Genomic DNA, 54508 nt, shown 5'->3' with positions numbered 1-54508 from the left:
CGTGGACCTGCGGCAGCTGACGACGGCGGACCTGCGCCGGAACGTCGTCATGGTCACCCAGGAGGCCTTCCTGTTCAGCGGATCGGTGGCGGACAACATCGCCCTGGGCCGGCCCGAGGCCTCCCGGCAGGAGATCGAGGACGCCGCAAAGGCCGTCGGCGCCCACGAGTTCATCTCGGCTCTCCCGGAGGGCTACGACACCGACGTCAACAAGCGCGGCGGCCGGGTCTCGGCCGGGCAGCGCCAGCTGATCAGCTTTGCCCGGGCCTTCCTGGCCCGGCCCGCCGTCCTGATCCTCGACGAGGCGACGTCCTCGCTGGACATCCCGTCCGAGCGGATGGTCCAGGCCGGGCTGGCGAGCCTGCTGCAGGGCGTCAGCTCCGGCGAGGCGGGCCGCACGGCGTTGATCATCGCGCATCGGCTCTCCACCGTGGAGACCGCGGACCGGGTGCTCGTGGTCCATGACGGCCGGGTGGTGGAGGACGGCACACCGGCGGAGCTGATCGGCGGCGGCGGGCGCTTCGCCAAGCTGCACGGCGCTTGGAAGGACTCGCTCGTCTGATTCCTCCGCTCCGGCGGCGCTTCGACGAAGCTCCGGCGGCGCTTCGACGAAGCTCGGCCGGCGCTTCGACGGCGCCGATTTCGCATCCGGGGCCGGAATCGGATACTCTTGTGAAGTTGCTTTTGAAGTAACGGATCGGGATGTGGCGCAGCTTGGTAGCGCGCGTCGTTCGGGACGACGAGGTCGCAGGTTCAAATCCTGTCATCCCGACCAATCTAAAGAGGGTCTTCCAATCGGAAGGCCCTCTTTTGTGTGCCCTGCGATATTTGCGCCCTTCCGACGGCGCCCGCACCGTCCGCCGCCGTCGTACCCCATCGACTGCTCCGCAACCGCCGTTTAGACCCGTCATAAAGGTCCGCTTCGGAGCAATCGACGGAGGGACCGGGGCAAAGAACAGCCCCGGGACACCTTGGGTGTCCCGGGGCTGCCTGGAGCGTTGGTTACATCGGGTCCGGCCAGTTGCCGATGTTGGTGGAGTTGGACATCGGGTCCGGCCAGTTGCCGATGGCCGAGAGGGTGCCATTGCTCGAGCTCATGGGATCGGGCCAGTTGCCGATCGCCAGGGTGCTGTTGCTCATGGGGTCCGGCCAGTTACCGATGGCACTTACTGACAGCACTGCGGGAGCCGCTGCGGAGAACGCCAGAGCCCCAGCCAAGGCGACAGAGGCAGCAATCTTCTTAAACATGTGGGTTCCTCAATACGAGTCGGAAATACGATTCGGAAAGTTACAAAGCCAGCACCAGCCCTTGTTGACATACATTGTAAAATTACTTGCACAGAGACTGTCAAGCATTTAGTACATCGACTGTCCGGAATTAGGAGGATCCCGTGGGGAACGGATTCGGGGAAAAACTCCGAGCGGAACGGCTGGAACGCGGCCTCACCCAGGCCGAACTGGGTAAGGACCTGTTTTCACCCAGCTACATCTCGCTACTGGAGACCGGCCGCCGTGAACCGACCGCGGATGTCATCGAAGAGCTCGCCCGCCGGCTGGAGCTCGCCCCCAAGGCGCTGGAGGCCTGGAGCCAGCCCGTGTCCGTCAGCGACGCCGAATACGTGCTCGCCGGGCTGTACGCGCGGCAGGCCTGGGATCTGCGCGACTATCCGCTCGCTGCCAGCCACGCCGCCACGGCCGCCCAGATCGCGCTGGAGGGGAAGAACACCAGCGCCTGGTGGAACATGACCTACATGCAGGCCGAATGCCTGATGAAGCAGGGCCAGCTCAAGGAATGCCAGAACCTGGTACAGCGGCTGCTGGACCACCCGATGGCTGCCGAATCGGCCGGCCTCGGGGTGCGCGCCCGGCAGATGCTTGCCGCCGTGTGCCACGGCCAGGGCCAGCTGGCGGTCGCCGTCGAGCACGCCCAGGAAGCGGTGCGGCTCTGCGCCCAGCTGCCCAAGGGCTCCACCCTGATCATCGGCGCGCTGCGCGCCCTGATCGGCGCCCTCGCAGAAAGCGGCCGGCTCGACGAGGCCTGGCAGTACTGCCAGGACATGAACGACCAGATGGATGACCAGTCCATCTCCCAGCTGGCCGGAGAGGTCGCCTGGGTGATCGGGAACGTGGCGTTCATGCGGCATGACTACGCCGAAGGCATCAAGTACCACGAGAAGGCGGCCAAGCTGCTCTCCCCGGCGAACGACATCGACCTCTGGGCCCGGTTTAACAAGGCTTCCGCCGCGGTCCGCCTGTCCTCCGGGATCGTCGAACCGGAAACCCTGTCATCGATCGAGCGCGCCGAGCTGGCCCTTTCCATCGTGGGCGGCAACAAGACCGACCGGCTCGAGGTGGCCTTCATCCGGGCACGCTGGCTGTACCTCACCGGGGACATCGTCGGCGCGGTACAGAAGCTGCGGGAAATCCACGCCGAACGGGATTCACTGGCCAAACACGTCGCCGGCGAGGTGGCCCTGCTGCTCGGCAAGGCGCTCAAGGCCGCCGGCGAGTCCGAGGAAGCCCTCGTCTATCTCGAGGAAGCGCAGAAGGAGTTCAGCGCGGCCGGGGCCTCGGACCGGGTCCAGCAGGCCATGGACGCCGTGCTGGAAATCCGGCTGGCCCAGCGCCGCGCCGAAGCCGCCGCCGCCGGAAGCTAGGCGGACGGCTGGGCGCCAGGCGAAGGCGGACGGCTAGGCGAAGGCCCGGCCCGTCAGCAACTCGTAAGCTTCCACGTAGCGGCTGCGGGTGCGGGCGACGACGTCGGCCGGCAGCGCCGGCGGCGGCGTGTCGGAGGACTTGTCCCAGCCCGATTCGGCCGACGTCAGCCAGTCCCGCACGTATTGCTTGTCATATGACGGCTGTGCCTTGCCCGGCTCATAGGTGGCGGCATCCCAGAACCGCGAGGAGTCGGGGGTCAGGACCTCGTCGCCGAGCGTGATGACGCCGGTCGCGGCGTCGATGCCGAATTCGACCTTGGTGTCGGCCAGGATGATGCCGCGGCCGCGGGCGATCTCCTCGGCCTTGGTGTAGATCTCCAGGGTCAGCTCGCGGAGCCGGCCAGCGATGTCCGGGCCCACCAGCGCGACCACGGCGTCGTAGGTGATGTTCTCGTCGTGCTCGCCCACCTCGGCTTTCGCGGAGGGGGTGAAGATGGCCTCGGCAAGCCGGGACCCGTCCACCAGGCCGGCCGGCAGCGGAATGCTGCACACGGTCCCGGACTGCCGGTATTCGGCCAGCCCGGAGCCGGTCAGGTAGCCGCGGGCGATGCATTCCACCGGGAACATGTCCAGCTTCTTGCAGATCATCGCGCGGCCCTCGACCGCCGCGGGAACGCCGCCGTCGACCGTGGACGCGAGCACGTGGTGCTCCACACCCAGCTGCTCGAACCACCACAGGCTCAGCTGGGTGAGGATGCGCCCCTTGTCCGGGATCTCGCTCGCGAGGACATGGTCGTAGGCGCTGATGCGGTCGCTCGCGACAACCAGGACGCACTCGTGGCCGACGCGTTCGGTGATGGACGCGTCCGCCGGGACGTAGAGGTCGCGGACCTTGCCGGAGTAGACATGCTTCCAGCCGGGCAGGTCCAGCGTCTCGGTGTGCAGGCCGCCGGTGGGCATCGCGGATTCAGTTGCGTTCATGCTCAGGCCTTCGCTTTCGCCGCGGCGGCCGCGGCAGCCGAGGCTGTGCCGGGCGCCGTCACCTTGATTTCGCCGCGGGCGGCTTTGCCGCCGATGTCGGTACGGAACTGGCCGCCGTCGAGCTGGACGAGTTCGACGCCGTCGTACGCCCGTTCGCGGGCCTCCACGAGGTCCGTGCCGAGCGCCACCACGGCGAGGACGCGGCCGCCCGCGGAGACGACCTTGCCCTCGTCGTCGAGCTTGGTGCCGGCATGGATCACGTGCACGCCCTCAATGGCTTCGACCTTCTTCAGGCCGCGGATCCGGTCCCCGGTCCGGGGCGTGCCGGGATAGTTTTCGGCGGCGACGACGACGGCGACCGCCGACTCCTTGGACCAGCGCAGCGGCTGGACCTTGTCCAGTTCGCCCTTGGCGGCGGCCATCAGCAGGCCGCCGAGGGGCGTCTTGAGCCGGGCCAGGACGGCCTGGGTTTCCGGGTCGCCGAACCGGACGTTGAACTCGATGACGCGGGTGCCGCGGGAGGTCAGGGCGAGGCCGACGAAGAGTACGCCGACGAACGGGGTGCCGCGGTGGGCCATCTGGTTGACGGTGGGCTGCGCGACCCGGTCGATGACCTCCTGGACGAGGCCTTCGGGGGCCCAATCGAGCGGGGTGTAGGCGCCCATGCCGCCCGTGTTGGGGCCTTCGTCGTTGTCGAAGATGCGCTTGAAATCCTGTGCCGGGGAGAGCGCCACGGTGGTGCTGCCGTCGCAGAGGACAAACACGGAGACCTCGGGGCCGTCAAGGAATTCCTCGATCACCACGGTGCCGCCGGCGTCGAAGCAGCTCTGCGCGTGCGCCAGCGCCTCGTCCCGGTTGCGGGTGACGACGACGCCCTTGCCGGCGGCGAGCCCGTCATCCTTCACGACGTAGGGGGCGCCGAAGGTGTCGAGCGCGTCGGCCGCTTCCTCGGCGTTGGAGGCCACCCGGGCCATCGCGGTGGGCACGCCGGCCTCGGCCATGACTTCCTTGGCGAACGCCTTGGAGGCCTCAAGCTGGGCGGCGGCCTTGCTGGGGCCGAACACCGGGATCCCGGCGTCGCGGACGGCATCGGAGACACCCGCGGCCAGCGGGGCTTCCGGACCGACCACCACGAGGTCGACGGCGAGCTTGGTAGCCAGCGCGGCGACGGCGTCGGGGTTGTTCGCGTCGATGGCGTGTGTGGGGACCAGCTTGCTGATACCGGCGTTGCCCGGGGCCGCGTGGACCTCGGAAACATTGGGGTCGGCGAGCAAGGATCGGACAATGGCGTGTTCGCGGCCGCCGGGGCCGATGACAAGTACCTTCACAGTTCCCAAGGGTACTTTGTGGACCCTGCAGGCTCCTAAGCTGTGACTGTCACCGGACATGCCCACTCCTCACGCCGGATTTGCGCACAGGCCCCGGTTGCAGCGGACATGCCCACTCCACGGGCCCCGGTTCCAGCGGACATGCCCACTCCACGCCGGAACCACTGGACATAACGCGCATATGCCCACTCCTCACGCCCACGGATGGGCATGTGCGTCGCCGGGGAAGCCGCCCAGTCCACACGACGTGCCATTCCGGACCAGAGCTCCACGGGACATGCCCACTCCACGCCGGAACCACTGGACATAATGCGCATATGCCCATCCCACACGCCCAAGGATGGGCATGCCCGTCCCTGGGCGCCGCCCAGTCCACCGGGCATGCCATTCCGGACCCGAGCTCCACGGGACATGCCCACTCCACGCCCCAGCCACTGGACATAATGCGCATATGCCCACTCCTCACGCCCACGGATGGGCATGTGCGTCGCCGGGGAAGCCGCCCAGTCCACACGGCATGCCCATCCCACGCCCCGGCCGGACAATCCGCGGGCTCCGCCGCTCCGAACATCCTGTATGAAGACGCCCAGCACCCCGCAGCCCGGCACTATCCCCCAGCCCGGGAACCAGAGAAGGAAGCGGCCCGCACTCTTCTCCGGCCCCACCGCCCTGGCCGCGCTGGCCGGGGTAGTCTCGGCCAGCGTCGTGCTGGCCGTCGCGGAGCTGATCGGCGCCTTCTTCACGGCCCGCGCGACGCCGCTGATCGCCCTGGGCTCGACCTTCATCGATTTCACCCCGCCGTGGATGAAGGACTTCGCCATCGCAACCTTCGGCACGAATGACAAGGCCGCCCTGTTCGTGGGGATGGGCCTGACCATCCTGCTGCTGGCCTGCGTGCTGGGCATCGTCGCCTTCCGCAAGTGGGCTCTGGGCGTGGCCGGCGTGTTGCTGCTGGGCGCGGTGATCGTGGCCAGTGTGGTGACCCGGGCCAGTGTGGAACCGCTGGACGCCATCCCTTCGCTGATCGGCACCGTGGCCGGCCTGGTTGTGCTCCGGTTCCTGATCAGCAAGCTGTGGCGGACCCGGGAATGGCCGGAGGTGGCGTCGGACCTCGGCGCCAAGGAGCCGGACCGTCCCGCCACCAGCCGCCGCGCCTTCTTCACCGCCAGCGGAATCACCGCCGTCGCTGCCGCCGCAGCTGCAACGGGCGGACGGCTCCTGAGCGCCGCCCGCAGCAACGTGGCCCAGGCCCGCGAAGCCCTGCAGCTGCCCGCCCCCGCCAAGGCCGCCGCCGCCGTGCCCGCCGGCGTCCAGTCCAAGGCCCCCGGCGTCACCCCGTGGCTCACGCCGAACAAGGATTTCTACCGGATCGACACCGCGCTCAGCGTGCCGGAAATCGACGCCCAGTCCTGGGAACTGCGGATCCACGGCATGGTGGAACAGGAAGTGCGGCTCAGCTTTCAGGACCTGCTGGATGCGCAGTTGATCGAATCCCACGTCTCGCTGACCTGCGTCTCCAACCCCGTCGGCGGGAACCTGGCAGGCAACGCCAAATGGCTGGGCATGCCCATTCGTGACGTGCTGAAGATGGCCCGGCCCAAGGACGGCGCGGACATGGTGCTCTCCACGTCCGTCGACGGGTTCAGCGCCTCCACTCCGCTGGAGGTCCTGCAGGACGACCGCGACGCGATGCTGGCGATCGGCATGAACGGCGAGCCCCTTCCGCTGGAGCACGGCTACCCGGTCCGCATGGTGGTCCCCGGGCTGTACGGCTTCGTCTCGGCCACCAAATGGGTGGTTGACCTGGAAGTGACCCGCTTCGCGGACAACAAGGCCTACTGGACGCAGCGCGGCTGGTCCGAGCGCGGCCCGATCAAGACCATGGCCCGGGTGGAGGTCCCCAAGTCCTTCGCCAAGGTCGCCGCCGGAAAGGTCGCAATCGGCGGCACCGCCTGGGCGCAGACCCGCGGCATCACCAAGGTGGAGGTCCAGATCGACAACGGCCCGTGGACGGCGGCCGTGCTCTCGGCCGAGGCCTCCGTGGTGACCTGGCGGCAGTGGTCCTTCGACTGGGAGGCAACCCCGGGACCGCACTACATCAAGGTCCGCGCCACCGACGGCACCGGCGAGGTCCAGACGGACAAGCGCGCCGATCCCGTGCCCGACGGCGCTTCCGGCTGGCAGTCTGTCATGGTCACCGTGGAGTAACCGGGCTGGGCCCGCAACGCACCATAGACTTGCAGCATGCCCTTGAACCCGCATGCCACCTTCACTGTTGAGTCCGCCGTCGAACTGGCAGTTGTTGAACGCAGCGGTTTCATCGAGTCCCGCCACATCGGCTCCGCCGTCGTGATGGCCGCGGACGGCAACGTGGTCACCGAACTCGGCGACATAACGACGCCGATCTACGCGCGCTCCACGCTCAAACCCCTGCAGGCGCTCGCCTCGATGCAGTCCGGCGTTCCGCTGCGCGGCGCCCAGGTGGCGATCGCCTGCGGCAGCCACGTCGGCTCGCTCGACCACATGGACGTGGTGGAGGGCATGCTGAAGGCTGCCGGCGTCAAGGAGGACCAACTCCAGTGCCCCGCCGCCTGGCCCGAGGACGAGACGGCCCGAACCTGGCTGGTTCAGACGGAGCGCGGAAAATCCCGGCTGGCTTTCAACTGTTCCGGTAAGCATGCGGCGTTCCTGTGGGCCTGCACGGAGAACGGATGGGACACGCACAGCTACCTGGAACCCAACCACCCCCTGCAGCAGCGCATCCGTTCCGTGATCGAGGAGTACTGCGGCGAGCGGATCGCCCACCTCGGCATCGACGGCTGCGGCGCCCCGGTGGCCGCGGTGTCGCTCACCGGCCTGGCCCGTGCCTTCTCGCGGCTGGCCAAGGCTCCGGGGGACAACAACTCCAACGCCCGCGCCGCCACGATCGCGACGTCCATGCTGGACTACCCGTGGGCCGTGCAGGGCCGGGGCCAGGCCAACACGATCGTGATGGACGAGCTCGGAATCATCGCCAAGATCGGCGCCGAGGGCGTGCTGGTCATGGCCACCCCGCAGGGCGTCTCGGTGGCGATCAAGGTCCTGGACGGCAACGTCCGCGCCACGACGCTCGTGGGCCTGACCCTGCTCGCCGCCGCGGGCGCCGTCGAGATCCCGGAGGTTTCTTCCGTGCTGGAAAAGGTGGTTGACCCGGTGCTGGGCGGCGGCCGGCCGGTCGGCAAGATCCGGCTCGGCCACGCCGTCTCGGCGCTGCTGGACTAGGCCGTGGCTGTGTCACGGCGCCGGATCCCGGTGGATGAGGGCCGCGCCGCGCTGGCCGCCTGGCGGGACGCCGCCGCGCCCGAGCCCTCCGACGCTGCCGCGCCCGAGCCCTCCGGCGCCGCTGCGCCTGAGGTCCCGGCAGTACCCCGCAATACGCTCGCGACGGCGGTGCGCTACTCCCTCGAGGAAGTCACCGCCCGGGCCCCCGGCAACTCGGTGGAGGTCCGCGTGCCGCCCTTCGGCGTCACCCAGTGCGTCGAGGGCCCGCGCCACACCCGCGGCACTCCCCCTAACGTCATTGAATGCGACGCCGCCACCTGGCTTGCCATGGTCACCGGCCGACTCAGCTGGGCCGACGCCGTCGAATCCGGCCGGGTGGCCGCCTCGGGCCTGCGGGCCGACCTGTCCGGGCTGCTGCCGCTCTAGGCAAGCCGGGTAGGCCAGGCGCCAGCGGCACGAGGCCCGCCCTAACGAGTCAGCCGCGGCCGATGAACGGCATCCCGGCGGCCGTGATGACGAGGGATCCCACACTGGCGGAGGCAGGCATGCCGGCCATCAGCAGCACGGCGCGGGCCGCGTCCTCGACGGGGAACGTCGGCTCCGGCCGGCGGCTGCCGTCGGCCTGGAGCGCGCCGTCGCCTACGCCAATCTCGTCCATTAGCTCCGTCGCGGCGTTGCCGATGTCGATCTGCCCGCAGCTGATGCCGAAGCCGCGGCCGTCGAGGTCAATGCTCTTGGTCAGCCCGGTAATGGCGTGCTTGGTGACCGTGTAGGCCACGGTGCGGGGGCGGGGTGAGTGCGCCGCGATGGAGCCGTTGTTGATGATCCGGCCGCCCTGCGGCGATTGCGCCTTCATGGCCCGGACCGCGGCGGCGGCGCACAGCATGGAGCCGGTCAGGTTCACGGCCACCGTGGCCTCCCAGTCCTCGACGCTGATCTCGTCCACCGAGGCCGCGGGGCCGAACACGCCGGCGTTGTTGAACAGCACGTCCACCCTGCCCCACTGCTCAAGCGCTACGGCGAAGAGCCGTTCGACGTCGCCGGGCCGGGAGATGTCGCAGGGAAACGCGAGCGCCTGCGCGTGCCCGGCCGCGGTCTCCAGCAGCGGTTTCTCCCGCCGGCCGGCCAGCACCACGCGGTAGCCGTCGGCCAGCATGAGCCGAGCCACCGCCCGCCCGATCCCGGAACCCGCTCCGGTGACGACGGCGACCCGGCCGAGGTGGCGCTGGTGTGTCATGCGGGGCTCCTAGGGTGGCGTGGTCGATTCCGGTCCCGGACAGCCTATGCCGAGATGGCACGTCGCGGCAGTGCCCGGGACAAACATTGCCGCGATCTGCCATCTCTCGGCCCTGCAGGGGCTTGCGCCAAGACGTAGAGTGAAGCGTGGCAACCACCGCGGGCGAGGCCTTGCTGGCCTATCTTGGACAGCAGCTCGCTGAACTGCGCCAGCATGCGCCCGGAGTCCGGTCGAAGCAACCCGAAGCCGTCCATCAGATGCGTGTTGCGGCGCGCCGCCTCCGCTCGCTGCTGGCTTCGGGCCGGCCGTTGTTCGACGACGACGCAGTGGAACCGCTCCGCGCCGAACTGCGGTGGCTCTCGGGACTGCTGGGGGCGGCCCGAGACCCTGGCGTGGTCCACGAAAGGCTGGCCACGCTGCTCGCCCGGGAGCCCGAGGCGCTGCGCTCGCTGTCCGGGCCGCAGGGCCCGGCCGCCATCCGGATCGACGAGGAGCTCGACGCACTTGAGGCCGCCGGGTTCGAAGCGGTCCTCGAGGCGCTCGGGAACGAGCGGTACCCCCGTCTGCTGGCGGCCCTGGACCAATTCCTGGCCGACGCGCCCCTGTCGCCGAAGGCCGCCGGCGCTCCCGGGACGAGGTTCGGCAAGCTGGTAGCCAAGGACCGGCGTCGTTTGAAGCGCGCGGTGAAGGCCCTTCCACCCACGGCCGACGACGGCGGCGCCGCCCGGAATGCGGGCCTGCATGAGGTCCGCAAAGCGGCAAAACGGCTGCGGTACTCCGCGGAGCTGGCCTTGTCACTGCCGAAGGTGGCCCCCGATGGATTGGCGCCGGACAGGAAGAAGCGCCGCGGCGCGAAGCGGTTGGCCAAGTCGGCCCGGCGGATCCAGCAGCTCCTGGGCCTGCACCAGGACAGCGTCGTGGCCCGCGAACGGCTGGCCGAGCTGGGCGGCCGGGCGCTGCGCAGCGGGGAGAACGGCTTCAGCTACGGCAGGCTGCACGCCAAGGAAGAGCACCTGGCGGCCGCCTCGGAGCGGGCCTTCCTGAAGCTCTGGAGGAAGTTTCCCGCCCGCTGAGGCGGCCGCGGGGCTCACCGCCAGGTCCGGTCAGGGCTTCAGCACCACCTTGATGCAGCCGTCCTGCTTCTTCTGGAACTTCTCGTACATCGCGGGGGCCTCATCCAGGCTGGCCTGATGCGTCACGAGGTCCATGACACCCAGCGGGTCCGCGTCCGACTCCACCAGCGGCAGCAGGTCCTCGGTCCAGCGCCGGACGTTGCACTGGCCCATTCGCAGCTGGATCTGCTTGTCGAACATGTGCATCAGCGGCATCGGGGAGGCCGTTCCGCCGTACACACCGCTGAGGGAGACGGTGCCGCCGCGCCGGACTGCGTCCAGCGCTGTGTGGAGCGCGGAGAGCCGGTCCACCCCGACGGTCTCGAAGGCCTTCTGGGCCAGCTTCTCCGGCAGCAGCCCGGCCGCGTGCTGGGCGAACGAGGCCACGGGCGAGTCATGGGCTTCCATCCCGACGGCGTCCACCACCGAATCGGCACCCCGGCCCTGCGTCATGGAGCGCAGTTCGTCGGCGACGCCCTTGGAGTAATCCAGGGTCTCGATGCCGTGCCGTTCCGCCATCGCCCGGCGCTCGGGCACCGGGTCGACGCCGATGACGCGCAGGCCGAAGTGCTTGCCGATCCGGGACGCGAACTGTCCCACCGGCCCCAGGCCCATCACCGCGAGGGTGCCTCCCTCGGGCACGTCGGCGTACTTCACGCCCTGCCAGGCGGTCGGCAGGATGTCCGAGAGGAAGAGGTAGCGTTCGTCCGGGAGTTCCGCCCCCACCTTGATGGGTCCGTAGTCAGCGTGCGGCACCCGCAGGTACTCCGCCTGCCCGCCCGGCACGGAGCCGTACAGCTCGGAGAAGCCGAAGAGCGAGGCTCCGGAGCCCTTTTCCTTGACCTGCGTCGTCTCGCACTGGGACTGCAGGCCCTGGCTGCACATAAAGCAGTGGCCGCAGGAGATGTTGAACGGGATGACCACGCGGTCGCCCTTGGCCAGGTTGGTGACGGCGCTGCCCACTTCCACGACGACGCCCATCGGCTCGTGGCCGATGATGTCGCCCTTGTGCATGTAGGGGCTGAGGACTTCGTAGAGGTGCAGGTCGGAGCCGCAGATCGCCGTCGACGTGATGCGCACGATCGCGTCGGTGGGTTCCTGGATCACCGGGTCGGGAACTTCTTCAACGCTCACAGAACGTTTGCCCTGCCAAGTAAGTGCCTTCATGTGCTTGCCTTTCGGTCGCGGTCTGGAGGGGAAATTTGGAAGGAAGAGTCGGAGCGCAGCCCGGCAGGGCCGGTGGGTCAGCTGCCGCGGACGCGCGCGGCCAGCTTGCCGATGGCACTGCCGGCGAGGTTGTCCAGCAGCGCGCGCGGGCTTTCATAGACCTCCACGGCGCCGGCTTCGCGGAGTTCGGCTTCGCTGGTGCCCCCGCAGGTGAGCCCGATCGCCGGGATGTCCAGCTTCCCGGCAGCGTAAATATCCCAGACGGCGTCCCCCACGTATACGGCGTTGCCGGCGGGGACGCCGACGGCCTTGAGCGCCGCGACGAGGATGTCCGGCGAGGGCTTGCTTTCCTTCGCGTCAGCCGAGCTGGTGGCGGCGTGGATGTAGGCGTCGGCGTCGATGGTGTTGCGGAGAATCTCCAGGTCGCGGTCCCTTGCCGAGGACGCGAGGGCGACGGCGAGACCGGCGTCGAAGCATTGCGCCAGCAGGTCCCGGGCGCCGTCGAGCCGCCGGAGCGAGGGCCAGAAGGTGGAGAACACCGCGGCGTGGGAGGTCATGATGTCGGCGTCGCCGAACGTGTCGCGGTCTTCCGGCAGCAGGCGGTCAAGGATCCTGTCCCCGCCCATTCCCACCGAGCGGTGGATGCTGGCCATCGGCACGTCGTAGCCGGCCTGCCTGAAGGCCTGCCACCACGCGAGCGTGTGGATGTAGGAGGAGTCGACCAAGGTTCCGTCGACGTCGAAGAGGACTGCGGCCTGGTGCTGCCCGGCCGACGACGGGTCAGTGGTGGGCACGGGTGCGCTTCGTGGCCGCCAGGGTGCCGCCGGAGAGCGAGGAGCCGCGTCCCGTGCCGCCGCCGGTCCGCCGCTTCGCCAGCGAGGCCATCACTGCGGACTGGCCGTCGCCGCTGCGGTCCCGGATCAGGCCGGTTCCGGCGATCTCCCGCGCCTGGGCAATGCCCGCCACGGCCGCGCGTTTGGTGGGGAACGTGACCGAGACGGCCATCAGGCCGCCGGCAGCGTCCATCATCCGAATCCGGTAGCCGCCGTCGGGCGCATCCACGAGCTCGAAATATCCAGCCATTGCATACTCCTTCAATCCTGCACCCCGTGCGGGGATATTAGTAAGTATACTTATCTAAGCTCTGGAGGAAAGTCCGGCGGCCGGTCCCGGTCCGGCGGATTTCGCCGCCGTCAGCCGGTGCCAGGACACCATTGGAGCATGCCGTCAGTGGCCGTCGGCCTGCAGTTCGAGTGCGCTGCGCACCAGTGCGAAGTGGCTGAAGGCCTGCGGGGTGTTCCCCAGTTGGCGCGCCTCCTGAACGTCCCATTCCTCGCTCAGCAGCCCGACGTCGTTGCGCAGCGCCAGCAGCCGTTCGAACAGCTCCCTTGCCTCGCGGCGCCGGCCCGCACCCAGCAGCGCCTCCACCAGCCAGAACGAACACGCGAGGAAGACGCCTTCGCCGCCCGGCACGCCGTCGTCGCTCTGTTCCTGCCGGTAGCGCAGCACAAAGCCGTCATGGGTGAGCTCCCGCTGCACCGCCTCGATGGTGCCGACCACCCGCGGATCATCCGGAGCCAGGAACCCCACGCGCGGGATCAGCAGCAGGCTGGCGTCCAGTTCGGGCCGGCCGTAGGACTGGACGAAGGTGTTGCGTTCGGCGTCGAAACCGTTGGCCATCACGTCGGCGTGGATCGTGTCGCGGAGCGCTTCCCAGCGATCCGCCGGGCCGGGGAGGCCGGAATCCCGGACGCCCTTGACCATGCGGTCCGCCGCCACCCAGGCCATCACCTTGGAGTGGGTGAAATGCCGGCGCGGTCCGCGCATCTCCCAGAGACCGTTGTCCGGCCGGGTCCAGGCGGTCTCCAGATGCTCCATCAGCGCCACCTGGACGTCCCAGGAGTCATCGCCGTCGTGCAGCAGTGAACTCCGGGTCAGGGCCAGGCAGTCCAGGACCTCGCCCCAGACGTCCAGCTGCAGTTGCCCGGCTGCGGCATTGCCGATCCGCACCGGCGCCGACCCCTCATAGCCGGCCAGCCAGTCCAGCGTCATTTCCGGCAGCCTTCGCTCGCCGTGCAGGCCGTACATGATCTGCAGATCGGCCGGATCCCCCGCCACCGCGCGCAGCAGCCAGTTACGCCACGCGGCGGCCTCCTCCGAGTAGCCCGAGGCGAGCAGGGCCTGCAGCGTCAGGGTCGCGTCCCGCAGCCAGCAGTAGCGGTAGTCCCAGTTGCGTTCCCCGCCGAGCTCCTCCGGCAGCGACGTGGTCACGGCTGCCACGATGCCGCCGGTCGGGGCGAAGGTCAGGGCCTTGAGGGTGATCAGCGAGCGCAGCACGGCATCGCGGTACGGGCCGGTGACCCGGCACTTGGCCGACCACTGTTGCCAGAACGATTCGGTGGCTTCAAGCACGCCTTCCGGATCCACCTTGCGCGGGCGGCCGAGGTGGCTGGGTGCCCAGGTCAGCACGAAGGGAATGCGCTGGCCTGCCTTGACGGTGAAGTCGCTGGCGGTCTGCATGTGCTCGCCCCGGAGCGGGGCCTCGGTGACCAGGTATGCGGCGTCGGGGCCGGCCACGGCGTGGATCCCGTGCTCGTCGCGGCGCACCCAGGGGACGATGTGGCCGTAGTCGAAGCGCAGGGCCAGCTCGCCGCGCATCCGTACCGTGCCGCGGATCCCCACCACGATCCGCACGATGTCCGCCGCGCCGTCGCGGGGCGACATGAAGTCGATCACCTTGACCTTGCCCTCATCGGTTTCCCATTCGGTTTCCAGGATGAGGGTGTTCTTGCGGTAGTGCCGCCGGGTGCATTCGCCGCCGGACGCGGGCGCGAGCAGCCAGCGGCCGGCCTTGGGGCTGTCCAGCAGGGCGTTGAAGCAGGCCGGCGAGTCGAAGCGGGGCAGGCACAGCCAGTCGATGGAGCCTTCCGTGCTGATCAATGCGGCGGTGTGCAGATCGCCGACCATTGCGTAATCCTCGATACGTGCCATGGGTCTTACAGTGCCACACGCCGTGCTGGCGGCCGAGGACGACGTGGCAGATTGCGGGGCGGATTGCGGGGCGGATGTCGCTGCGCGGGCACCGGATGTCGCTGCGCGGGGCAACGGGTTCCGCTGCGTGGGGGCTGGGACGGGCGGCCTGCCGGCACTAGGATCCCAACATGCCGGAACAGGACTACGGGGTACACCGCCACGGCGTGGCGCACATCGGAACCAGCGGCTGGAGCTACGACCACTGGGAGAACGTGCTCTATCCGCCCGGGCTGCCGGCACGGGACCGGCTGGCCCATTACGCATCGCGCTTCACCACGGTGGAGCTGAATGCGAGTTTCTACCGCTGGCCGCGGGAGAGCTCCTTCGCCGGGTGGCAGCGCCGCCTGCCGGAGGGCTTCACCATGTCCGTCAAGGCGCCGCGGGGCCTGACCCACGGCAAGAAACTCTACGGCCCGGAGGTCTGGGCGGAGCGGATCACCCGCTGCTGGCACGAACTCGGTGACAAGCGGGCCGTGCTGCTGGTCCAGCTGCCGCCGGATTTCGCGCGCGACGACGCCCGTCTGGGCTACTTCCTGGCCGCCCTGCCGGAGTGGATCCGCGTGAGCGTGGAGTTCCGCCACCCCAGCTGGGACCACCCGGCGGTCTATGAGCTGCTCGAACGGCACGGCGCTGCCTACTGCGTCATGAGCGGCGCGCAGCTGCCGTGCATCCTGCGTGCTACCGCCGGGTTCGTCTACGTCCGGCTGCACGGGCCCGACCGGGACCACCTCTACGCCGGCTCCTACTCCGACCAGGAACTTGGCTGGTGGGCGGAACGGACCCGCGAGTGGCTGGCGTCGGGCAAGGACGTCTACGCCTATTTCAACAACGACGGCGGCGGCAACGCCGTGCGCAACGCCACCAGGCTGCGTGAACTGCTGGGCGACGCCTGACCGGCGGACCAATCGCCGGCAGGACGCGCCGCTGTGGGAGAGTGGAGTTATGGAATTGGCCTCGCAGGAACCAGCGCAGCAACCGCAGCCGGACAGGAAAGTCTCGGGCAGCCAGGCCTTCCGGCTGGCCCACTGGGTCTCGGACTCGGTCAACCACCTCCGCCTGAAGGCAGCCAGGCGCTGGAAGTTCAGCCCGCAAACCATCGCCTACCAGGGCTACGGCTCCACCGAGTGGGTCCGGGTACTGGGCCGCGTCCTGCTCACGAGCAAGCCCACACCCGGCAGCCGGGCGGAGCAGGCGGCGCAGAACGGCAACCAGAATGTCCGCGGCTGGCGCGCGTTTACGTCTGTCCCGATCCAGTTCATTGAGGTGGAGATCGAGATCGGCGGCATCACCACCCGGGTGCATGCCGACCGCGGTGGCATCGTGGACACCGTGGTCCCGGTTTCACTTACGCCCGGCTGGCACCGCGCCGTGCTGCGGGCCGAAGGGACCGAGCCTGCGGAGGCGATGATCTATGTCATCTCCCCGGACACCACCCTTGGCATCGTCTCGGACATTGACGACACGATCATGGTCACGGCACTCCCCCGGCCGTTCCTGGCCCTGTGGAACACCTTTGTGCTCAACGAACGGGCCCGGATGGCGACCCCGGGCATGGCCGTCCTGATGGACCGGCTGCTGGTGGAACACCCCGAGGCGCCGGTGATCTACCTGTCCACCGGCCCTTGGAACGCCGCCCCGACGCTGGCCCGCTTCATCACGCGCAACATGTACCCCTCCGGAACCCTGCTGCTGACCGACTGGGGCCTCACCCACGACCGCTGGTTCCGCAGCGGCCAGGAACACAAGCGCCGGAACCTGGAACTGCTGGCCAAGGAGTTCCCCAACATGCGCTGGCTCCTCTTCGGCGACAACGGCCAGCACGACGAGGCCATCTATTCGCAGTTCGCCCGGGAGCACGGAGACCGGGTCGCCGCGATCGGCATCCGCCAGCTCTCCACCGGCGAGGCCGTGCTGGCGGGCGGACATTCCGAGACCGGCGACCACACGGGCTCCAGCGTCCCGTGGGTCTACTCGCCCGACGGCGCCGGCATGGCCAAGCGCCTGCAGGAGCTGGAGATCCTCTAGCCGGCCGCCGGGGCTTCGGCCGCGGTTCCTGCTTCGGGGGTTTCGACGTCGGCGGTGGCGCTGTCCGCCGTGCCGCCGTCGCCCGCGACCATCGCAGCTGCCCCGGCGTCCCTCTTCCGGGCCGCCATGAGCTCCCGGATCCAGTAGTAGGAGGCCTTCGGCGTGCGGATCATGGTGTCACGGTCCACGTGCAGCAGGCCGAACTGCTGCTTGTAGCCGGCGGACCATTCAAAGTTGTCCAGCAGCGACCACACGTAGTAGCCGCGCAGCTCGATCGACTCTGCGGAGCCGCCGGGTGAGGTCGCCTCGATGGCCGCCCCGATGTGCTCGGCAAGGTACCGCACGCGGCGCTCATCCGGGACGATGAGGCGGCCTTCGGCGTCGTGGATCTCCAGATCCTCGAAACTTGCGCCGCCCTCGGTGATGTAGACCGGCGGCAGTTCCGGGTAGCGTTCGGCCATTTCCGCGAGCGCCACGGCCATGTAGTCGGGCTTGATCGGCCAGCCGTAGGCGGTGATCTCGGTGTCCGGGAAGCTCTCGATGTGGAACGGGGTTCCGGACCCGCCGCCGTTGAGGTCATTGCCCATGGCCTCGGCCATGCCCTGGGGCACGGTGCCCTCGCCGGGTCCGGCCGCCACCCGGGTGGGCATGTAGTAGTTCAGCCCGTAGAAGTCCAGCGGCTGCGAAATCAGTTCCATGTCCTCGCTGGACGGGCTGAAGGAGGAGAAGAAAGTGGCGGCCCTGATGGCGTCCGGATACTTGCCCAGCAGCACCGGGTCCGCGTACAGGCGGTTCTGGGCCATGTCCATCAGCCCGGCGCTGACCTTGTCCAGCGGGTTGGCCGAGGCCGGGACCATCGGTGAATAGACATTGGTGAGGCCGATTTCACCGGGCACCTTCGCCGCCCGCAGCGCCTGCATCGCGAGCCCGTGGCCCAGCAGCTGGTGGTGGACGCTCGGCAGCGCCTTGAGCATGTGCGCTTCGCCCGGGGAGTGCACGCCCAGCATGTAGCCGTTGGCACTCACCGTGGCCGGTTCGTTGATGGTCACCCAGCGGGCCACCCGGTCCCCGTAGGCCGCGGCGGCGATGGCGGCGAATTCCCCCAGCCGGTAGGCGGTGTCCCGGTTCATCCAGCCGCCGGCCTCGTCCAGCTCCAGCGGCGTGTCCCAGTGGTACAGGGTGGCCATCGGCGAGATCCCGTTGGCCAGCAGCAGGTCGATCAGGCGGTCATAGAAGTCCAGGCCCTTGGGATTCACCGGACCGCTGCCGCCGGGCTGGATGCGGGGCCAGGACAGCGAGAACCGGTAGGAATCGATCCCCAGCTCCTTCATCAGCGCCACATCTTCGGGCATCCGGTGGTAATGGTCGCAGGCCATGGCGGGGCTGTGATCATTGACGATCGAGCCCGGGGTAGCCGCAAAGACATCCCATCCCGAAGGTCCGCGCCCGTCCTCGTCCAGCGCCCCCTCGATCTGGAAGGCGGCGGTCGCCACGCCCATGGTGAAATCGGCCGGCAGCAGAGCGGCCAGATCGTGGGCGGAAGCATTCATTGGCGGATCCCCTATGCAGTTGCGCTGGTGGTTGATTGATTTTAGGCCCCGGCGGGCGCCCACGCCACAACCGGCGCCGGCACCTCCGCCGGTGTGTCCGGCGCCTCCGCCCCCTGAGCCCGGCGCCCTAGTAGGTGGACTCCTCCGGCCCGAAGAGGAACTCCTTGGCATGGGCGACGGCCTTCTTGAACGCGTCATTCCGCAGGCTCAGGAGTTGCTCCGCCTCGTCCGCCGCGGGCTCAAGGTAGCCGGTAAACCCGGGCCGGAGCACCCAGATGTCCCCGGCGGGCGGTAGATAGAACACCCCGAAGGAGCGGTGCTGGCTGTCCTCGGCGGCCCAGATGGGCACCACCGCCAGCGCGGCGCCGGTGTCCACATTGATCCACTGTGCGCGCGGAAGGGGCAGTTCGTGGGCCTCCGGGTCAAGGAAGGGCGCGGTTCCTTCGCCCCACCTCTCCTCGAACCGCTCGTGGAACGCGGGCATCAGGTGCGAATCGTAACGCCGCCATGCGCTCATGGCTATCCTCCATTTTCTTGTATTCCTGCCTGCTGCTTCCTGCCTGGTGCTTCCTGCCTGGTGCGGCACGCGGCACCGCCCCTGGTTCCCGCGTCACTCCGGCCCCCGCTCCCACCGCACCGGGGTCACGCGCAGCACCGGCTGCCCGCCTCGGTGGTGCCGCACCGGAATGTCCCGGCCGACGGCGGTGCGGCCGGCGGCGGTGCCCCCGGTGTCTGCCACGCGGGCCGGGCGGGCCGGCCGGGCCGCGGAACCGGCGGCGTCATAGGCGGCCCGCGCGTCAGGATTCCGCAGCACCGAGAACGACTCAAGGATGCGGCGCGCCTCCTCCCCGCCGTCAGACCCGGCGCCGGGCCGGGCATCCGGGCCGCCTCCGGACGCCGCACCGGCGGCCGCTTCGACGTCGGGATGGCGGCGGCGCATCAGCGCGCGGAAGGAGCGCTGGATCTCGGCCGGAGACGCATCCGGCGCGACGTGCAACGCGGCGTAGAAGCCGCGCGGGTCGCGGTTCATCGGCTCACCTCCTGGCTGGCCGGACGGGGCTCGGGCCGATCAGGCGGGGATCCGGCCGCACGTTCCGGCCGGCCGGATCCCCGCACCGCCAGCGGTCCGAAGCGTCCGCCGCCGGCGCTGTTACTTCCCGATCTCCTGCATCTTGTCCTGCGTGTGCGTGATTTCAATCTTCCGCGGCTTGGCCTGCTCCAACACCGGAATCCGGAGCGTCAGGACGCCGTCGGCGTAGCTCGCCTTGACCTTGTCGGTGTCCAGCGTGTCGCCCAGGATCAGCTGGCGGCTGAATACTCCGCGCGGCCGTTCCGAGGCGATCAATTCAACGTTGGGCTGCGTCGGGTCGCGCCGTTCGGCCCTGACGGTCAGGACGTTGCGCTCGATGTCGAGATCCACCGAGTCAACATTGACGCCGGGAAGATCGAACGCGACGACGAATTCGCCGTCCTCCTGCCACGCGTCCATCGGCATGGCGGCGGGCCGCGCCGCCGTTCCGAAGACTTGCTGGGTCAGCCGGTCCAATTCACGGAACGGGTCCGTACGCATCAACATCATTTCCCACTCCTTCATACGAGAGTCTTGAATCTTCCTGCCTATCCAGCCCACTCGGTTATCTGTGGTGGTGGATATAGATTTTTTATAGCACCAGTGCCAAACTGATGCAACAGGAAATTTTTCGACCACACGAAGGGACGTGAGCCATGGCGGAACGTGAAGCGGACGTCGGGGTGTACGCGATCTCCGTGGTGGCTCAGCTGGTCGGGACCGGGCCGCAGAACATCCGGCTTTACGAGCGCAGGGGACTCCTGACCCCGGACCGCACGGCGGGCGGAACGCGGCAGTACAGCGAGACGGATCTGGTGGTGCTGCGGCGGATCAGTGAGCTGCTGGACGAGGGGCTGAACCTCGCCGGCGTCGCCAAGGTGCTGGAACTGGAAACGGCTAATGCCAAGCTCCGTGCGGAGCTTAAACGACGCGGGGCGCGCTGACCGGCAGCGCGCCCCGTCTTCGCCGGCGCCTACTCCGCGCCGGTCTCCTGCTTGGAGAGTTCACCGGTGATCCGCTCGCCCGGGATCCTGGCGGTCCGCCAGGTGTCCAGCAGGATCACGGCGCCCAGGATCACGAACGAGATGGACAGCGAGGCAAGGGCATCGGTGGTCCAGTGGTAGCCGAGGTACAGCCGGCTGAGCGCGGCGAAGAAGATCCCGATGCCGGCTACGGCGAAGCCCGCGACGGCGGCTTTCGGGTTCTTGCGGCGGGAAAAGATCAGGAACGTGGTGATCAGCAGGAAGTCACAGGCGCCCAAGACGTGGCCTGACGGGAACGAGAACGTGGAGTCAGCCCCGAAGAGCATAAGGTCCACCGGCGGGCGCTGCCGGCCGACCGACCGGCCGATGATCTGGGCCAGGATGACCCCGGTCAGCATGCCACCGGCCAGCACCATCGGCCGCCAGGCGTGCTTGGCCAGCAGCCCCCACGCCACCGTGAACACCAGGATGATGATCGGCAGGCCGATGGGTCCGAAGACAATGGCCAGGATGATCATGATGGTCGTGGCCGGCTCCCCGCGCAGGGCCACGAGCCCGGAGCGCACCGGCTCGTCAACGGCGGTGATACCGCCGTGCTGCAGCACGCTAACCAGGATGGCAATGAACGCCACGACGCCGACGACCATAAGCCCGACGGCGATCCGGTACAGATTCCGCCGCGCATCCACGCTCATGTAGCGCTCCTCCACCACAAACTTGTCATGGAAGACCCGCCACCAGCCGGATTGCCCGGTTTTCTGCTCTGCCATTGCCGTATCCGCCTCTGCGCCGTGTGTGGACATTCCCAACGTGAAGAATATCCCGGTTCCCGCGCCGCGGGCGCGTCGGACCGGCAGCCGGTCCCGCGCCGTTCCCGCCGGTAGCCTGAACCCATGGGTGTCATGAACGAACTGATCAACCCCGGGGTGGTCGGCTCGCTGGGACGGATCCTTGCCGCTGCTTCCCCCGGCCGCCGCTTCCCGCAACTGGCCGGCACGGCCGGGCAGCTGGACGGGCTGGGCCTGCGCGAACGCACCGACCTGCTCAGCAGCGCCCTGCTCACCGATCTGCCCGCCGACTACACCGCTGCGGCGGCGGTCTTCCGCCAGGCGCTGAAGGACCCGGACTTCACCGGCTGGATGATCTGGCCGGTCAGCGAGGCGGCCGCCACCCTCGCCCTTGCCCGGAGGGGCCCCGCCGATTTCGAGGACTGCTTGTCGCTGCTCGCCGAGCTGACTCCGCGGCTCACGGGTGAATTCGCCATCCGGCGGCTCCTGGATGCGGACCTCGACCGGGCCCTGACGGTCATCCAGCGCTGGACCAGCCACCCCGACTGGCAGGTCCGACGGCTCGCCAGCGAGGGCACCCGGGCGTACCTGCCGTGGGCAATCCGTGTTCCCGGACTCACGGCCCGGCCGGCGGCAACCCTCCCGATCCTGGACGCCCTGTACCGCGACCCGGTCGAGGATGTCCGGCGGTCGGTGGCCAACCACCTGAACGACCTGGCCCGGCATGCCCCCGACGAAGTGGTCGCCGCCGCAGCGCGCTGGCTGGCGGAGCCGGACGCGAACACCGCCAGGGTGGTCCGCCACGGCCTGCGGACCCTGGTCAAGAAGGCCCACCCCGGCGCGCTGGAGTTGCTCGGCTTCGCGCCGGCGTCGCTCGCCGTGACGCCTCCCCGACTCGACCGCACCGTCGTGGAACTGCCGGGAGACCTGGGCTTCGATTTCGACGTCGCCAACACCGGCCCGGCGGAGGCCCGCATCGCCGTCGACTACGTGGTGCACTACGCCAAAGCCAACGGCGTCCTCGCGGACAAAGTGTTCAAGCTCGGCACGGCCGTCCTCGGGCCGGGTGAATCCAGGACATTTTCGAAGCGCCACGCCTTCCGCCAGATGACCACCCGGGTCCACCACCCCGGCGACCACGCGCTGCAGCCGCAGGTCAACGGGGTGCGCTATCCGGGGGCCGGTTTCACGGTGCTGACCTAGGCTCCGGAAACGGACGGCGGCGTGCCCGCGTGGTGATTTGACTCACATTTAAATCAGACGTTATCCTCGCTTCAGCCGTTGGCCCCGCGGCGACCACCTCCCGGAAAGACAGTGCGATGACGACAGCAAGCGAATGCATCGAGATCCTGGTCGACAATCGCCAACTCCTGGACGACCGGCTCAACGACGCCGTCCAGGGGCTGCAGCGGCTCGCCATGCTCACCGGCACCCACGGCATCCTGCTGACCCGGCACAAGCCGGGGCACTACACGGCCGCACTTTCGGACCAGGTCCCCTTCGGGATGACACGGGAAGTCGTCCGCTAGGCCGCGGGCGCGGCGGCCCGGGGACGACGCGCCCCGGCCGCTAACCAGACCAGGTCCCGGGCGGCTGAGCTGCGAATCGCCGCCCGGGACCTTTTTGGCTTCAGCGGCGGTTCACCAGCCGTGGCCAATCACCAGTCATGGACGGTGCCGTCGACGAGGCGGTTGTAGGGCAGGTAGGCCTGCTGGTACGGGTAGGCCGCGGCGGCCTCCTCGTTGAACTCGACGCCGATGCCGGGGGTCTCCCCCGGGTGCAGGTAGCCGTCAACGAAGGTCATGGACTGCTCGAAGACCTCGTTGGTTGCATCCGAGTGCTGCATGTATTCCTGGATCCCGTAGTTGTGGATGGCCAGGCCCACGTGCAGCTGCGCGGCGAACCCGACCGGGGAGATGTCCGTGGGGCCGTGGAAGCCGGACTTGATCTGGTACTGCGCGGCGAAGTCCATGACTTTCTTCAGCGGCGAGATACCGCCGAAGTGCGTGGAGGCGGCCCGGACGTAGTCGATCAGCTGTTCCTTGATGATGGTCTGGTAGTCGTACACGGTGTTGAAGATTTCACCGATGGCCAGCGGCGTGGTGGTGTGCTGCCGGACCAGGCGCAGCGCCTCCTGGTTTTCCGCCGGGGTGCAGTCCTCCAGCCAGAACAGGTCGTAGGGTTCCAGCGCCTTGCCCAGCTTCGCGGCCTGGATCGGCGTCATCCGGTGGTGCCCGTCGTGCAGCAGCGGGATTTCCGGTCCGAACTCGTTCCGGACCGCCTCGAACACCGTCGGCAGGTGCCGCAGGTAGGCGCGGGTGTCCCAGTCCTCCTCCTGCGGGAACGCACCGCGCCCGGCGGGTTCGTAGTCGTACCGCTCCCCCGAGGCCTGTGCCTGCGCCGCGACCCCGTACACGGCCTTGATGCCGGGCACGGCGGTCTGGATCCGGATCGACTTGTAGCCCAGCTCCAGGTGTTCGCGGACCGAGTCGAACAGCGATTCCAGGTCCGAGCCGGAGGCGTGGCCGTACGCGCGCAGGCCGTTCCGGGACGCCCCGCCCAGCAGCTGGTAGACGGGCATGCCGGCCAGCTTGCCCTTGATGTCCCAGAGCGCCATGTCGACGGCGGCGATCGCGGCCATTGTGACGGGGCCGCGGCGCCAGTACGAGGACCGGTAGAGGAACTGCCAGGTGTCCTCGATCCGGTGCGGGTCCTTGCCGATCAGCAGCTGCGCAACATGCTCCTTCAGGTACGCGGCGACGGCCAGCTCACGGCCGTTGAGGGTGGCGTCGCCGATACCGGTGACACCGTCCTCGGTGGTGATCCGCAACGTGACGAAGTTGCGGGAGGGGCTGGTCACAAAGACTTCGGCGGCAATGATTTTCACGGCTGGTCCAGGCTTTCGGTGTCGGTCGGGAGGGATTCCGGGATGGTTCCGGAAGGTTGGGGGTCTTAGCGCTGGGTGCTTCCGTCCGGGGCGGTATCCAGCAGCGCCAGTTCCGCGGCGCTGGGGAGGCCCTCGCAGTCACCGGCGGTGCTGACCGCAAAGGCGCCGGCGAGGGTGCCGCGCTTGAGGCGGGCGGCGACGTCGCCGCCGTCGAGCAGGGCGGAAAGATAGCCCGCGGTGAAGGCGTCCCCCGCACCGACGGTGTCGATACTGGTCACCGGCACGGCGGGGGCCTCCCAGCGGCCGGCTGCGGTGTGGACCCCGGCGCCGGCGGCGCCGCGCTTGACCACGACCTCCCGGACACCGCGCTCCAGGAGCTCGGCGGCCATGGCCAGTTCGGCGGCTTCGGGACATGCCCCGCTGCCGGCGTCCCCCAGGCCTGCGGCCCCCATGCCGGCGACCAGCCCGAGTTCGTCGTCGGAGGCGACCAGGACGGTCGCGTGCCGGGCGATCGGGGTGAGGACGGCGCGGGCCTCGTCACGGGACCACAGTTTGCTGCGGTAGTTGACGTCGAGGGAGACCGCCAGGCCTTCGGCTGCGCCGCGCGCGGCCGCGTATTCGACGGCACGCCGGGCATCCGGGCTCAGTGCGGCGGTGATACCGGTCAGGTGCAGGACGCGCGGGCCGGCGACGAAGGCCCGGTCCACGTCCTCGCGGCTGATCGTGGACCCGGCGGAACCGGCCCGGTAGTAGTAGGCCCGGCTGATGTCCGCCGTGCGCCGTTCCAGGAACATCACCCCGGTGGCCCGGGCCCCATCCACCCGGTGCTGCACCGCGATGCCCTCGGAGCGCAGCTGCCGGAGGATGAACTCGCCATGCGGATCCGCGCCGACGACGCCGGCCCAGGCAACACTGTGGCCCAGCCGGGCGACGCCGACGGCGACGTTGGACTCCGCCCCGGCCACGTGCATGCCGAGGCTGCCGCCGGCGGACAGCGGCCCCGCGGAGCGCAGCGAGACCATCGATTCGCCCAGGGTGAGCAGGTCGACGGTCACCGCGCAGGCTCCGCGGCCATCCGCCGGCCGTATCCGGACGCCAGGTCGACGAAGGCGCGGGCCCGTTCGCGCATCGGGGCAAGGTTCCCGCCCGAGCCGGCGTCGCCGAACAGCGGGCCGCCGAGTCCGACGGCGATAGCGCCGGCGTCCCAGTACCCGGCCGCCTCGTCGAGCCCGACGCCGCCCACGGCGATGAACGGGATACCGGGGAAGGGGTCGCGAAGTGCCTTGAGGTAGCCGGGACCGCCGATGGAGGCGGGGAAGAGCTTCACGGCGGTGGCACCGCGGTTCATCGCCTCGTAGGCCTCGCTGGGGGTGAGGGCCCCGGCCAGAACGGGGATCCGCAGGCGGGCGGCTTCCTGGATGGAGCTGGCGAGCGAAGGCGTCACCATGAACTGTCCGCCGGCGCCGGCGACGTCTTCCACGTCCGCGGCGGTGAGGACGGTGCCGGCCCCGACGAAGCAGCCGGCGGGTGCGGCGGCGCGGACCGTGCGGATCGCTGCCAGCGCGTCCGGGGTGGTCAGGGCGATCTCGACGTAGCGGAAGCCTTCCTCCATGGCCGCGAGGGCAGCCTTGGCGGCGGCCCCGCCGTCGGTGCCGCGCACGATCGCCACCAGGCGGGTCTCACGGATTCCGGCCAGCAGGTTCTCGGGGGTGGGTTCGGATGTCATCTCATTCACCATTCTGCGAAGGCGCCGTCGGGGTGGCGCCAGACCGGTCCGCGCCAGGCGTGGCCGCGCTTGTCCGCGGCACGGACCACGGCCTCGTCGATCTCGATGCCCAGGCCAGGCCCGGTCAGCCGTTCGATGTGGCCGTCGACGAATTTCAGCGGACTCTTGTCCACCACGTAGTCAAGGACCTCGGCGCCCTGGTTGTAGTGGATGCCGATGCTTTGCTCCTGGATCAGGAAGTTGGGCGTCGCGAAGCCCACCTGCAGGCAGGCGGCGAGTGCCAGCGGGCCGAGCGGGCAGTGCGGGGCCAGCTGGACCTCGTAGATTTCGGCGAGCGAGGCGATCTTGCGGACCTCGGTGATGCCGCCGGCGTGTGAGAGGTCCGGCTGGGCCACGGCGATGCCGGCCTGCAGCGCGGGCAGGAATTCCTGCCGGCTGTAAAGCCGCTCGCCGGTGGAGACCGGCGTCGTGGTCGATGAGGTGAACTCCCGGAGCAGGTGGGTGTTTTCCGGGACCACGGGTTCTTCGAGGAAGAAGGGCCGGTACGGTTCCAGCAGCGGCGCCACGCGCCGGGCGTTTGCCAGGCTAAAGCGGCCGTGGAAGTCGACGGCGACGTCGCGGTGGTCACCGAGCACCTCGCGGGCGGCGGCGACCCGGCGGACGACGCCGTCGAGTTCGGCGACGGAGGCGATCGGGCTCATCCGGCCGCTGGCGTTCATCTTCACCGCGGTGAGACCTACCTCCAGCTGGGCGCTGATCTGGTCCGCCACCTCGTTCGGCTCGTCCCCGCCCACCCAGCCGTACATCCGGATCCGGTCGCGGACGTGGCCGCCCAGGAGCTGGTGCACGGGGGTGTTGAAATGCTTCCCCGCGATGTCCCACAGCGCCTGGTCCAGACCGGAGACGGCGCTGGCCAGGATGGGCCCGCCCCGGTAGAAGGAGCCCTTGGTCATGACCTGCCAGTGGTCCTCGATCCGGAGTGCGTCGTTGCCGATCAGCAGCTCGGAGAGCTGGTCGACGGCGGTGCGCACCGTTTCGCTGCGGCCCTCGCAGCTTGCCTCGCCCCAGCCGACGATCCCGCTGTCGGTTTCGATCCGGACGAAGAGCCAGCGCGGCGCGACGAGGAAGGTTTCAATCCTGCTGATGCGTGTCATGTGCTGCCTAGCCCTTGGTCGCACCGGCGGTCAGACCGGAGACGATGTACTTCTGCGTGAAGAGCGCAATGATCATGATCGGGATGGTGACCACCGTGGCGGCCGCCATCAGCCCGCCCCAGTCGATGCTGGCGTAGGAGACGAAGTCGAAGATCGCCACCGGCAGGGTCTTGGTCTTGGAGCCGGAGAGCACCAGGGCGAACATGAAGTTGTTCCACGAGAAGATGAAGGACAGGATGCCGGCGGTGGCGATACCGGAGACGGACAGCGGCAGCGTGATGCGGCGGAACGCGCCGATCGGGGTGAGGCCGTCAACCTGGGCCGATTCCTCCAGCTCCAGCGGCAGCGAATCGAAGTAGCTCATCATGATGTAGACGATCAGCGGCAGCGCGACGAACATGTGGCTGAGGATCAGCACCTCGAAGCCGCCCACCATCTTCAGGTTGGAGAAGACGTAGTACCAGGGCACCAGCAGCGAGACGCCCGGGATGACGCGGGCCATCAGGACCACCAGGGCCGAGCGGTGCATGGTGAAGCGGCTCATCGCGTAGGCCGCCGGGACGCCGAGGACCAGCGACAGTGCGGTGGAGACGAACGCCACCCAGAAGCTGTTGAAGATGAAGACGAAGTAGTTGTTCCGCTGCAGCACGTTGGCGTAGTTCTCGCCAGTGGGAGTGAAGACGAACGACTTGGCCGTGTCGTAAATGTCCACGTTGGTCTTGAAGGACGCCAGCAGCATCCAGATCAGCGGCGCGACCAGGAACAGCACCACCGCGACCAGGGCGGCAACACGGAACACCTTGTAGGCGCGGGTGGCCAGCGGCTTGCGGCGGCGCGGGGCCGGTGCCTGCCGGGCGGCTGCGGTCCGGGATTGGGTGTCTTGGGTCTGGACGGTCATTTGCTTACCGCTTTCTTGCGCATGGTCAGCAGCCACATGGTGCCGATGATGATCATGAAGAACAGGATCAGCACCGCGGAGGAGAGCCCGTACTGGTTGTAGTCAAAGCTCAGGCCGTAGGCGTAGACGTTGAGGGTCTCCACCTCGTGGAAGGAGCCGCCGCCCTTGCCCTTGGTGGCGTAGAGGATGTCGAAGGTCTTCAGGGCGTCGATGCCGCGCAGCAGGATGGCGACGATTACCGTCGGCATCATCAGCGGCAGGGTGATGAAGAAGAAGCGCTGGGCGGCGTTGGCGCCGTCCATCCGGGCAGCCTCGTCCGGTTCCTCGGAGAGCGAGGTCAGGCCGGCAAGCAGGATCAACACGACCATCGGGGTCCACTGCCAGATGTCCATGAAGATCGTGGTGCCCAGGGCGGTGTCCTGGCCGGACAGCCACGGCTGCGGCGGGATGCCGATCATGCCGAGCAGCTGGTTGACGAAGCCGATGTTCGGGTCGAAGATCAGCCGCCACATCATGCCGACGGCCACCGGGGTGGCGACAAGCGGCAGCAGGATGGCGACCCGCACCCATTTTTCGCCGCGGAAGGGCCGCCACAGCAGCAGGGCGATGCCCATGCCCAGAACGACCTCGCAGACCAGGGCGACGCCGGTGAAGGACAGCGTGCGGCCGACGGCGGGCCAGAACCGTTCGACGTCGGAGAGTACCGTCACGTAGTTCTCCAGGCCGATGAACTCGGATGCGGCGCGGACCGACCCCTGCGAGTCCGTCAGGCTCAGGTACAGCGTCCAGGCCAGCGGAAAGATGATCAGGACGCCCACGAAGATCATGGCGGGCGCGGCGAAAAGCCACTTGCGGTGCCGGTTGGCCCAGGCGGAGAAGTTCTCCCCCGGGCCGGGCGTGCGGGCCGCGCTGCGGCCGGCGCCGCGGGTGGTGCCGCCGCGGGAGGTGTTCAGTACAGACATGGTTCACCTAAGGAGTTGGGGGTGAAGTGAAGAGCGTTGCCGCGGCGGGACGGCGGCTGGGCAGCCGTCCCGCCGGGCAGTGTTGCGTCAGGCAGTTTGCGTCACAGTTTGTGACGCAGTTTGCGAAGCAGTTGCGTCAGGCGCGGTGCGCCGGAGCGCTACTTCTTTTCGCTGTCCAGGAACTTCTGGAAGGCGTCGTTGGCGGTGTCAGCCGCTGCCGAGGCGTCGCCCCCGGTGATGGTGGCGACGATCGGGGCACCGACGATCTCGCGGGCCTTGCCCACGGTGACAACCTGGGGACGGTCGTGGCCCACACCGGCCTTGGCGCTGGCGGCGATGGCCTCGGCCAGGTCCTTCGGGTAGGTGGAGGTTCCGGCCGGGTCGGCCCAGACCGAGGCACGCGGACCGGGGACGCCGGCCTTCTGTGCTGCCAGCGTGCGTTCCTTGCTGGTGGCCCACTGGATGAACTTCCAGGCGTTGTCCTGGTTGCCGGACGCCTGGTTGACGGCCAGGCCCCACGACGGGATGTTGTACGGCTTGGAACCGGCGGGGCCGGCGGGCAGCTGGGCAAAGCCGACCTTGTCCGCGACCTTGGACTTGGCCGGATCGGTGGCGTTCTTGTAGAGCGAGTCCGCTTCGGTGTAGAAGGCGGCCTTGCCCTGGGTGAAGATTGCCATCGCCTCGGGCCAGCTCATGTCGGTGCTGACGTTCTTGGGGCCGTAGTTCTTGATCAGGCCGCCGTAGAAGGAGTAGGCCTTCTTCGCTGCGTCACTGCCGACGGCGGACTTGCCGTCGGCGTCGGTGAAGTCACCGCCGAAGCTGTAGAGGAAGCTGGAGAACTGGGTCACGGCCGCGGACTTGCCGGTGCGGGCCACGAAGCCGGCGGTGTCCGGGTTGGCGGCGGCGATCTTCTTGGCGGCGGCCTCGAGCTCGTCCATGGTCTTGGGGACCTGGATGCCGGCGGCCTGCAGCAGGTCCTTGCGGTAGTAAAGGACTTCGCGTTCGGTGATGATCGGGACGCCGACGACCTTGCCGTCCACCGTGGTGGCCTTGACGGGTCCTTCCTGGTAGTCCTTCCAGTCCCAGTTCGCGTCCGAGGAGACCTTGGACGTCAGGTCAGCGAGGTAGCCGTTCTTGGCGAACGCCTTGCCCTCCTGCAGCGGACGGTACATCATCACGTCGATCTCGTCGCTGCCGGCGTTGAGCTTGACGTTGTACTGGTCCGAAAGCTGGTCTTCGCCGAGCTGGGTGAGTTCGACCTTGAGGCCGGTCGCCTTTTCGAATTCCGGAATGGCGGCCTTGATGCCCTCGGTCCATACGTGGTTGGCCAGCGTGACCCGGACCGTGCCGGCGGCCTTGGCGTCGCCGCCACCGCCGCCGCAGGCGGTCAGCCCGAGCGACAGCGCCGCGGCTACGGCCGCGTACTTCACAATTGAACGTCGCTTCATTACGACTCCCTTGTCTTCAGGGCCGGATCAGGCTCCAGCCACCCGCGGATGCATCTTTACATCTGCTCTGGAGCGATCTTAGAGAAATAAAGCAGACTTAAACAACCCCTTGCGCCCACCCGTATGATTTATTCATGCAAACCCCAAAGGCGGAGTCTTCAGCAGACCTGCACTCCGTGCTCGTCCAGACCCTGGGGCTCGCTATTGCCGAGGGGAGCCTGGCGCCGCACTCGATCCTCCGCCTGGACGAGCTGGAGGCGCAGCACAGCGTGTCGCGCTCGGTGGTGCGGGAGGCCACCCGGGTGCTCTCCTCGATGGGCATGCTGGAATCCCGGCGCCGGCTGGGCACGGTGGTGCAGCCGGAGGAGTCCTGGAACCTCTACGACCCGCAGGTGATCCGCTGGCGGCTGGCCTCATCCAGGCGGGTGGACCAGTTGCGGGCGCTGAACGAACTCCGCGGCGCGATCGAGCCGCAGGCGGCCCGACTGGCGGCCGAACGGGCCTCCTGGGACACCGGCAGCGATCTCGTCGCCCAGGCCGCGCGGCTCTGGGCGGCCGGGCAGCGCGGGAACCAGGACGAGTTCCTGCGGCTCGACATCGAGTTCCATGCCTCCGTGCTCCGGGCCTCGGGCAACCCGATGTTTTCGCAGCTGCACAACTTGGTTGCCGAGGTCCTCACCGGCCGCACCGAGCACGGCCTGATGCCGCACCTGCCCCAGCACGAGGCGCTCCAGCTGCACGTGGACGTGGCCAGCGCCATCCAGCGCGGCGAGATGGACACCGCGCACGCGGCGATGCGCCGGATCGTGGAGCAGTCCACCGAGGAGATCGGCGACATCTGGTCCAGCCACCAGGGCGGTCCGGCCTAAGAACCACGACGCGGGGTCAGATACGGCCCATGTTGGGCCCCGGGATGGGCCGTATCTGACCCCGCGTTGTTCCCTAGCGGCCGCCCTCGAGCTTTCGGCTGCGCTGCTCCTGGGCCATGGGCCCGTACGGATAGACGCCGACGCGGGGCTGGCTGACCTCGGTCAGCCGATCCGTCTCAGCGTCGGTAAGCCGGAGGTCCGCTGCCGCCAGGTTGTCCGCGAGCTGCTCGGTGCTCCGCGCCCCCAGGATCACCGAGGTGACCGCCGGCCGGTCCGCCAGCCACGTGAGCGCCACCTGGGATGGGCTCACGCCGTGCCGCCCCGCCGTTTCCTGCACCTCGGCAATGACGTCCCAGGTCCGCGGGTCACCGTTGCGGGCCTCCCACGCCTCCATCCCGCGTTTGGGATTTTCGCCGAGCCGGGTGGCGCCGGCGGGCGGCTGGTCGCGTTTGTATTTGCCGGACAGCCAGCCGCCGCCCAAAGGCGACCAGGGCAGCAGGCCGATGCCGGCGTCGAGCGCTGCCGGGACGATTTCCGACTCGATCTCACGGACCAGCAGGCTGTACTGCGGCTGCAGTGTCACGGGCGCGCTCCAGCCCTGGGCCCTGGCCACGTGGACGGCCTTGGTCAGCTGCCAGCCCAGGAAGTTGGAGAAGCCGTAGTAGGCGATCTTGCCGCTGCTGACGGCGTCGTGCAGGAACCGGAGGGTCTCCTCCAGCGGGGTCACCGGATCCCACGCGTGCAGCTGGTAAAGGTCGATCTGCTCGACGCCGAGCCGGCGCAGCGAGTCATCCAACGCCCGGGCCAGGTGACGGCGGGAGGTCCCGACGTCGTTGGGTGCCTGGCCCATCGGGAAGCGTCCCTTCGTCGCCACGACGGCCCGGTCCCGGAGCTCGGGCCGTTCGGACAGCCACCGGCCGATGATTTCCTCCGACACCCCCGAGCTGTAAACGTCGGCAGTGTCGATGAAGTTGCCGCCGGCCTCGAAGTAGGCGTCCAGGATGGCGCGGGACTGCTCCTCGCTGGCCTCGGCGCCGAAGGTCATGGTGCCCAGCGCATAGTTGGAGACAACGGCGCCGCTGTTGCCCAGGGTGCGGTATTGCATGGAACTCCTCAGTGGTCGGTGGGGGTCAGGCCGCGCTTCAGTCCTCGGTGGGCGTGGTGCGCAGCGAGTGGTAGTTCCGCCAGCTGTGCTCCGGGGCGTAGCCCAGGAGCCGTTTGGCCTTGTCGATCGAGAGCATCGTCTCGTGCTCGCCGAGTTCCTTGACCACCTTGACGTTGGGGAACACCTCGGCGGCCAACTCGCTGCTGGGGCGGCTCATCACGGTGTCCTCGTTGGCGATGATGAAGGCCTCGAAGCCCGGCTTGCCGTGCTCCAGCGCCCGAGCCACGGCCTGCGCGCCGTCGCGGCCATCAATGTAGCCCCAGAGGTTCCATTTGCGCAGCGAGGCATCGGCGTCGAACGACGGGAACTCCTCGTAGTCCTCCGGGTCCATCACGTTGGAGAACCGCAGGCCGGTAATGCTCAGCGTGGGGTCCCAGCGGGTCAGCTGGATCGCCATCTGCTCTTCGAGGTGCTTGACCAGCGAGTAGGTGCTTTCCGGCCGGGCCGGGTATTCCTCGTCCACCGGGATGTAGGGAGGGTCGACGTCGAACGGCAGTCCCAGCACCGTCTCGCTGGAGGCGTAGACAATCTTCTTGATGCCGGCCCGGCGCGCGGCCTGGAACACGTTGTAGGTGGCCTGCATGTTGTTCTCGAAGGTCGCGGCGTCGGGAGCGAGGCCCGGGGCCGGGATGGCGGCCAGGTGCACGATTGCGTCGAAGCCTTCATGCCGGTCATCCAGGCCGAGGATGACGTCGACGACCTGCCCGTAGTTGCGCAGGTCCACGCGGGTGAATCCGTGCTCCCGCTCGCCCGCCTGGTCCAGGTTGGTTACCTGGTGGCCGTCGTCGGTGAGCCTGCGGACCACGTTCCTGCCGAGCTTTCCGCTTCCTCCGGTAACTGCAATTCTCATCAAGGTCTCCTCGGTCGTCGGGGCGGCTGCCGTCCCCCCCACCCTAGATCGGACGGCGTCCCCGGTGCACGCCGCACCCGCCGGGGCGCGCCGCCGCGGTGACCTTTGGCCCTAGGCACTGCCGCGGTGACGGGGCAGGGTGGGTGCCATGAGCGGAGATCAGCGGATAGTCGTGGGCGTGGACGGCTCCGAGTTTTCAACGACGGCACTCCGGCTCGCCGGGCGCATGGCCACCAGCCTGAACGCCCCGCTGGAGGTCATCACGTGCCTGGGCACCTCGGATTTCTTCCTCGCGTCCCACCTGCCGGAAGAACGCACCGCCTCGCCAGGCGAGCTCGAGGAGACCGCCAAGCGCCTGGTGGAACAGTCGCTGGAACGGGCCTTCGGCAACTCCCGCCCGGAGCAGCTGAGCCGGCAGATCAAGTTCGGGCCGCCAGCCAAGGTGCTGATCGAGGAGAGCAAGGACGCGCAACTGCTTGTGGTGGGACGGCGCGGCCAGGGCGGCTTCCTCGCCCAGGTGATGGGGTCGGTCAGCGGCGCCTGTGCGGCCCACGCCCATTGCCCGGTGCTGGTGGTCGGCCAGGAGGCCGGCGAAGGCCAGCCGACCGAATGAACGCAGGCCGCACGGCTGCGCCCCGCTTGCCCGCCCGGTTGAAAGGGCCGCTCGCGGCGCTGGCTGCCGCGGCGGCGGCCGCAGGCTACGTGCTCGCCGTACGGCCCCGCCTGCTGCACTGGGGAGCGACCGCCCAGGAAGCGGCCGGCCCCCTGCCGGGCGATGAACTGGTACCCACCGCGCGCCTGCAAAGCACACGGGCCGTCAACATCGCCGCGCTGCCCGCCGTGGTGTGGCCGTGGCTCGTCCAGCTGGGGTCCGGCCGCGGCGGGATGTACAGCTATGACGCCCTGGAGAATGCGGTGGGGCTGGGCATGCACAGTGCGGATCGGATCCTGCCCGAATTTCAACAGCTCTCTGTCGGAGACACCATTCCGCTCGCCCCCGGCGCCGGCATCCCGGTCCGGCGGCTCGAACCGGGGGCGGTGCTGGCCCTGGGCGGCACCATGGATCCGCGCACCGGGCACATCACCGGGCACATCACAGATCACATCACCGGGCATCCCGCGGCGGAGGGACGCCGCCTGACCGGACCTCGCCTGGAACTGGGCTGGACCTTCGTGCTGCAGCCGCTCGGTGCCCGCAGCACCCGGTTGCTCTCGCGGACCCGCTATGACTACTCGCCGCTGCCGCTGGGCATCCCGCTGCGCGTCGTGCTTGAACCGCTGCAGTTCCTGATGGAGCGCCGGATGCTGCTGGGAATCCGCTCCCGCGTGGAGCGGCGCCGGCCCCGCAGCAGGCGCCGCCGGGGAGGGCCGCGGTGAAATCGGCAAGGACCAGCATTCTCGCCGGCATTGTCCTGATGACGGTCGGTGTGCTGTGGCTGCTGGATGTGCTCGGCATCGTCGAGAGCGCCGCCTATCTGGCGCCGCTGATCTTCGCCGCGGTGGGCGTGCTGTTCCTCTCGATCTTCCTCCGGGGCCGGGAGAACTGGTGGGCGGCAATCCCCGGCTCGGTGTTCCTGGGCCTGGCCGCGGTCATCACCGCCACGCAACTCACGGACGGCCGCGCGGGCGGCGCCTTCCTTTTCCTGTTCATGGCGGCCGGATTCGCCGCGGTCTATCTGCGCGAACGGGCCAACTGGTGGGCCCTGATCCCGTGCGGGGTGATGTTCACGCTGGCCATCGTCGTGGCCCTACCGCAGGAACTGCAGGGCACACCTGTGGCCGCCGTCCTGTTCCTCGGGCTGGCGGCCACCTTCGGGCTGCTTTCCCTGGTTCCGGTCCGGACCCCAGACCACACCGGCCGGATGAAGTGGCCCCTGGTCCCGGCGGCAGTCCTCGCCGTGCTTGGCGTGGCCTTCGCTCTGCAGGCGACGGCCGTGCTCATCGCCGTGGACTTCGCCCTCCCGGCCGCCATGATCCTGGCCGGGATCGCCTTGCTGGTGTACGCGTTCCGCGCCCGCCACAACGGGCAGCACAAGACCCACGGCGCCTAGGAGCTCCTTCCTCCGGCCCCGTTGACCTTTCATGGCCGGATCCACGTCCGGACGACTAGGATAATCAGCATGCTTATTAAGCACCCAGAGTTACCGTAACCAGGGAAGGCATAACCATGAGCACGTACCATCCGGAAAATGACCCGGCCAACCCCGATCCGCCAAAACCGGGTGGCGGTTCCGCGCGTCCACAGAGCGTGCCGAACGCGGCGCAGCGCGGCGATCAGGAGCCCCAGGCCGCCGACCAGGGAGCTTCGCCCAATCCCGATCCACTCAGCGGCAAGATTACCGGGCTGGAGCCGGGCGGTGGTGTCCCGCCGGGTGAAACGCCGCCGGCGGAGGGCTCGATGAGCCGCGACCAAGGCCACAGCGAGTAACGCACCCTAACGGGACTGACCGAGGCGTTCCCGCCCGGTTGTTGGCGGCCCGGGCCCCACACGGGCCGCGGTTCCGCGCGGGGGCCGGGCTTCCCCCGGCTGCGGACCGGATGAACCGGGCAGGAACGTCGCCGGCGTCGGACTAGCCGCGGCCGGCACCCACCTAGGCGTCCGCCGACAGCTGGGCCAGGGCGGCACGGAGCCGGGCGCCGGCGTCGTCCGCCACCTCACGGACCGCGGGGCTGTCGCTGAGTTGCACCATGGTCTGGGGATCGATCACGTCCACCGTCGTATCGGCGGCGCCCGGGCCGCGCCGGACCACCACATTGCACGGCAGCAGGGCGCCCATTTCCGGTTCGGCCGCCAGGGCGCGGCTTGCCAGCTGCGGGTTGCAGGCCCCGAGGATCACGTAGTCGCCCAGGGCCTGCGCGGCGTCCTCCCCAAGCTTGGCGGCAAAGGTGTCGCGCACGTTGATCTCGGAGAGGATCCCAAAGCCTTGGCCCGCGAGGGCGGCCCGGGTCTTCTCGACGGCGTCCGCCCAGCTCAGCGGCAGGACGGCGGTGTAGGTATAGCTCATGGCTCACTCCTGGCTGGTGGGGTCGGTTCGGACACGGGCAGGAGGTACTTGGCGAACCAGTCCCTGGCCAGGATGGCCGCCGCGGCCAGCGTGCCGGGCTCCTCGAACAGGTGCGTGGCGCCCTGGACCACGGCCAGCTGATTGGGGCACCGCATCATGGCTTTGGCCTTGCGGTTGAGTTCAAGCACCTCATAGTCGAAGCTGCCCACGATCAGCAGCGTCGGCGCGCGGACGGCGGAAAGCCTCGGGCCGGCCAGGTCGGGACGGCCGCCGCGGGAAACGACGGCGGCGATCCGTGCGGAGGGTTCGGAGGCGGACCACAGCGCGGCGCCCGCCCCGGTACTCGCCCCGAAATATCCGACGGCGCAGGAGGCGGTGTCCTCGCGGGTGGCGAGCCAGTCGGTGGCCGAGGACAGCCGGCGCGCCAGCAACTCGATGTCGAAGACGTTGGCGCGGTTGCGCTCCTCCCCCGGCGTGAGCAGGTCGAGCAGCAGGGTGCCCAGCCCGGCGCGCTGGAGCAGGCTGGCCACGAAGCGGTTCCGCGGGCTGTGCCGGCTGCTGCCGCTCCCGTGGGCGAACACCACCACAGCGCGGGCCGGCACGGGCAGGTGCAGATGGCCCTGCAGCCGGACACCCCGGGACGGGATCTCCACCTCTTCGTCGAATTCCACCGGGTCCTCGGAGACCGCCGTCGTCCCGGCCGGACGCGGCGAGTCCTTAAGGCGCCGGGCGGCGGCGTCGAGCAGCTGGATCACCTCGTCGTCCTCGGTGGGCGAGAAGTCGCGGTAGTGGTATCCGACGGCGGCGAAGTGCCGGGGAGTGGCCAGGCAGACCACCTCGTCGGGTTCGCTCAGGCTCGCCAGGGTGTCCGCCGGGGCGACGGGCACGGCCAGGATCACCCGGGCGGCGCCCAGTTTGCGGGCGATGCGGCAGGCGACCCGGGCAGTGGAGCCGGTGGCGATTCCGTCGTCGACGATCACCGCGATGCGGCCGGTCAGGTCCTGGCGCGCGCGCCCCTTCCGGAACCGCGCCACCCGGTTCTCCAGCACGGCCCGTTCGCGGTTCTCGACTGCCTGCAGCTCCTGCTCGCTCACCCTTGCCTGGGCCAGCACATGCTCTTCCAGCACCCTCGCGCCGCCCTCCCCGATCGCCCCCATGGCAAGTTCCGGCTGGTAGGGCAGTCCGAGCTTCCGGACCACAATCACGTCCAGCGGTGCGTCCAGGGCCGCGGCCACCTCGAAGGCGACCGGGACGCCGCCGCGGGGCAGGCCGAGGACCACAATGTCCTTGCCGCGCAGATCCGCGAGCCGCCGCCCCAGTTGCCGCCCGGCATCAACCCTGTCTTCAAAAATGCTCATTGTCTTGGCTTTCCAATCGGGCGCCGGCCGCCGGGCTCATCCGGCGCTGCGCTCCGCAGGCCGGGCATCGGACCAAGTTGGCCGTTTCATCCCACTATCCGTCAGGAGTTCCCGGGATGTGAGGGCCCTTGTACCCGGTTTCGTTTGCGCCGGACCGGCCGTCCCCGGCGGGGTGCCAGCGGGGCCCTGCGTGCGTGACGGGTGGCCCGTTCCGTGGTGCTGAAGCGTGCGGCGCGGCGCGCCACATGGTGGTCCTTGCCCCGGCGCCGGACCCTTGGCAGCACCGGAGCGGCCGGTTGCTGCGCCGCCCGGGAGAAGAACCACTGCTTGGCCAGCTCCACCAGCACCAGGTACACCACGGTCATGCCCAGCAGGGCCAGGAAGAACGGAACCGGCAGCGGATCGAAGCCCAGGACCGCCGCCAGCGGGGACAGCGGAAGGAAGACCCCCAGGGCCACCACGCCCAGCGACGCGCCGAGCAGTCCGAGCGACGGCCGGCTGCGCAGGAAGGGCACCCGGCGGGTCCGGATCGCAAAGATGATCAGCGTCTGGGTCGCGATCGACTCGATGAACCAGCCGGCCCGGAACTCCCCCGGCACCGCATCGAAGACAAAGAGCATAAGGGCGAACGTCGCGAAGTCGAACACCGAGCTGATCGGGCCAAAGAGGAACATGAAGCGCCGGATGAAGGATATGTTCCAGTGCGCCGGTGCCAGCAGCTGCTCCTTGTCCACCCGGTCCCCCGGGATGGCCAGCTGGCCGGTGTCGTAGAGCAGGTTGTTGAGCAGGATCTGCCCCGGCAGCATCGGCAGGAAGCTCAGCACCACGGAGGCCGTTGCGGCGCTGAACATGTTGCCGAAGTTGCTGGAGGTGCCCATCAGCACGTACTTGATGGTGTTGGCGAAGATCCGCCGGCCTTCCATGACGCCGTCGGCCAGCACGCCGAGGTCCTTGTCCAGCAGCACGACGTCGGCGGCGTCCTTGGCGACGTCGGTGGCGCTGTCCACGGAGACGCCGATGTCGGCCTGGTGCAGCGCGAGCGCATCGTTGACGCCGTCGCCCATGAACCCGACCGCGCCGCCGCTCTGGCGCAGCAGCCGGATAATCCGGGCCTTCTGCTCCGGCGAGACGCGGGCGAAAATGCTGGCCTCGCGGGCCGCCGCGCTCAACTCCGGGTCGGACATCGCCTCCGCCTCGGCGCCGGTAATGGTCCCGCCGGAGAGCACACCGAGTTCGTCGCAGACCCGCTCGGCCACCTTCGCGTTGTCCCCGGTGGCAATCTTGACCGTAATTCCCAGCGCCTCCAGCCGGTCCAGGGACTCCCGCGCATTCGCCTTGGGCCGGTCGAGGAAGACCAGGAAGCCGGCCAGGACCAGGTCCTTCTCGTCAGCCGGTGACATGTCCTCCATGCCGGCGGCGTCCCGGGTGGCCACGGCCACCACGCGCGAACCGGCGTCGAACTGTTCGTCCAGCAGGGCCTGCACCTTGGCGGGCGTGGCGCCGCACAGGGCCAGGACGTCCTCCGGCGAGCCCTTGGTGATGATCCGGGCGGGGCCGCCGGCCTCGCGGACCAGCACGCTGGTCCGCCGGCGCTGGTGGTCAAAGTCGATCACGTCGAGCCGCTCATAGCGCGAAGGTTCGAACGCCGCCGCCTGCGGGGACTGCCAGAGCGCGGCGTCCAGCGGGTTTTGCCCGACGACGGACCGTTTCGCCTCCGCGTAGTCCGCCTCGGTGGCCAGCAGCCCCAGGCTGAACAGCTTATCCGCGGACACGCCGGCCGCCACCGGCAGGGCCGCCGTGAAGCTGATCCTGCCCTCCGTCAGGGTTCCGGTCTTGTCCGTGACCAGGATGTCCATGTCGCCGAGGTCCTCGATGCAGACCAGCCGCTTGACCAGCACTTTGCGTTTGGCCAGCTGGCGGGTGCCGGTGGCCAGGCTCGTGCTGACGACGGCGGGCAGCAGCTGCGGGGTGATTCCCACGGCGATGGCCAGGGAGAACAGCAGCGACTCGATCACCGGCCGCTGCAGCAGCAGGTTGGCGATGAAGATGAGCGAAGTCAGTGCGATGGCCACCTGCAGCAGCAGGAAGGAGAACCGCTTGAGCCCGAGCTGGAATTCGGTCTGCGGCTGCCGGTCGCCCAGGCCGAGCGCAATCCGGCCGAACTCCGCCCGGCCGCCGGTCGCCACCACCACCCCGGTGCAGCTGCCGGACTGGATCACGGTGCCCATGAACAAGCAGGACGTCAGGTCCCCCAGGGCGACGCCGCCGGCCACCGGCGCGGGATCCTTGCCCACCGGCAGCGACTCCCCGGTCAGGATGCTTTCGTCGCAGAGCAGGTCCTTGACCGTCAGCAGGCGCAGGTCGGCCGGGATGATTGCGCCCAGGCCCAGCTGCACGACGTCGCCGGGCACCAGGGCGGTCACGTCCACCTCGCGCGCGGTGCCGTCGCGGAGCACGACGGCGGTGTGCGTGACCCGTGAATGCAGCGCCTCCGCGGCGCGCTCGGCCCGGAATTCGTTGCTGAAGCCCAGGCCCACACTGACAAGCAGGATCACGCCGATGACGATCGAGTTGGTGGCGTCCCCCAGGAAGAGCGAGAGCCCGGCGGTGACGAGCAGCAGGATCAGGATGGGGCTGCGGAATTGCCGGCCCAGCACGGACCAGCCACTTGCCTCATGCGTGCGGACCGCATTCGGCCCCAGCACGGCAAGCCGCTCCGCCGCTTCCGCTTCGCTTAGGCCACCCGCAGCTGAATCCAGCCGGGCGAGCACTGTGCCCGCCTCGGTGCCGGCGGCGTCCGCGATGGTAAGCGGCGGGGAGGCGGACTCCCTGGTTTCGAGCTGTGACATACAGAATCCGTCCGACTACCTCGAGATACCGCTAAGACTACGTCGGGAGCCGCCGGGAGTCATTTGGGTCGGGAAAGGCTCGCGGCCGGGCTGTCGGCCCCGCGGCGAATCCGCCGAAAGGATCCGGCGAATGTCCCGGCAAAACGGCTGCAAAGTCCTGTATATAATTTTTCCCGGTACGGTTTAGCAGAAGGCCGTTGGATAGTTCTTCGATCCGGCTTCGCTGCCGCTACCACCGCCCTCTTTCGCTGCTGTGGTGCGTCCCGCCTCGCCGGCTCGATTCGACCCGAGCGAAACGGCATCAAGGAATAGTGGTAAGCGAGTCAACCGCAACATCGATCAACCAGCACTTGCATCAGCTCGTGTTGAACAGCGCCGACGTGGAGGAATTCCTCGGCGAATTAGCCCGCGTCTCGGCGCGCAGCCTTTCCGAGCCCGGCGACGAAGTCCTGTGTGGAATTACGCTGCTCCGGCAACGGAAAGCCGCCACCGTGGCCAGCAGCAGTACGGCTGCGCAGGCCATGGACGAAATCCAGTACGGCTTCAGCGACGGCCCCTGCGTGACGGCCTCCCGCGAACAGGAAACGGTATACATTGCCGACCTCGACGACGACACGCGCTGGCCGCAGTGCGCCGCCATGGTCCGGGAGCACGGCATGCGCTCCATCCTCGCCGTACCGTTCCTGCTCGACGGCGAAACCCGCGCCGCGCTGAACCTGTATTCACACCGTCCCCACCGCTTTGACGAACGCGCCCAGGAGCTGGCGAGCATCTTCGTGCGACAAACGACCATGGCTCTGGGGCTGGCAGTGCGTTTCGCGCACTTCAGCGAGACGGCCGACAACCTCAAGGCGACGCTGGAGACGCGCACCGCGATCGACGTCGCGGTCGGCATCATCATGGCGCAGAACCGGTGCAGCCAGGCCGAGGCCTTCGAGCTGCTAAAGACCGCATCAAGCACCCGCAACGTCAAGCTTCACGCCGTCGCCTCCGCCATCGTGGACGGTCTGGGCCAGGGCCCGACGCGGACCCACTTCGAGGACTAGGCACCGGACCCCTCACACCGGGGCCGGTGCGCCCGCTTCTGCCAGCACGGTGCGGATGGTGTCCTCGTCGGCAAGGATCCGGAAATGGCCGCCGGTATCCAGCTGGACGTTCCGCGCTCCGGGAAGCACGCTGCCCTCCGGGATGTGCGGATCGAAGAGGCCGTAGACGGAGGTGATGCGTTCGTTGACGCTCTGCTCGCGGGACAGCTGCAAGGTGACGGCGTTGCGCGGCGACAACGCCCGCAGGCTCGGCAACAGCATGTAGCTTGCGTATCGGGAACCCAAGAACGGGGAGCACACCGCCACCATCCGGGTGATGCGCCGTGTCTGGTCCAGCGACATCATCGTGTACTTGCCGATCAGCCCGCCCTTGCTGTGCGCCACAATCATCGTGTCCCTGAGGTCCCTCTGGTGGAGGTAGTCGGCGATCAGTGCCGCCGCCTTCGGTACCGCGAGCCGGTTGCGCTGCAGCACGGTCACCACGTGCACCGGGTGCCCTGCCTCGTGCAGCTCCCGGATCAGCGGAAGCATAAAGCGCCAGTCCTCGTAGATGCCGGGGATGACGACGACGGGCCGTCCGGTGCCGCTGAGGAATTCGTCGGGACTGACGCGGGATACCGCACTGCGCAGCTGCCGGCCGACGGCGTAGGCATAGTCCCGGGCCCACCAGCCGGCGATCTGGACGAGCGTGCTCACGCGGTGAATCCTTGCGGCGCTTCGCTTTCATCAGCTGCGATGCCGGCGAAGGCAAGGATGGAGCCGGCAACCTCGACGGCACGGTTGTGCTGGACCACGTGCCCGGTTCCTGGGATCTCTTCGAACTGTCCGGTGGCCGCCCGTCCGGCAAGCCGGCGGCACCAGTCCACCGGGGCCACCGGGTCGTTCGCGCCCCGCAGCACGAGGACGGGGGCGCTCACCGCGCCGATCCGCTCCTCGAGGCGGTAGTCCATCATGATCCGCAGGTTCTTCAGGTACCAGACCGGTCCGCAGCGGAGATAGTCGGTGAAAACCAAGGCGTTGGAGGACGGGCTCTCGAAGAACAGGCAGTCCCGGCCCAGTGCCAGGGCCTGCTGCGCTACGGTCGGCCGCTTGTCATTGACCACCGGACCCATCAGCACCACATGGGGTATCCGCTGCGGCTGCTGCAGGGCGGCTTCCACCGCGAACTGGGTCCCCATCGAGTGCCCCACCACCACGAACTCCAGCACTCCCAGCTGCTCGAGCGCGCCCAGGAGGTAGGTGGCCTGCTCCGCAACGGTGAGCGTGTGCTCCGGCGTGGGCGTGGCCCCGAAGCCCGGCAAGTCGATCGAGAACGTGTCAACGGAGTCAGCCAGCAGCCCGTGCAGGCGGCGCAGGTAGCGGTGTGAGGCCCCGATCCCGTGGAGGAGTACGACGGCGGGTGCAGCCGCCTGCGTTCCGGCCGGCCGCCGGGAGGCAAAGACGTGGCCCAGATGGCCAGCGGCCTCGACCTCGATCCGCACGGGCGTGCTCATGGTGGGTCTCGTTTCTGTTCAGTGTCTAGTAAGCATACTGACAGACTCTCGCTGGCCCCGGGCGCCCCGGACCCATTTCGACGGTTCCCTGCGGGTCCGTACCGCGGAAACGTCGTGTGCGCAGGGAACCGTCGAAACGGCGAAACGGCGAAACGGAGGCTGGCGCCGCTAGCTGGGCGCCGGACCGAGGGGCTGTTCGGTGCTTTCCCGCTCCGGGGCAGCCTCCTTGAGCTCGACGAAGATTGTGTGGGTCTCGGTGTCGCCGGTGTTCTCGCCCGAGTGGGACTGCGCGGGCAGCCAGCGCGCCAGCCCTGAGGGAAGTTCGACGTCGACCTCCCGGCCGTGGGCGGAGAGCCGGCGGCGGAAGCTGCTGAGCGTGATCATCACGCTGTCGGGATGAGAATGCTCGACGGTATTTTCCCCGGGCTGGTCCGTGTACTCCAGCACGCGCACCCGTTCATTCTCGAATACCACCCGGTACAAGCCCGGGTTCGTTGCCACCGGATCCTGGTCCATGGCCAGACTCTAGTCCCGGCGGAAGTCGCGCGCCAGAGCGTACTGCGGCCGGCTGTACTAGGGCATGCCTCCACTGTAGTTTGGTGTGACCATCCGGGGGTGAAACCCACGGACCCACCATCGGAGGAACGCATGAGCAACAAGCCAGTCGAGCCCGAGGACATCGTGAATGACGGTGTGGAGGGCGCCCAGAAGCCCGTCCCGCGCGAAGGTAGCGGCATTGACACTCCCCAGACGGCGGCGGGCGCTCCGGAATCCGGCACGTCCGGAACGCACGCACCGGGCAAGAGCGACTCGCAGACGGTGCCTGGACCGGCAGAGGAAGACGACGAAAAGACAGCGGACGACCGCGGCCTCACCACCGACACCACGCCGGACTGAGCAGCCGCCGCCGGCCGGCCTAGCTGGCGGCCGGCGCGATGTTGACGAGCCAGTCCACTCCGAACTTGTCCTTGCACATGCCGAAGGTGTCTCCCCACGGGGCCTTCTCCAGCGGCATCGTCACGGTGCCGCCATCTGACAGCTTGTCCCAGTAGCCGCGCAATTCAGCCTCGTCGGTGCCGCTGAGGGACACCGAGAAGTTGTTGCCGGGGGTGTAGTCCATGCTGTTCGGGGTGTCGGCACCCATCAGCACCAGCCCCTTTTCGCCGGTCAGCATGGCGTGCATGATCTTGTCCTGCTCGGCAGGGTCCTCGCTGGCCTGGAATTCCGCGAAGGTGCTCATATTCAGCTCGCCGCCAAACACAGACTGGTAGAAGGTCATGGCCTCCCGCGCGTTGTCGCGGAAGCCAAGGTAAGGGTTAAGCGTGGTCATATCCGGGACTCCTTGGTAGCGGGTGGCGGCGGTGCGGGCGAAATCAACGCCCGCTCCGCCGCAGCGTACAGGCATATCCTGCCCGAAACCGTGCAGTCTTCATAGGGCCCGCCCGCCGCCAGGGAGCTGTCCCCGGCGGCGGCTCCCGTCGGAGGCCGCCTAGGCAGTCTGGCCGGCGTGCTCCCCTTCGGCGATTTCTTCGAGCAGCTTGTCGTTGAACGCCGGCAGATCGTCCGGGTTCCGGCTCGTCACGAGGCCCTGGTCCACCACCACTTCCTCATCCGTCCAGTTCGCGCCCGCGTTCTTCAGGTCGGTCTGAAGCGTGTGGTACGAGGTGAGGTTCCGACCGCTCACGACGCCGGCGTCGATCAGCAACCAGGGGCCGTGGCAGATCGAGGCCACCGGCTTGTGCTGTTCAAAGAAGCCGCGGGCGAAGGCTTGGGCACCTTTGTCGACGCGGAGGTGGTCGGCGTTTACGACGCCGCCGGGAATCACGAGGGCATGGAAGTCGGAGGCGTTGGCCTGGTCGACGGTCAGGTCGACGTCGAAGGTCTCACCCTTTTCCGTGCCGTCATAGCCCTGCAGCTTTCCGCTCTTGGGCGCCACCAGGGTGGGTTCGCCGCCCGCGTCCTTGACCGCGTTCCACGGGCTGGTCAGCTCGATCTGCTCGACGCCGTCCGTCAGCAGAAACGCGACCTTCTTGCCTGCGATGTTGTGTTCCGACATGTGTCCTCCTCTAGCCAGCGCGAGGGTCCAAGAGCCGTTCGGCCGTTCATGTCCCACGCGGAGAGATTGGTGCCTTACCCAGTCAACTCTAGGAAACAGGAAAATAATAAGCAAGCTGACTATGTGGTTGATTTGTTGTATTTCTATGGACTTCCCGTTGCTGCTGTGGCTATGGTGACGGAAGATGCCGAACTAATCGTCTCGACCTATGCGCCGCACCTGGGGGGTGTTGCACGTGTTGCACGAACGATCTTTCGGGCGCGCCCCGCGCCTGCTTCGACCCGTGTTGCTGGCCGGTGCAGCGACGGCGCTGTGGCTGGCACTTTCCGCAACAGCCGCCAGCGCAGAGACCGGCACGGACCTGGAAATTCCGGGGGGCCTGAACGCAGCATCTTCCTCTCCGTCTACCCCGCCGGAATCCGCGAGCAGGTCAGCGTCCCGAAGTGCCGGGGGCGACAGCTCTGGGCTGTTGTCCCCGGTTTTGGGGCAGGTCGCGGGCTCCGTTGAAAGGGTTATTGCCTCAATTCCCGCAGCGCCAGCGGTTGTTCCCGCGAGCACGGTGACCGACCTGGCTTCCCCCGCCGTCGAACTGGTGGACACCGGTGCCGCCGCCCTGGTGGGGACCATCATCCCCGTCGCGACCGAGGCGCTGCCCGCCACCGCTCCCGCGGTGGAGCCGCTGGGGGATGTGCTGACCGGCGCGCAGGCGCTCCCACTGCCTCCCGTCGCCTCTGCGCCGCCCGCCCCCGCGGGGCCGGAGGCCGCCCGACTTGACGCGACGCCTGCACGAACGGGCGGGGCCGCGACCTCGCACCCGAACGCCACCCGTGCCGACGCCGCAGCAGTCCCCACGCCGGCAGCAGTCCCCACGCCGGCAGCAGATGAGTACAGCCCCCCACAGTCAGGGACCCTCCCCGTGACGCCTGCAGTAGGCGGATCCGTCGCCCCACTTCAGCCGGGCGGCGACCTCGGCGGTGAGGAACTCCCTAGCGTTGTCCCCGGGGTGCCTGGTTCGGGGGCGGGCAGCAGCCAGTGTCCGTCCGGACCGAGTGCAGCCACCGTGACCACACCCTTCCATCTTCGACCGCCGCCCGGCGTGAGCGAGGCCACCAAACCGCTGCCCCAAGCTTCCAAACCGGCGTCTTTCGACCCCGGATCTTCTCCCGACTAGTTGGAGCCCCTCTGCCCCGCAACGGGCGGACCACGGCTCATCGGACTGCCCATTCAGTCCGCAACACCAACATCTTCAGGAGAAAACATCATGCATACGAACTTGCGCAGAGGGCTGCTTGGCACCCTCTTTGCCGGCGGCCTCCTGGCCCTCGGAACCTCCGTCGCCTGCGCGGCGGATACAACCTCCGGCGAAGACGGAACCCTGTCCGGCACGCAGGTCGCTTCACCTGTCACCGCACCGGTGACGCTCGGGGCGACGTCGATCGGGACCCTCGGCGACTCCGCCGCCACCACCGGCGGGACCACCGCACCGGCGCCGGCCAGCGCCGGCGGAAACACCACCTCCGGCGAAGACGGAACCCTGTCCGGCACCCAGGTCATCGCACCTGTCACCGCACCGGTGACGCTCGGGGCGACGTCGATCGGGATCCTCGGCGACTCCGCCGCCACCACCGGCGGGACCACCGGCGGGACCACCGCAGCGGCACCGGCCGACGCCGGCGGAAACACCACCTCCGGCGAAGACGGAACCCTGTCCGGCACCCAGGTCATCGCACCCGTCACCGCACCGGTGACGCTCGGGGCGACGTCGATCGGGATCCTCGGCGACTCCGCCGCCACCACCGAGGGGACCACCGGCGGGACCACCGCAGCGGCACCGGCCGACGCCGGCGGAAACACCACCTCCGGCGAAGACGGAACCCTGTCCGGCACCCAGGCCATCGCACCCGTCACCGCACCGGTGACGCTCGGAGCGGCGTCGATCGGGATCCTCGGCGACTCCGCCGCCACCACCGAGGGGACCACCGGAGGGACCACCGCACCGGCACCGGCCGACGCCGACGGAAACACCACCTCCGGCGAAGACGGGACCCTGTCCGGCACCCAGGTCATCGCCCCCGTCACCGCACCGGTGACGCTCGGGGCGGCCTCGATCGGGATCCTCGGCAACTCCGAGGCCTCTGCGGGAATCCCAACGGAGGCGGGAACTGAAGAAGCCGTCACGCCGCCGGGCTTGGACGCCGGAGGCGAAGCGGGAGGCAACGCGGACGGTTCCGGCGCCGCCGTCGGAATGCAGGGCACCCTCCCGACGGCGGAGTTCCCGTCGACCGGCCAGGCTGCTCATCCTGCCGGCGTGGCCGCGCGGCTCGAGGCTCCGGCCTCCGGAGCGGGCATGTTGGCTATGACGGGAACCACTGACGGGTTACACCTTGTGGCGCTGGCCCTTCTGTGCGGCGGCGGCCTGCTGCTAGCGCTGCGGCTCGTACTGCAGCGCCGGGACGGCTAGAGCCGGTTCGCATCGGAAGGCTCAGCGAGTGGGCCCCGTCGCTCGGCGGGGTCCGCTCACTGGCCGTCCTCTGGTCACGACGCACGCCCGTGATTACGCTGGCGTGTATCCGCAGCTTCAGGACCGCAGGAAGTAGGACACCATGGACGAACGGGACATCCTCCAGCGCATCACCGCCCTTGTGGACGAGGAACGTGGGCTCCGGGAACAGGCCGAGTCCGCGAGCGCCGACCACGACCACGTGCCGGACCGGCTTCGGCTCAGGCAGCTCGAGGAGGACCTCGACCAGTGCTGGGACCTGCTGCGGCAACGGCGGGCGAAGAGGCAATACGGCGAGAATCCCGACGATGCGGAGGCCCGCCCGGTCACGCAGGTGGAGGGCTACAACGGCTAGTCCCCACAGCCCCGGTCCCCGGCGGCATCGCCTCTTCTAATTCCGGTTACCCGGCGGAGGTCTTAACAGCCCCTGCCGCCGGTGCTCCGACTACTTGAGCAGGTCGACGTCGGACACCATGTCGATGTGGGCCAACATGGCTTCGGCGGCGCCTGCGGCATCCTGCGCCCGGATGGCATCCGCAATCTTCCGGTGTGAGGCAATGGACTGCTCGGGGCGCCCCGGTTGTCCGAGGGATTCGATCCGGGTCTCCAGGATCATTTCAGCGATAAAGGCCATCAGCTGGCCCAGGACCGCGGAGTGGGCGGCGGCCGTGACGGCCTGATGGAAGAGTTCATCCCCGCGCGCACCCTTTGAGCCTGCGGCCACCTCCTCGGCCATGACGTCAATCGCCGCGTCAATCGCCTGCATGTCCTGGTCCGTCCGCCGCGCGGCCGCTAGTTCGGCGAGCTTGACCTCCAACGTGCTGCGGGCCTCGACGATCTCGGGAAGCCTGCTGCGGTGTTCGCGCAGGCCCTTGATCACCGCGGGGACGTTGGGGCGGTACACCAGGACGGCTCCGGTGCCGTGCTGGACGTCAATCACGCCAAGCACCTCCAGCGCCACGAGCGCCTGGGCCAGCGTGGCGCGGGAGACCCCGAGCCGTTCGGCCAGGTCCCGCTCGGCCGGCAGGAGGTCGCCGGGGCCCAGCTGGGCCGACTCGATGAAGTCCAGGAGCTGCGCCACGAGCTGCTCGTACAGACGCGGCCTGGACACACGGGAAATCTCCGGGACCTCAGACTTCTTTGCCATCTCCAACATCCTCCCGACGTAGCGACTCCCCCATCCTATCCCTGAGGCGTATTGACAAACTCACCTAGTGTCTAAGAGGCTAGGCCAGTAGTCCTGTAATCCACATCACACTAGTCCCCGGAGGAACAAAGATGTCCGCTCCCGTGCTTTCCATCATCGTCTTGGCGGTGATGTTCCTGCTGGCCACGGTGCTGCCCCTCAACATGGGTGCGCTGGCCTTTGTCGGCGCCTTCCTGCTTGGCTCGGTTTTCCTTGGCATGTCCACCAACGAGATTCTGGCCAATTTCCCCGGCGGGCTGTTCCTGACGATCGTCGGGGTGACCTACCTCTTCGCCATCGCACAGAACAACGGCACCATTGACCTTCTGGTCCGGGGCGCCGTGCGGATGGTGGGCAGCAAGGTCGCCCTCATTCCGTGGGTCATGTTCGCCATCACCGCGCTAATCACCGCCGTCGGCGCCCTGTCCCCGGCCGCCGTCGCCATCATCGCGCCGATCGCCCTGAGCTTTGCCGCGAAGCACAAGATCAACCCGCTGATGATGGGCATGATGGTGATCCACGGCGCCCAGGCAGGCGGGTTCTCGCCGATCGCCGTCTACGGCGTCACGGTCAACGGCATCATCGCCAAGACGGACCTTGCGGCGAGCCCGATGGCTATCTTCCTGGCGAGCTTCTTCTTCAACCTCGTCATCGCGCTCGTGCTGTTCATTGTCCTTGGCGGTAACAAGCTGCTCTCCTCCAAGACCGGCCGGCTCATCGAGCAGGCTGCCGAGACCCGCATGAAAGTCAGCGTCGGCGCCCGCACGGCCGGCGTCACCCTGCAGGGCTCAGGTTCGGACATCTCCCCCGCCAGCGTGTCCGCCAAGGGCAGCAGCGCGGGTTCGTCTGCCGACAGTACCGCCGCCACCTCCGCCGGCGCCCGGGCGACCGTTCCGCAGCTGGTCACCGTCCTCGGCCTGATCGCGCTGGCCGTGATCTCACTCGGGTTCAAGGTCGACGTCGGATTCGTCTCCATCACGATCGCCATCATCCTGGCCCTGGTCTCACCCGAGGCCCAGAAGGGGGCAGTGAACAAGATCAGCTGGTCCACCGTCCTGCTCATCTGCGGCATGTTGACCTTCGTCGGCGTGCTCGAAGAGGCCGGCACCATCAAGTTCGTCTCCAACAGCGTCGCCGACCTCGGCATGCCGCTGCTCGCGGCCCTGCTGATCTGCTACATCGGCGGCATCGTCTCCGCCTTCGCCTCCTCCACCGCCATCCTGGCCGCGCTCATCCCGCTGGCAGTCCCGTTCCTGGCCAGCGGCGAAATCGGCGCCATCGGCGTGATCGCCGCGCTGGCCGTCTCCTCCACGATCGTGGACGTCTCGCCGTTCTCCACCAACGGCGCCCTGGTGCTGGCCAACGCTCCGGAGGACGTGGACAAGGACAAGTTCTACAAGCAGATCCTCGCCTACAGCGGCATCGTCGTCGTCGCGGGGCCGGCCATCGCCTGGCTTGTCATGGTTGTCCCCGGCTGGATGTAGCTGCCCCCGGCCGATGCCGGCGCACGCACTGCACACCCTGGAACTGAAAAGAAAAGGATCGATTATGAGCAAGGAATCCGACCTCCCCAACGCTGGCCCGCTGGCCGGCTACCTCGTGGTGGACCTCAGCCGTGCCCTTGCCGGCCCGCACGCCGGGATGATGCTGGCGGATCTCGGCGCTCGGGTAATCAAGGTTGAAAACCCCGGCACCGGGGACGACACCCGCGGCTGGGGACCGCCCTTCGTAGGCCCCGAGGACGACCCGCAGGCCACGTACTTCCTGTCCTGCAACCGCAACAAGGAGTCCATCGCCCTGGATTTGAAGAGCGACGACGGGCGCCAGATCCTGCGGGAACTGCTCACGAAGGCCGACGTCGTGGTGGAGAACTTCCGCCCCGGCGTCCTGGACCGGCTCGGATTCTCGACGTCGGAAATGCATGCGTTGAACCCGGCACTCGTGATCCTGTCGATCACCGGCTTTGGGCATGACGGGCCGGAGGCCGCCCGCAGCGGCTACGACCAGATCCTGCAGGGTGAGGCCGGGCTGATGTCCCTCACCGGTTCCGGGCCTGACGATCCGCAGCGGGTGGGGGTGCCGATCGCCGACCTGCTCTCCGGGATGTACGGGGCCTTCGGCACCCTCGCCGCACTGCTGCAGCGCGAAAGGACGGGCAAGGGGCAGATCGTCCGGACCTCCCTGCTTTCGGCCCTGATCGGGGTGCATGCGTTCCAGGGCACGCGGCAGACCGTCGCCGGAGACTTGCCGCAGGCACAGGGTAACCACCACCCATCCATCGCCCCCTACGGGCTGTTCCATTGCCGCCAGGGCAAGGTGCAAATCAGTGTGGGCAGCGAGAAGCTGTGGAAGAGCTTCGCCGGCGCGTTCGGGATCGACACCACCCGGCCGGAGTTCGCCACCAACGCTGACCGGGTGCGCAACCGCGAAAAGGTCATTGAGGCGGTCGAGGACGCCTTTGCCGACTATGAAGCCGAGCCCCTGCTGGCCAGGCTGAACGAGGTGGGCATCCCGGCCGGAAAGGTGCGGACCCTGGACGAGGTCTACCAGTGGGAGCAGGTCCACTCGCAGGGCCTGGTGATCGACGTCGACCACCAGGTCCTGGGAAAAATCAGCCTGCCCGGCCCCCCGCTGCGGTTCTTCGACCCGGGCGACGCACGGGAGACCACCCTGACCTCGCACAGCGCCCCACCCCTGCTGGACCAGGACGGAGGCAACATCCGCCGCTGGCTGGACAGCGCCACGGGCGTCCCGACGGCGGCCGGCGCCCAGGGCCGGGGCGGGCACTGACATGCTGGCAGAGCAGAAGGTCCGGCACCTCGATGCCACTGCGCTGATAGCCACGGTGCTGGACCCGGGCTCCTACCGCAGCTGGGACAAACCGGTGACTGACCCGGATCCAAGCCCCGCCTACCGGGCGGAGCTGGCGGCGGCCCGTGAGAAATCCGGCGTGGACGAATCAGTCCTCACCGGTGAAGGGTTGATCCGGGGCCGCCGGGTCGCCGTGATCGTCAGCGAATTCCGTTTCCTCGCGGGTTCGATCGGGGCCGCCGCGGCCGAACGAATCGTCCTGGCTGTCGAAAGGGCCACCGCGGAAGGCCTGCCTCTGCTGGCGGGACCTGCGTCCGGCGGCACGCGGATGCAGGAGGGGACGCTGGCGTTCCTGTCGATGATCAAGATCACCGCCGCCGTCCGCGCACACCGGCAGGCAGGCTTTCCCTACCTCGTGTATCTGCGCCACCCCACCACCGGCGGCGTGATGGCTTCCTGGGGTTCGCTCGGCCACATCACCGTGGCGGAGCCGGCCGCGCTTCTGGGGTTTCTTGGCCCGCGGGTCTACGAGGCGCTGCACGGCAAGCCCTTCCCGGAAAACGTCCAGGTGGCGGAGAACCTCTTCGACAAAGGACTCGTCGACGCGGTGGTTCCGCCGGGGCAACTGCCCGATATCGTCAACCGTGCGCTGGATATCCTCAGCCCCGGCTCCCCGGCGCCGGTGGGTCCGCCGCCGACTCTCAGCGTGGCCCCCTCGGACGCCGGGGCCTGGACCTCGATTGAGATTTCGCGGAATCCCCGCCGGCCCGACCTCCGCCAGCTCCTGGCCCACGGGGCACGGGACGTCCTGCCGCTCAACGGCACCGGCCAGGGCGAGAAGGACCCCGGGCTGCTGCTGGCCTTGGCCCGTTTTGGCGAGAGGTCCTGCGTCGTACTCGGCCACTCGCGGCCGAGGCCGTCGCAGCAGACGGCCATGGGACCGGCTTCCCTCCGTGAGGCGCGGCGCGGCATGCGGCTGGCGGAGGAGCTGGGCCTGCCCCTGCTGACGGTCATCGACACCGGCGGCGCGGCGCTGTCCAAAGAGGCCGAAGAAGGCGGCTTGGCCGGCGAAATTGCCCGGTCCCTCCACGACCTCATCGGCTTGCAGTCGCCCTCCGTCTCGGTGCTGCTGGGGCAGGGCGCCGGAGGCGGTGCGTTGGCGCTGCTGCCGGCCGACCGGACCGTGGCAGCCCAGCATGCCTGGCTGTCCCCGCTGCCGCCCGAGGGAGCAAGCGCCATCGTGCACCGCAGCACCGAGTTTGCGCCGGCGATGTCCGCATCCCAGGGCGTCAACGTCGCGGCCCTGCACGCCAACGGACTAATAGACCACATCGTTGACGAACGCCCCGACGCCGCGTTGGAGGCCCGGGCGTTCTGTCGGCGGATGGGACAGGCAATTGAATACGAGCTCTCCCTGGTCTCGGCCTCCGGGATCGGCGAACTCATTCCGCGCCGGCTCGAAAAGTACGCGAATCTGGGCCGCAGGCTCCGCGCCTAGGGCATGCGGAGGGGACGACGGGGGAATGTTCCGCCGTCGTCCTTTCGCTTGCCCGGCCGGCGGTCCATGCTGGTGCCATGCAGATCGCGTTCCTGGGCGACGTCATGCTCGGCCGGCTGGTCAACGACTACCTGAAGACCGCCGGTCCCGCCTATCCCTGGGGTGACACGCTGCCGGTCCTGCGGCGGGCGGACGTGAGGATCGCCAACCTGGAGTGCGTGCTGGCCGACGGCGGTAGACCCGAGCCCGGCAAGGTCTTCACCTTCCGCAGCGACCTGAAGAACGTGCGCAGCCTGGTCTCCGCGCAGATCGACCTGGTGTCGCTCGCCAACAACCACGTCCTCGATTACGGTCCGGACGCCCTGCGGGAAATGCTGCCTGCACTGGACCGGCACGGGATCCTGCATGCGGGCGCTGGCACGGACCCGGCCTCGGCCCGGCGCCCGGCCGTCCGCCGGGTCGGCGGCACCGCCGTCGGGTTCGTGGCGTTTACGGACAACCAGCCGGACTGGGAGGCAGCGCCCGGGTCCCCAGGCGTGTACTACGTCCCTGTTGCAGACCGCGGGGAGCGGGTCGGGCAGCTGCTCGAGTTGGTGGAGCGGACCAAGTCGCGAGTCCAGCTGCTCGTCGTTTCGGCGCATTGGGGCGGCAACTGGGGCTCCGGCGCCCCGCCCGAGCATCGCACACTGGCGCGGCGGCTGGTCGACGCGGGCGCCGACGTCGTGTTCGGGCATTCGCCGCATATCTTCCGCGGCGTCGAGGTGTACCGGAACCGGCCGATCATCTACGGCGCCGGGGACTTCGTCGATGACTATGCGGTGGACCCCGAGGAGCGCAACGACTTTTCCTTCATCTTCCTGCTGGAGGCCGACGGCGGGGCGCCGCGGCAGCTGCGCTTGTTTCCCACCCTCATCGCCGACTTCCAGGCCCGGTTGGCAGTCCGAGACGCCCGGGATGTCGCGGACCGGATGTCCCGGCTGTGCGGGGAGCTGGGCACCGGAAGCAGCTGGAATGCCGGCGAAAGGTGCCTGGAAATCCCTCTGGCGTAGCCGCCGCTGCCGCCGGCCGCCGGACGGGGAGTCCGATAGCCCCTGATTAATCCGCGCTGCAGGGCCTACCATATGGACGGGGGGCACTCGAAAAGCACCATGCTTACTGGGAGGCCACGATGTTTACCACTATCCGCAATCTTTTCCCGCACGTGCAAAAAACATTCGTGGATCCCGGCTGGCGCCGTCCCCGGCCCGGCGCTGCTGCTCCCCCGCCGGACGGCACACGGCCGCGGCGCTTCGTGGGCGGACTGGCAGCCCTCCTGCTGCTAACGGGCGGGGGCCTGGCGGCCGCTGCACCTTCTGCCGCCGCCGAACCGGCACAAAGCTACATTGTCGTGCTCAAGGACGGCACCGGCGATGCCGGGGCCTTGGCCGCGGCCCAGCAGGCCAAGTTCGGTTTCAGTGGCTCCAACGTGTACCGGAGCGCTGTGAGCGGCTACTCCGGCACCATGACGGCCAGCCAGGCCAAGAACCTCGCCGCCGATCCCAGCGTCGATTTCGTCA

The 54508-nt window shown here is 68.7% G+C and carries 57 protein-coding genes and 1 tRNA gene (2 of these 58 only partly in view); 27 read left to right on the top strand and 31 right to left on the bottom strand.

The features are described from left to right. On the top strand, positions 1-562 hold the 3' end of the coding sequence (locus tag AC1DB8_RS01345) for an ABC transporter ATP-binding protein (protein ID WP_441416791.1). 1271 nt of this gene lie to the left of the window's left edge; only the last 562 of its 1833 coding nucleotides appear in the window; the start codon falls outside the window, past its left edge; it ends in the stop codon at positions 560-562. A gap of 136 nt (positions 563-698) precedes the next feature. Continuing rightward, a tRNA-Pro gene (locus tag AC1DB8_RS01340) sits at positions 699-775 on the top strand. Between the two features lie 227 nt (positions 776-1002). Here the strand turns inward: AC1DB8_RS01340 and AC1DB8_RS01335 are convergent. Next, complete coding sequence (locus tag AC1DB8_RS01335) at positions 1003-1248, bottom strand: hypothetical protein (RefSeq protein ID WP_175321501.1); 246 nt, start codon at positions 1246-1248, stop codon at positions 1003-1005. A 143-nt stretch (positions 1249-1391) separates the two neighbouring features. Here AC1DB8_RS01335 and AC1DB8_RS01330 point away from each other — a divergent pair, with 143 nt between their 5' ends. Further along, a complete protein-coding gene (locus tag AC1DB8_RS01330) occupies positions 1392-2657 on the top strand; it encodes a helix-turn-helix domain-containing protein (RefSeq protein ID WP_175321502.1) in 1266 nt (421 codons plus the stop codon). A gap of 33 nt (positions 2658-2690) precedes the next feature. Here AC1DB8_RS01330 and AC1DB8_RS01325 read toward each other — a convergent pair whose 3' ends face one another. After that, the gene (locus tag AC1DB8_RS01325; RefSeq protein WP_476891990.1) at positions 2691-3638 is read right to left on the bottom strand and encodes a phosphoribosylaminoimidazolesuccinocarboxamide synthase; all 948 of its coding nucleotides are present in this window, start codon (positions 3636-3638) and stop codon (positions 2691-2693) included. Between the two features lie 2 nt (positions 3639-3640). Then, on the bottom strand, positions 3641-4966 hold the full coding sequence (purD, locus tag AC1DB8_RS01320; RefSeq protein ID WP_441416789.1) for a phosphoribosylamine--glycine ligase: 1326 nt from the start codon (positions 4964-4966) through the stop codon (positions 3641-3643). A gap of 576 nt (positions 4967-5542) precedes the next feature. On the opposite strand from purD, the gene AC1DB8_RS01315 reads away from it, so the two are divergent. From AC1DB8_RS01315 to AC1DB8_RS01305, 3 genes are read left to right on the top strand one after another with little or no spacing between them, the layout of a single operon-like run. Further along, complete coding sequence (locus tag AC1DB8_RS01315) at positions 5543-7174, top strand: molybdopterin-dependent oxidoreductase (RefSeq protein ID WP_476891989.1); 1632 nt, start codon at positions 5543-5545, stop codon at positions 7172-7174. Positions 7175-7210: 36 nt separating this feature from the next. Next, entirely contained in the window at positions 7211-8227 is a 1017-nt protein-coding gene (locus AC1DB8_RS01310) for an asparaginase (RefSeq protein WP_441416787.1), read from the top strand. A 3-nt stretch (positions 8228-8230) separates the two neighbouring features. After that, positions 8231-8653 carry a sterol carrier family protein gene (locus AC1DB8_RS01305; RefSeq protein ID WP_441416786.1) on the top strand — a complete coding sequence of 141 codons (423 nt, stop codon included), beginning with the start codon at positions 8231-8233 and terminating at the stop codon, positions 8651-8653. Positions 8654-8702: 49 nt separating this feature from the next. Here AC1DB8_RS01305 and AC1DB8_RS01300 read toward each other — a convergent pair whose 3' ends face one another. After that, a complete protein-coding gene (locus AC1DB8_RS01300; protein WP_441416785.1) occupies positions 8703-9464 on the bottom strand; it encodes an SDR family oxidoreductase in 762 nt (253 codons plus the stop codon). 146 nt (positions 9465-9610) lie between these two features. On the opposite strand from AC1DB8_RS01300, the gene AC1DB8_RS01295 reads away from it, so the two are divergent. Beyond that, a complete protein-coding gene (locus tag AC1DB8_RS01295; protein WP_476891988.1) occupies positions 9611-10537 on the top strand; it encodes a CHAD domain-containing protein in 927 nt (308 codons plus the stop codon). 30 nt (positions 10538-10567) lie between these two features. On the opposite strand, the gene AC1DB8_RS01290 is transcribed toward AC1DB8_RS01295, so the two are convergent. From AC1DB8_RS01290 to AC1DB8_RS01275, 4 genes are all read right to left on the bottom strand, one after another. Then, positions 10568-11743, bottom strand: coding sequence for a zinc-dependent alcohol dehydrogenase (locus AC1DB8_RS01290; RefSeq protein ID WP_476891987.1), 1176 nt, complete (start codon positions 11741-11743; stop codon positions 10568-10570). A 77-nt stretch (positions 11744-11820) separates the two neighbouring features. Next, positions 11821-12537 (bottom strand): HAD family hydrolase, encoded by a 717-nt coding sequence (locus tag AC1DB8_RS01285; RefSeq protein ID WP_476891986.1) that lies wholly within the window; start codon positions 12535-12537, stop codon positions 11821-11823. Then, positions 12524-12826: a YegP family protein gene (locus AC1DB8_RS01280; RefSeq protein ID WP_441416781.1), complete on the bottom strand. Its 303-nt coding sequence runs from the start codon at positions 12824-12826 to the stop codon at positions 12524-12526. Before AC1DB8_RS01280 ends, AC1DB8_RS01285 begins: the two co-directional genes overlap by 14 nt. 144 nt (positions 12827-12970) lie before the next feature. Then, positions 12971-14734 carry a glycoside hydrolase family 15 protein gene (locus tag AC1DB8_RS01275; protein WP_476891985.1) on the bottom strand — a complete coding sequence of 588 codons (1764 nt, stop codon included), beginning with the start codon at positions 14732-14734 and terminating at the stop codon, positions 12971-12973. A 170-nt stretch (positions 14735-14904) separates the two neighbouring features. On the opposite strand from AC1DB8_RS01275, the gene AC1DB8_RS01270 reads away from it, so the two are divergent. Next, positions 14905-15669 carry a DUF72 domain-containing protein gene (locus tag AC1DB8_RS01270; protein ID WP_441416779.1) on the top strand — a complete coding sequence of 255 codons (765 nt, stop codon included), beginning with the start codon at positions 14905-14907 and terminating at the stop codon, positions 15667-15669. 49 nt (positions 15670-15718) lie between these two features. Further along, positions 15719-16801, top strand: a complete 1083-nt coding sequence (locus tag AC1DB8_RS01265) for an App1 family protein (protein WP_441416778.1) — start codon at positions 15719-15721, stop codon at positions 16799-16801. Here the strand turns inward: AC1DB8_RS01265 and AC1DB8_RS01260 are convergent. From AC1DB8_RS01260 to AC1DB8_RS01245, 4 genes are all read right to left on the bottom strand, one after another. After that, complete coding sequence (locus AC1DB8_RS01260; RefSeq protein WP_441416777.1) at positions 16798-18351, bottom strand: glycoside hydrolase family 1 protein; 1554 nt, start codon at positions 18349-18351, stop codon at positions 16798-16800. The genes AC1DB8_RS01265 and AC1DB8_RS01260 overlap by 4 nt on opposite strands. Positions 18352-18478: 127 nt before the next feature. Then, the gene (locus AC1DB8_RS01255) at positions 18479-18868 is read right to left on the bottom strand and encodes a hypothetical protein (protein WP_441416776.1); all 390 of its coding nucleotides are present in this window, start codon (positions 18866-18868) and stop codon (positions 18479-18481) included. 93 nt (positions 18869-18961) lie between these two features. Beyond that, positions 18962-19381 carry a DnaJ domain-containing protein gene (locus tag AC1DB8_RS01250; protein ID WP_441416775.1) on the bottom strand — a complete coding sequence of 140 codons (420 nt, stop codon included), beginning with the start codon at positions 19379-19381 and terminating at the stop codon, positions 18962-18964. A gap of 120 nt (positions 19382-19501) precedes the next feature. Continuing rightward, complete coding sequence (locus AC1DB8_RS01245) at positions 19502-19927, bottom strand: Hsp20/alpha crystallin family protein (protein WP_441417825.1); 426 nt, start codon at positions 19925-19927, stop codon at positions 19502-19504. 149 nt (positions 19928-20076) lie between these two features. Here AC1DB8_RS01245 and AC1DB8_RS01240 point away from each other — a divergent pair, with 149 nt between their 5' ends. Beyond that, positions 20077-20364, top strand: coding sequence for a MerR family transcriptional regulator (locus AC1DB8_RS01240; protein ID WP_441416774.1), 288 nt, complete (start codon positions 20077-20079; stop codon positions 20362-20364). Positions 20365-20393: 29 nt separating this feature from the next. Here the strand turns inward: AC1DB8_RS01240 and AC1DB8_RS01235 are convergent, their stop codons facing one another. After that, on the bottom strand, positions 20394-21173 hold the full coding sequence (locus tag AC1DB8_RS01235; RefSeq protein WP_441416773.1) for a phosphatase PAP2 family protein: 780 nt from the start codon (positions 21171-21173) through the stop codon (positions 20394-20396). Positions 21174-21296: 123 nt separating this feature from the next. Between AC1DB8_RS01235 and AC1DB8_RS01230 the strand changes: the two genes are divergently transcribed. Continuing rightward, positions 21297-22394, top strand: coding sequence for a DNA alkylation repair protein (locus tag AC1DB8_RS01230; RefSeq protein ID WP_441416772.1), 1098 nt, complete (start codon positions 21297-21299; stop codon positions 22392-22394). Between the two features lie 116 nt (positions 22395-22510). Further along, positions 22511-22720 carry a hypothetical protein gene (locus AC1DB8_RS01225; RefSeq protein ID WP_476891984.1) on the top strand — a complete coding sequence of 70 codons (210 nt, stop codon included), beginning with the start codon at positions 22511-22513 and terminating at the stop codon, positions 22718-22720. Between the two features lie 128 nt (positions 22721-22848). Here AC1DB8_RS01225 and manD read toward each other — a convergent pair whose 3' ends face one another. The 7 genes from manD to AC1DB8_RS01190 form a co-directional block, all read right to left on the bottom strand. Continuing rightward, positions 22849-24078, bottom strand: a complete 1230-nt coding sequence (gene manD, locus AC1DB8_RS01220) for a D-mannonate dehydratase ManD (protein WP_346957868.1) — start codon at positions 24076-24078, stop codon at positions 22849-22851. 65 nt (positions 24079-24143) lie between these two features. Then, positions 24144-25133: a sugar kinase gene (locus AC1DB8_RS01215; RefSeq protein ID WP_441416771.1), complete on the bottom strand. Its 990-nt coding sequence runs from the start codon at positions 25131-25133 to the stop codon at positions 24144-24146. Continuing rightward, positions 25130-25804 carry a bifunctional 4-hydroxy-2-oxoglutarate aldolase/2-dehydro-3-deoxy-phosphogluconate aldolase gene (locus AC1DB8_RS01210; RefSeq protein WP_476891983.1) on the bottom strand — a complete coding sequence of 225 codons (675 nt, stop codon included), beginning with the start codon at positions 25802-25804 and terminating at the stop codon, positions 25130-25132. Before AC1DB8_RS01210 ends, AC1DB8_RS01215 begins: the two co-directional genes overlap by 4 nt. A gap of 5 nt (positions 25805-25809) precedes the next feature. Continuing rightward, positions 25810-26958, bottom strand: a complete 1149-nt coding sequence (gene dgoD, locus AC1DB8_RS01205; RefSeq protein WP_441416769.1) for a galactonate dehydratase — start codon at positions 26956-26958, stop codon at positions 25810-25812. A gap of 7 nt (positions 26959-26965) precedes the next feature. Next, positions 26966-27856, bottom strand: coding sequence for a carbohydrate ABC transporter permease (locus tag AC1DB8_RS01200; protein ID WP_441416768.1), 891 nt, complete (start codon positions 27854-27856; stop codon positions 26966-26968). Further along, positions 27853-28818: a carbohydrate ABC transporter permease gene (locus AC1DB8_RS01195; RefSeq protein ID WP_441416767.1), complete on the bottom strand. Its 966-nt coding sequence runs from the start codon at positions 28816-28818 to the stop codon at positions 27853-27855. The genes AC1DB8_RS01200 and AC1DB8_RS01195 overlap by 4 nt, the downstream gene beginning before the upstream one ends. Before the next feature lie 158 nt (positions 28819-28976). Continuing rightward, positions 28977-30266 carry an ABC transporter substrate-binding protein gene (locus AC1DB8_RS01190; protein ID WP_441416766.1) on the bottom strand — a complete coding sequence of 430 codons (1290 nt, stop codon included), beginning with the start codon at positions 30264-30266 and terminating at the stop codon, positions 28977-28979. Positions 30267-30400: 134 nt separating this feature from the next. Between AC1DB8_RS01190 and AC1DB8_RS01185 the strand changes: the two genes are divergently transcribed. Continuing rightward, the gene (locus tag AC1DB8_RS01185) at positions 30401-31135 is read left to right on the top strand and encodes a FadR/GntR family transcriptional regulator (protein ID WP_175323859.1); all 735 of its coding nucleotides are present in this window, start codon (positions 30401-30403) and stop codon (positions 31133-31135) included. A 73-nt stretch (positions 31136-31208) separates the two neighbouring features. Here AC1DB8_RS01185 and AC1DB8_RS01180 read toward each other — a convergent pair whose 3' ends face one another. After that, complete coding sequence (locus tag AC1DB8_RS01180; protein WP_441416765.1) at positions 31209-32240, bottom strand: aldo/keto reductase; 1032 nt, start codon at positions 32238-32240, stop codon at positions 31209-31211. A gap of 37 nt (positions 32241-32277) precedes the next feature. Continuing rightward, positions 32278-33150 carry an NAD-dependent epimerase/dehydratase family protein gene (locus tag AC1DB8_RS01175; RefSeq protein WP_441416764.1) on the bottom strand — a complete coding sequence of 291 codons (873 nt, stop codon included), beginning with the start codon at positions 33148-33150 and terminating at the stop codon, positions 32278-32280. Positions 33151-33298: 148 nt separating this feature from the next. Between AC1DB8_RS01175 and AC1DB8_RS01170 the strand changes: the two genes are divergently transcribed. From AC1DB8_RS01170 to AC1DB8_RS01155, 4 genes are all read left to right on the top strand, one after another. Continuing rightward, complete coding sequence (locus AC1DB8_RS01170; RefSeq protein ID WP_441416763.1) at positions 33299-33763, top strand: universal stress protein; 465 nt, start codon at positions 33299-33301, stop codon at positions 33761-33763. After that, positions 33760-34527, top strand: coding sequence for an SRPBCC family protein (locus tag AC1DB8_RS01165; protein WP_441416762.1), 768 nt, complete (start codon positions 33760-33762; stop codon positions 34525-34527). Before AC1DB8_RS01170 ends, AC1DB8_RS01165 begins: the two co-directional genes overlap by 4 nt. Next, on the top strand, positions 34524-35201 hold the full coding sequence (locus AC1DB8_RS01160) for a hypothetical protein (RefSeq protein ID WP_441416761.1): 678 nt from the start codon (positions 34524-34526) through the stop codon (positions 35199-35201). Before AC1DB8_RS01165 ends, AC1DB8_RS01160 begins: the two co-directional genes overlap by 4 nt. A 116-nt stretch (positions 35202-35317) precedes the next feature. After that, positions 35318-35578, top strand: coding sequence for a DUF6480 family protein (locus AC1DB8_RS01155; RefSeq protein ID WP_441416760.1), 261 nt, complete (start codon positions 35318-35320; stop codon positions 35576-35578). Between the two features lie 163 nt (positions 35579-35741). Here the strand turns inward: AC1DB8_RS01155 and AC1DB8_RS01150 are convergent, their stop codons facing one another. From AC1DB8_RS01150 to mgtA, 3 genes are all read right to left on the bottom strand, one after another. Further along, entirely contained in the window at positions 35742-36155 is a 414-nt protein-coding gene (locus AC1DB8_RS01150; protein ID WP_441416759.1) for a DUF302 domain-containing protein, read from the bottom strand. After that, positions 36152-37513 carry a phosphoribosyltransferase family protein gene (locus AC1DB8_RS01145; protein ID WP_441416758.1) on the bottom strand — a complete coding sequence of 454 codons (1362 nt, stop codon included), beginning with the start codon at positions 37511-37513 and terminating at the stop codon, positions 36152-36154. Before AC1DB8_RS01145 ends, AC1DB8_RS01150 begins: the two co-directional genes overlap by 4 nt. 101 nt (positions 37514-37614) lie before the next feature. Next, positions 37615-40362, bottom strand: a complete 2748-nt coding sequence (gene mgtA, locus AC1DB8_RS01140) for a magnesium-translocating P-type ATPase (RefSeq protein WP_476891982.1) — start codon at positions 40360-40362, stop codon at positions 37615-37617. A gap of 311 nt (positions 40363-40673) precedes the next feature. Here mgtA and AC1DB8_RS01135 point away from each other — a divergent pair, with 311 nt between their 5' ends. Then, positions 40674-41408, top strand: a complete 735-nt coding sequence (locus tag AC1DB8_RS01135) for a GAF and ANTAR domain-containing protein (RefSeq protein WP_441416756.1) — start codon at positions 40674-40676, stop codon at positions 41406-41408. Positions 41409-41420: 12 nt separating this feature from the next. Here AC1DB8_RS01135 and AC1DB8_RS01130 read toward each other — a convergent pair whose 3' ends face one another. From AC1DB8_RS01130 to AC1DB8_RS01120, 3 genes are all read right to left on the bottom strand, one after another. Beyond that, positions 41421-42104 (bottom strand): esterase/lipase family protein, encoded by a 684-nt coding sequence (locus AC1DB8_RS01130; protein WP_441416755.1) that lies wholly within the window; start codon positions 42102-42104, stop codon positions 41421-41423. Further along, positions 42101-42901: an alpha/beta fold hydrolase gene (locus AC1DB8_RS01125; RefSeq protein WP_441416754.1), complete on the bottom strand. Its 801-nt coding sequence runs from the start codon at positions 42899-42901 to the stop codon at positions 42101-42103. The genes AC1DB8_RS01130 and AC1DB8_RS01125 overlap by 4 nt, the downstream gene beginning before the upstream one ends. Positions 42902-43069: 168 nt before the next feature. Beyond that, positions 43070-43417, bottom strand: a complete 348-nt coding sequence (locus AC1DB8_RS01120; protein WP_441416753.1) for a cupin domain-containing protein — start codon at positions 43415-43417, stop codon at positions 43070-43072. Positions 43418-43549: 132 nt separating this feature from the next. Here AC1DB8_RS01120 and AC1DB8_RS01115 point away from each other — a divergent pair, with 132 nt between their 5' ends. Next, positions 43550-43798, top strand: coding sequence for a hypothetical protein (locus AC1DB8_RS01115; protein WP_441416752.1), 249 nt, complete (start codon positions 43550-43552; stop codon positions 43796-43798). A 19-nt stretch (positions 43799-43817) separates the two neighbouring features. Here AC1DB8_RS01115 and AC1DB8_RS01110 read toward each other — a convergent pair whose 3' ends face one another. Beyond that, complete coding sequence (locus AC1DB8_RS01110; RefSeq protein WP_441416751.1) at positions 43818-44231, bottom strand: VOC family protein; 414 nt, start codon at positions 44229-44231, stop codon at positions 43818-43820. A 159-nt stretch (positions 44232-44390) separates the two neighbouring features. Continuing rightward, the gene (locus AC1DB8_RS01105; RefSeq protein ID WP_175323873.1) at positions 44391-44957 is read right to left on the bottom strand and encodes a type 1 glutamine amidotransferase domain-containing protein; all 567 of its coding nucleotides are present in this window, start codon (positions 44955-44957) and stop codon (positions 44391-44393) included. A 559-nt stretch (positions 44958-45516) separates the two neighbouring features. Between AC1DB8_RS01105 and AC1DB8_RS01100 the strand changes: the two genes are divergently transcribed. The 3 genes from AC1DB8_RS01100 to AC1DB8_RS01090 all read left to right on the top strand — a co-directional run bounded on the left by AC1DB8_RS01100 (position 45517) and on the right by AC1DB8_RS01090 (position 47812). Further along, on the top strand, positions 45517-46128 hold the full coding sequence (locus AC1DB8_RS01100) for a hypothetical protein (protein ID WP_476891981.1): 612 nt from the start codon (positions 45517-45519) through the stop codon (positions 46126-46128). A 90-nt stretch (positions 46129-46218) separates the two neighbouring features. Continuing rightward, positions 46219-47418, top strand: coding sequence for a DUF320 domain-containing protein (locus AC1DB8_RS01095; RefSeq protein WP_476891980.1), 1200 nt, complete (start codon positions 46219-46221; stop codon positions 47416-47418). A gap of 142 nt (positions 47419-47560) precedes the next feature. Continuing rightward, a complete protein-coding gene (locus AC1DB8_RS01090) occupies positions 47561-47812 on the top strand; it encodes a DUF2630 family protein (protein ID WP_441416748.1) in 252 nt (83 codons plus the stop codon). A gap of 90 nt (positions 47813-47902) precedes the next feature. Here the strand turns inward: AC1DB8_RS01090 and AC1DB8_RS01085 are convergent, their stop codons facing one another. After that, positions 47903-48604 carry a FadR/GntR family transcriptional regulator gene (locus AC1DB8_RS01085; RefSeq protein WP_441416747.1) on the bottom strand — a complete coding sequence of 234 codons (702 nt, stop codon included), beginning with the start codon at positions 48602-48604 and terminating at the stop codon, positions 47903-47905. 131 nt (positions 48605-48735) lie between these two features. On the opposite strand from AC1DB8_RS01085, the gene AC1DB8_RS01080 reads away from it, so the two are divergent. From AC1DB8_RS01080 to AC1DB8_RS01060, 5 genes are all read left to right on the top strand, one after another. Beyond that, positions 48736-50127 (top strand): SLC13 family permease, encoded by a 1392-nt coding sequence (locus AC1DB8_RS01080; RefSeq protein WP_441416746.1) that lies wholly within the window; start codon positions 48736-48738, stop codon positions 50125-50127. Positions 50128-50191: 64 nt separating this feature from the next. Next, on the top strand, positions 50192-51433 hold the full coding sequence (locus AC1DB8_RS01075) for a CaiB/BaiF CoA transferase family protein (protein WP_441416745.1): 1242 nt from the start codon (positions 50192-50194) through the stop codon (positions 51431-51433). Between the two features lies 1 nt (position 51434). Further along, positions 51435-52952 (top strand): carboxyl transferase domain-containing protein, encoded by a 1518-nt coding sequence (locus AC1DB8_RS01070; RefSeq protein WP_476891979.1) that lies wholly within the window; start codon positions 51435-51437, stop codon positions 52950-52952. Between the two features lie 77 nt (positions 52953-53029). Continuing rightward, a complete protein-coding gene (locus tag AC1DB8_RS01065) occupies positions 53030-54001 on the top strand; it encodes a CapA family protein (RefSeq protein ID WP_476891978.1) in 972 nt (323 codons plus the stop codon). Between the two features lie 119 nt (positions 54002-54120). Next, positions 54121-54508, top strand: partial view of a S8 family peptidase gene (locus tag AC1DB8_RS01060; RefSeq protein WP_476891977.1) — the 5' end (the start) only. Its footprint extends 1070 nt past the window's final position; the window shows 388 of its 1458 coding nt (coding positions 1-388); its start codon is at positions 54121-54123; its stop codon lies beyond the right edge, outside the window.

It is taken from the genome of Arthrobacter sp. 10N410 (assembly GCF_056394945.1).
This window is presented reverse-complemented; position numbering and strand designations above follow the sequence as displayed.

Excerpts from the sequence above, each read along its gene's own strand:
- AC1DB8_RS01335 (WP_175321501.1), bottom strand. The coding sequence starts at position 1,248 with ATGTTTAAGAAGATTGCTGCCTCTGTCGCCTTGGCTGGGGCTCTGGCG.
- AC1DB8_RS01325 (WP_476891990.1), bottom strand. The coding sequence starts at position 3,638 with ATGAACGCAACTGAATCCGCGATGCCCACCGGCGGCCTGCACACCGAG.
- AC1DB8_RS01315 (WP_476891989.1), top strand. The coding sequence starts at position 5,543 with ATGAAGACGCCCAGCACCCCGCAGCCCGGCACTATCCCCCAGCCCGGG.
- AC1DB8_RS01310 (WP_441416787.1), top strand. The coding sequence starts at position 7,211 with ATGCCCTTGAACCCGCATGCCACCTTCACTGTTGAGTCCGCCGTCGAA.
- AC1DB8_RS01300 (WP_441416785.1), bottom strand. The coding sequence starts at position 9,464 with ATGACACACCAGCGCCACCTCGGCCGGGTCGCCGTCGTCACCGGAGCG.
- AC1DB8_RS01290 (WP_476891987.1), bottom strand. The coding sequence starts at position 11,743 with ATGAAGGCACTTACTTGGCAGGGCAAACGTTCTGTGAGCGTTGAAGAA.
- AC1DB8_RS01280 (WP_441416781.1), bottom strand. The coding sequence starts at position 12,826 with ATGGCTGGATATTTCGAGCTCGTGGATGCGCCCGACGGCGGCTACCGG.
- AC1DB8_RS01275 (WP_476891985.1), bottom strand. The coding sequence starts at position 14,734 with ATGGCACGTATCGAGGATTACGCAATGGTCGGCGATCTGCACACCGCC.
- AC1DB8_RS01270 (WP_441416779.1), top strand. The coding sequence starts at position 14,905 with ATGCCGGAACAGGACTACGGGGTACACCGCCACGGCGTGGCGCACATC.
- AC1DB8_RS01265 (WP_441416778.1), top strand. The coding sequence starts at position 15,719 with ATGGAATTGGCCTCGCAGGAACCAGCGCAGCAACCGCAGCCGGACAGG.
- AC1DB8_RS01260 (WP_441416777.1), bottom strand. The coding sequence starts at position 18,351 with ATGAATGCTTCCGCCCACGATCTGGCCGCTCTGCTGCCGGCCGATTTC.
- AC1DB8_RS01255 (WP_441416776.1), bottom strand. The coding sequence starts at position 18,868 with ATGAGCGCATGGCGGCGTTACGATTCGCACCTGATGCCCGCGTTCCAC.
- AC1DB8_RS01250 (WP_441416775.1), bottom strand. The coding sequence starts at position 19,381 with ATGAACCGCGACCCGCGCGGCTTCTACGCCGCGTTGCACGTCGCGCCG.
- AC1DB8_RS01245 (WP_441417825.1), bottom strand. The coding sequence starts at position 19,927 with ATGTTGATGCGTACGGACCCGTTCCGTGAATTGGACCGGCTGACCCAG.
- AC1DB8_RS01240 (WP_441416774.1), top strand. The coding sequence starts at position 20,077 with ATGGCGGAACGTGAAGCGGACGTCGGGGTGTACGCGATCTCCGTGGTG.
- AC1DB8_RS01235 (WP_441416773.1), bottom strand. The coding sequence starts at position 21,173 with ATGGCAGAGCAGAAAACCGGGCAATCCGGCTGGTGGCGGGTCTTCCAT.
- AC1DB8_RS01230 (WP_441416772.1), top strand. The coding sequence starts at position 21,297 with ATGGGTGTCATGAACGAACTGATCAACCCCGGGGTGGTCGGCTCGCTG.
- AC1DB8_RS01225 (WP_476891984.1), top strand. The coding sequence starts at position 22,511 with ATGACGACAGCAAGCGAATGCATCGAGATCCTGGTCGACAATCGCCAA.
- AC1DB8_RS01210 (WP_476891983.1), bottom strand. The coding sequence starts at position 25,804 with ATGACATCCGAACCCACCCCCGAGAACCTGCTGGCCGGAATCCGTGAG.
- dgoD (WP_441416769.1), bottom strand. The coding sequence starts at position 26,958 with ATGACACGCATCAGCAGGATTGAAACCTTCCTCGTCGCGCCGCGCTGG.
- AC1DB8_RS01200 (WP_441416768.1), bottom strand. The coding sequence starts at position 27,856 with ATGACCGTCCAGACCCAAGACACCCAATCCCGGACCGCAGCCGCCCGG.
- AC1DB8_RS01195 (WP_441416767.1), bottom strand. The coding sequence starts at position 28,818 with ATGTCTGTACTGAACACCTCCCGCGGCGGCACCACCCGCGGCGCCGGC.
- AC1DB8_RS01190 (WP_441416766.1), bottom strand. The coding sequence starts at position 30,266 with ATGAAGCGACGTTCAATTGTGAAGTACGCGGCCGTAGCCGCGGCGCTG.
- AC1DB8_RS01185 (WP_175323859.1), top strand. The coding sequence starts at position 30,401 with ATGCAAACCCCAAAGGCGGAGTCTTCAGCAGACCTGCACTCCGTGCTC.
- AC1DB8_RS01180 (WP_441416765.1), bottom strand. The coding sequence starts at position 32,240 with ATGCAATACCGCACCCTGGGCAACAGCGGCGCCGTTGTCTCCAACTAT.
- AC1DB8_RS01175 (WP_441416764.1), bottom strand. The coding sequence starts at position 33,150 with ATGAGAATTGCAGTTACCGGAGGAAGCGGAAAGCTCGGCAGGAACGTG.
- AC1DB8_RS01170 (WP_441416763.1), top strand. The coding sequence starts at position 33,299 with ATGAGCGGAGATCAGCGGATAGTCGTGGGCGTGGACGGCTCCGAGTTT.
- AC1DB8_RS01165 (WP_441416762.1), top strand. The coding sequence starts at position 33,760 with ATGAACGCAGGCCGCACGGCTGCGCCCCGCTTGCCCGCCCGGTTGAAA.
- AC1DB8_RS01155 (WP_441416760.1), top strand. The coding sequence starts at position 35,318 with ATGAGCACGTACCATCCGGAAAATGACCCGGCCAACCCCGATCCGCCA.
- AC1DB8_RS01150 (WP_441416759.1), bottom strand. The coding sequence starts at position 36,155 with ATGAGCTATACCTACACCGCCGTCCTGCCGCTGAGCTGGGCGGACGCC.
- AC1DB8_RS01145 (WP_441416758.1), bottom strand. The coding sequence starts at position 37,513 with ATGAGCATTTTTGAAGACAGGGTTGATGCCGGGCGGCAACTGGGGCGG.
- mgtA (WP_476891982.1), bottom strand. The coding sequence starts at position 40,362 with ATGTCACAGCTCGAAACCAGGGAGTCCGCCTCCCCGCCGCTTACCATC.
- AC1DB8_RS01125 (WP_441416754.1), bottom strand. The coding sequence starts at position 42,901 with ATGAGCACGCCCGTGCGGATCGAGGTCGAGGCCGCTGGCCATCTGGGC.
- AC1DB8_RS01120 (WP_441416753.1), bottom strand. The coding sequence starts at position 43,417 with ATGGACCAGGATCCGGTGGCAACGAACCCGGGCTTGTACCGGGTGGTA.
- AC1DB8_RS01115 (WP_441416752.1), top strand. The coding sequence starts at position 43,550 with ATGAGCAACAAGCCAGTCGAGCCCGAGGACATCGTGAATGACGGTGTG.
- AC1DB8_RS01110 (WP_441416751.1), bottom strand. The coding sequence starts at position 44,231 with ATGACCACGCTTAACCCTTACCTTGGCTTCCGCGACAACGCGCGGGAG.
- AC1DB8_RS01105 (WP_175323873.1), bottom strand. The coding sequence starts at position 44,957 with ATGTCGGAACACAACATCGCAGGCAAGAAGGTCGCGTTTCTGCTGACG.
- AC1DB8_RS01095 (WP_476891980.1), top strand. The coding sequence starts at position 46,219 with ATGCATACGAACTTGCGCAGAGGGCTGCTTGGCACCCTCTTTGCCGGC.
- AC1DB8_RS01090 (WP_441416748.1), top strand. The coding sequence starts at position 47,561 with ATGGACGAACGGGACATCCTCCAGCGCATCACCGCCCTTGTGGACGAG.
- AC1DB8_RS01085 (WP_441416747.1), bottom strand. The coding sequence starts at position 48,604 with ATGGCAAAGAAGTCTGAGGTCCCGGAGATTTCCCGTGTGTCCAGGCCG.
- AC1DB8_RS01080 (WP_441416746.1), top strand. The coding sequence starts at position 48,736 with ATGTCCGCTCCCGTGCTTTCCATCATCGTCTTGGCGGTGATGTTCCTG.
- AC1DB8_RS01075 (WP_441416745.1), top strand. The coding sequence starts at position 50,192 with ATGAGCAAGGAATCCGACCTCCCCAACGCTGGCCCGCTGGCCGGCTAC.
- AC1DB8_RS01070 (WP_476891979.1), top strand. The coding sequence starts at position 51,435 with ATGCTGGCAGAGCAGAAGGTCCGGCACCTCGATGCCACTGCGCTGATA.
- AC1DB8_RS01065 (WP_476891978.1), top strand. The coding sequence starts at position 53,030 with ATGCAGATCGCGTTCCTGGGCGACGTCATGCTCGGCCGGCTGGTCAAC.